Source organism: Belnapia rosea, from assembly GCF_900101615.1.
Lineage (GTDB): Bacteria > Pseudomonadota > Alphaproteobacteria > Acetobacterales > Acetobacteraceae > Belnapia > Belnapia rosea.
This window is the reverse complement of the sequence record NZ_FMZX01000003.1, coordinates 108,795-164,143: the sequence shown is the minus strand read 5'-3', so window position 1 is coordinate 164,143 and position 55,349 is coordinate 108,795. Positions and strand designations below refer to the sequence as shown.

The 55,349-nt window shown below is 72.2% G+C and carries 54 protein-coding genes (2 of these 54 cut by a window edge); 34 read left to right on the top strand and 20 right to left on the bottom strand.

What is annotated here, in order from left to right; genetic code table 11:
- A protein-coding gene (locus tag BLR02_RS09650) for a monovalent cation:proton antiporter-2 (CPA2) family protein (RefSeq protein ID WP_090662663.1) crosses the window boundary here: on the bottom strand, positions 1–397 show its start. Its footprint begins 1,400 nt before the window's first position; 397 of the gene's 1,797 nt are visible here — the first part of the coding sequence; it begins with the start codon at positions 395–397; the stop codon falls past the left edge of the window.
- Between the two features lie 80 nt (positions 398–477).
- On the opposite strand from BLR02_RS09650, the gene BLR02_RS09645 reads away from it, so the two are divergent.
- Positions 478–996 (top strand): hypothetical protein, encoded by a 519-nt coding sequence (locus tag BLR02_RS09645; protein ID WP_090662662.1) that lies wholly within the window; start codon positions 478–480, stop codon positions 994–996.
- 10 nt (positions 997–1,006) lie between these two features.
- Positions 1,007–2,743, top strand: a complete 1,737-nt coding sequence (poxB, locus tag BLR02_RS09640; protein WP_090662661.1) for a ubiquinone-dependent pyruvate dehydrogenase — start codon at positions 1,007–1,009, stop codon at positions 2,741–2,743.
- Between the two features lie 20 nt (positions 2,744–2,763).
- Here the strand turns inward: poxB and ppsR are convergent, their stop codons facing one another.
- The 6 genes from ppsR to BLR02_RS09610 form a co-directional block, all read right to left on the bottom strand.
- Positions 2,764–4,191, bottom strand: a complete 1,428-nt coding sequence (gene ppsR / locus BLR02_RS09635; RefSeq protein WP_090662659.1) for a transcriptional regulator PpsR — start codon at positions 4,189–4,191, stop codon at positions 2,764–2,766.
- A 51-nt stretch (positions 4,192–4,242) separates the two neighbouring features.
- Positions 4,243–5,190 carry a cobalamin B12-binding domain-containing protein gene (locus BLR02_RS09630; RefSeq protein WP_090564284.1) on the bottom strand — a complete coding sequence of 316 codons (948 nt, stop codon included), beginning with the start codon at positions 5,188–5,190 and terminating at the stop codon, positions 4,243–4,245.
- Between the two features lie 173 nt (positions 5,191–5,363).
- Positions 5,364–6,320: a Bug family tripartite tricarboxylate transporter substrate binding protein gene (locus tag BLR02_RS09625; RefSeq protein ID WP_090662657.1), complete on the bottom strand. Its 957-nt coding sequence runs from the start codon at positions 6,318–6,320 to the stop codon at positions 5,364–5,366.
- Entirely contained in the window at positions 6,320–7,663 is a 1,344-nt protein-coding gene (locus BLR02_RS09620) for an LLM class flavin-dependent oxidoreductase (protein ID WP_090662655.1), read from the bottom strand. Before BLR02_RS09620 ends, BLR02_RS09625 begins: the two co-directional genes overlap by 1 nt.
- 170 nt (positions 7,664–7,833) lie before the next feature.
- Positions 7,834–11,013, bottom strand: coding sequence for an efflux RND transporter permease subunit (locus BLR02_RS09615; RefSeq protein WP_090662653.1), 3,180 nt, complete (start codon positions 11,011–11,013; stop codon positions 7,834–7,836).
- A 23-nt stretch (positions 11,014–11,036) separates the two neighbouring features.
- Entirely contained in the window at positions 11,037–12,233 is a 1,197-nt protein-coding gene (locus BLR02_RS09610; protein ID WP_245704710.1) for an efflux RND transporter periplasmic adaptor subunit, read from the bottom strand.
- A 124-nt stretch (positions 12,234–12,357) separates the two neighbouring features.
- On the opposite strand from BLR02_RS09610, the gene BLR02_RS09605 reads away from it, so the two are divergent.
- On the top strand, positions 12,358–12,957 hold the full coding sequence (locus tag BLR02_RS09605) for a TetR/AcrR family transcriptional regulator (protein ID WP_176849471.1): 600 nt from the start codon (positions 12,358–12,360) through the stop codon (positions 12,955–12,957).
- A gap of 87 nt (positions 12,958–13,044) precedes the next feature.
- Here the strand turns inward: BLR02_RS09605 and BLR02_RS09600 are convergent, their stop codons facing one another.
- Both BLR02_RS09600 and BLR02_RS09595 read right to left on the bottom strand, forming a co-directional pair.
- Entirely contained in the window at positions 13,045–13,260 is a 216-nt protein-coding gene (locus tag BLR02_RS09600) for a hypothetical protein (protein ID WP_218127898.1), read from the bottom strand.
- 79 nt (positions 13,261–13,339) lie between these two features.
- Positions 13,340–14,248 (bottom strand): LysR family transcriptional regulator, encoded by a 909-nt coding sequence (locus tag BLR02_RS09595; RefSeq protein ID WP_090662649.1) that lies wholly within the window; start codon positions 14,246–14,248, stop codon positions 13,340–13,342.
- A gap of 180 nt (positions 14,249–14,428) precedes the next feature.
- Here BLR02_RS09595 and BLR02_RS09590 point away from each other — a divergent pair, with 180 nt between their 5' ends.
- From BLR02_RS09590 to BLR02_RS09580, 3 genes are all read left to right on the top strand, one after another.
- A complete protein-coding gene (locus BLR02_RS09590) occupies positions 14,429–15,352 on the top strand; it encodes a ring-cleaving dioxygenase (RefSeq protein ID WP_090564294.1) in 924 nt (307 codons plus the stop codon).
- Positions 15,353–15,414: 62 nt separating this feature from the next.
- Positions 15,415–16,029, top strand: coding sequence for an alpha/beta hydrolase (locus BLR02_RS09585; RefSeq protein ID WP_090662647.1), 615 nt, complete (start codon positions 15,415–15,417; stop codon positions 16,027–16,029).
- A 15-nt stretch (positions 16,030–16,044) separates the two neighbouring features.
- Entirely contained in the window at positions 16,045–17,022 is a 978-nt protein-coding gene (locus BLR02_RS09580; protein ID WP_090564299.1) for a pirin family protein, read from the top strand.
- A 57-nt stretch (positions 17,023–17,079) separates the two neighbouring features.
- Here the strand turns inward: BLR02_RS09580 and BLR02_RS29400 are convergent, their stop codons facing one another.
- Positions 17,080–17,226 carry a hypothetical protein gene (locus BLR02_RS29400; RefSeq protein ID WP_176952828.1) on the bottom strand — a complete coding sequence of 49 codons (147 nt, stop codon included), beginning with the start codon at positions 17,224–17,226 and terminating at the stop codon, positions 17,080–17,082.
- A 137-nt stretch (positions 17,227–17,363) separates the two neighbouring features.
- On the bottom strand, positions 17,364–18,299 hold the full coding sequence (locus BLR02_RS09575) for a hypothetical protein (protein ID WP_090662645.1): 936 nt from the start codon (positions 18,297–18,299) through the stop codon (positions 17,364–17,366).
- A gap of 153 nt (positions 18,300–18,452) precedes the next feature.
- Here BLR02_RS09575 and metW point away from each other — a divergent pair, with 153 nt between their 5' ends.
- Positions 18,453–19,052, top strand: coding sequence for a methionine biosynthesis protein MetW (metW, locus tag BLR02_RS09570; protein ID WP_090564578.1), 600 nt, complete (start codon positions 18,453–18,455; stop codon positions 19,050–19,052).
- Positions 19,053–19,062: 10 nt separating this feature from the next.
- Here the strand turns inward: metW and BLR02_RS30045 are convergent, their stop codons facing one another.
- The 3 genes from BLR02_RS30045 to BLR02_RS09560 form a co-directional block, all read right to left on the bottom strand.
- Positions 19,063–19,296 carry a hypothetical protein gene (locus BLR02_RS30045; RefSeq protein WP_090564302.1) on the bottom strand — a complete coding sequence of 78 codons (234 nt, stop codon included), beginning with the start codon at positions 19,294–19,296 and terminating at the stop codon, positions 19,063–19,065.
- Between the two features lie 225 nt (positions 19,297–19,521).
- Entirely contained in the window at positions 19,522–20,190 is a 669-nt protein-coding gene (locus BLR02_RS09565; RefSeq protein WP_090564304.1) for an SDR family NAD(P)-dependent oxidoreductase, read from the bottom strand.
- 11 nt (positions 20,191–20,201) lie between these two features.
- Complete coding sequence (locus BLR02_RS09560) at positions 20,202–21,332, bottom strand: M20 family metallopeptidase (RefSeq protein WP_090662643.1); 1,131 nt, start codon at positions 21,330–21,332, stop codon at positions 20,202–20,204.
- 84 nt (positions 21,333–21,416) lie between these two features.
- Between BLR02_RS09560 and BLR02_RS09555 the strand changes: the two genes are divergently transcribed.
- The 11 genes from BLR02_RS09555 (at position 21,417) to BLR02_RS09505 (ending at position 36,079) form a co-directional block, all read left to right on the top strand.
- Positions 21,417–22,355 carry a bifunctional riboflavin kinase/FAD synthetase gene (locus BLR02_RS09555; protein WP_090662641.1) on the top strand — a complete coding sequence of 313 codons (939 nt, stop codon included), beginning with the start codon at positions 21,417–21,419 and terminating at the stop codon, positions 22,353–22,355.
- Positions 22,356–22,520: 165 nt separating this feature from the next.
- Positions 22,521–25,325, top strand: a complete 2,805-nt coding sequence (gene ileS, locus BLR02_RS09550; RefSeq protein ID WP_090662639.1) for an isoleucine--tRNA ligase — start codon at positions 22,521–22,523, stop codon at positions 25,323–25,325.
- 14 nt (positions 25,326–25,339) lie between these two features.
- Positions 25,340–25,831 carry a signal peptidase II gene (lspA, locus tag BLR02_RS09545; protein WP_090662637.1) on the top strand — a complete coding sequence of 164 codons (492 nt, stop codon included), beginning with the start codon at positions 25,340–25,342 and terminating at the stop codon, positions 25,829–25,831.
- Between the two features lie 2 nt (positions 25,832–25,833).
- Positions 25,834–26,430 (top strand): DUF3035 domain-containing protein, encoded by a 597-nt coding sequence (locus tag BLR02_RS09540; protein WP_090564310.1) that lies wholly within the window; start codon positions 25,834–25,836, stop codon positions 26,428–26,430.
- 116 nt (positions 26,431–26,546) lie between these two features.
- Positions 26,547–27,941, top strand: coding sequence for a M16 family metallopeptidase (locus BLR02_RS09535; RefSeq protein WP_090662635.1), 1,395 nt, complete (start codon positions 26,547–26,549; stop codon positions 27,939–27,941).
- Positions 27,938–29,197: a M16 family metallopeptidase gene (locus tag BLR02_RS09530; protein ID WP_090662633.1), complete on the top strand. Its 1,260-nt coding sequence runs from the start codon at positions 27,938–27,940 to the stop codon at positions 29,195–29,197. Before BLR02_RS09535 ends, BLR02_RS09530 begins: the two co-directional genes overlap by 4 nt.
- Positions 29,198–29,270: 73 nt before the next feature.
- Positions 29,271–30,911, top strand: coding sequence for a glucose-6-phosphate isomerase (pgi, locus tag BLR02_RS09525; protein ID WP_090662631.1), 1,641 nt, complete (start codon positions 29,271–29,273; stop codon positions 30,909–30,911).
- Positions 30,912–30,914: 3 nt separating this feature from the next.
- Entirely contained in the window at positions 30,915–31,664 is a 750-nt protein-coding gene (locus BLR02_RS09520) for a metallophosphoesterase family protein (RefSeq protein ID WP_090662628.1), read from the top strand.
- Positions 31,665–31,767: 103 nt separating this feature from the next.
- Positions 31,768–33,558 (top strand): DNA mismatch repair endonuclease MutL, encoded by a 1,791-nt coding sequence (gene mutL / locus BLR02_RS09515; protein WP_090564585.1) that lies wholly within the window; start codon positions 31,768–31,770, stop codon positions 33,556–33,558.
- 59 nt (positions 33,559–33,617) lie between these two features.
- A complete protein-coding gene (locus BLR02_RS09510) occupies positions 33,618–34,961 on the top strand; it encodes an NtaA/DmoA family FMN-dependent monooxygenase (protein WP_090662627.1) in 1,344 nt (447 codons plus the stop codon).
- A gap of 212 nt (positions 34,962–35,173) precedes the next feature.
- Complete coding sequence (locus tag BLR02_RS09505; RefSeq protein ID WP_218127430.1) at positions 35,174–36,079, top strand: polysaccharide deacetylase family protein; 906 nt, start codon at positions 35,174–35,176, stop codon at positions 36,077–36,079.
- Here the strand turns inward: BLR02_RS09505 and BLR02_RS09500 are convergent.
- Together BLR02_RS09500 and BLR02_RS09495 are read right to left on the bottom strand one after the other, a co-directional pair.
- On the bottom strand, positions 35,967–36,752 hold the full coding sequence (locus BLR02_RS09500) for a glycosyltransferase family 2 protein (protein ID WP_090662625.1): 786 nt from the start codon (positions 36,750–36,752) through the stop codon (positions 35,967–35,969). The genes BLR02_RS09505 and BLR02_RS09500 overlap by 113 nt on opposite strands.
- Positions 36,752–37,540, bottom strand: a complete 789-nt coding sequence (locus BLR02_RS09495) for a lysophospholipid acyltransferase family protein (RefSeq protein ID WP_090662623.1) — start codon at positions 37,538–37,540, stop codon at positions 36,752–36,754. The genes BLR02_RS09500 and BLR02_RS09495 overlap by 1 nt, the downstream gene beginning before the upstream one ends.
- Positions 37,541–37,663: 123 nt before the next feature.
- On the opposite strand from BLR02_RS09495, the gene BLR02_RS09490 reads away from it, so the two are divergent.
- The 14 genes from BLR02_RS09490 to fabG all read left to right on the top strand — a co-directional run bounded on the left by BLR02_RS09490 (position 37,664) and on the right by fabG (position 49,287).
- Positions 37,664–38,425: a class I SAM-dependent methyltransferase gene (locus BLR02_RS09490; protein ID WP_176849468.1), complete on the top strand. Its 762-nt coding sequence runs from the start codon at positions 37,664–37,666 to the stop codon at positions 38,423–38,425.
- Entirely contained in the window at positions 38,422–39,087 is a 666-nt protein-coding gene (locus BLR02_RS09485) for a methyltransferase domain-containing protein (protein WP_090662621.1), read from the top strand. Before BLR02_RS09490 ends, BLR02_RS09485 begins: the two co-directional genes overlap by 4 nt.
- Entirely contained in the window at positions 39,084–39,926 is an 843-nt protein-coding gene (locus BLR02_RS09480) for a MipA/OmpV family protein (protein WP_090662619.1), read from the top strand. The genes BLR02_RS09485 and BLR02_RS09480 overlap by 4 nt, the downstream gene beginning before the upstream one ends.
- A gap of 113 nt (positions 39,927–40,039) precedes the next feature.
- Complete coding sequence (locus tag BLR02_RS09475) at positions 40,040–40,339, top strand: phosphopantetheine-binding protein (RefSeq protein ID WP_090564333.1); 300 nt, start codon at positions 40,040–40,042, stop codon at positions 40,337–40,339.
- 4 nt (positions 40,340–40,343) lie between these two features.
- Entirely contained in the window at positions 40,344–40,799 is a 456-nt protein-coding gene (locus BLR02_RS28530; RefSeq protein ID WP_143018081.1) for a hypothetical protein, read from the top strand.
- Positions 40,789–42,114, top strand: a complete 1,326-nt coding sequence (locus BLR02_RS09470; RefSeq protein WP_143018080.1) for an AMP-binding protein — start codon at positions 40,789–40,791, stop codon at positions 42,112–42,114. The genes BLR02_RS28530 and BLR02_RS09470 overlap by 11 nt, the downstream gene beginning before the upstream one ends.
- Entirely contained in the window at positions 42,111–42,401 is a 291-nt protein-coding gene (locus tag BLR02_RS09465; protein WP_090564337.1) for a 3-hydroxyacyl-ACP dehydratase FabZ family protein, read from the top strand. The genes BLR02_RS09470 and BLR02_RS09465 overlap by 4 nt, the downstream gene beginning before the upstream one ends.
- Positions 42,383–43,294, top strand: a complete 912-nt coding sequence (locus tag BLR02_RS09460; RefSeq protein WP_090564339.1) for an LpxL/LpxP family acyltransferase — start codon at positions 42,383–42,385, stop codon at positions 43,292–43,294. Before BLR02_RS09465 ends, BLR02_RS09460 begins: the two co-directional genes overlap by 19 nt.
- Positions 43,291–43,857 (top strand): LolA-related protein, encoded by a 567-nt coding sequence (locus BLR02_RS09455; RefSeq protein WP_090662615.1) that lies wholly within the window; start codon positions 43,291–43,293, stop codon positions 43,855–43,857. The genes BLR02_RS09460 and BLR02_RS09455 overlap by 4 nt, the downstream gene beginning before the upstream one ends.
- A complete protein-coding gene (locus BLR02_RS09450; protein ID WP_090662612.1) occupies positions 43,854–46,154 on the top strand; it encodes an MMPL family transporter in 2,301 nt (766 codons plus the stop codon). The genes BLR02_RS09455 and BLR02_RS09450 overlap by 4 nt, the downstream gene beginning before the upstream one ends.
- Entirely contained in the window at positions 46,147–47,352 is a 1,206-nt protein-coding gene (locus BLR02_RS09445; RefSeq protein WP_090662611.1) for a beta-ketoacyl-ACP synthase, read from the top strand. The genes BLR02_RS09450 and BLR02_RS09445 overlap by 8 nt, the downstream gene beginning before the upstream one ends.
- The gene (locus BLR02_RS09440) at positions 47,349–48,140 is read left to right on the top strand and encodes a beta-ketoacyl synthase chain length factor (protein ID WP_176849467.1); all 792 of its coding nucleotides are present in this window, start codon (positions 47,349–47,351) and stop codon (positions 48,138–48,140) included. The genes BLR02_RS09445 and BLR02_RS09440 overlap by 4 nt, the downstream gene beginning before the upstream one ends.
- Positions 48,134–48,553: a hydroxymyristoyl-ACP dehydratase gene (locus BLR02_RS09435; protein WP_176849466.1), complete on the top strand. Its 420-nt coding sequence runs from the start codon at positions 48,134–48,136 to the stop codon at positions 48,551–48,553. The genes BLR02_RS09440 and BLR02_RS09435 overlap by 7 nt, the downstream gene beginning before the upstream one ends.
- Positions 48,550–49,287, top strand: a complete 738-nt coding sequence (gene fabG / locus BLR02_RS09430) for a 3-oxoacyl-ACP reductase FabG (RefSeq protein WP_090662607.1) — start codon at positions 48,550–48,552, stop codon at positions 49,285–49,287. The genes BLR02_RS09435 and fabG overlap by 4 nt, the downstream gene beginning before the upstream one ends.
- Before the next feature lie 69 nt (positions 49,288–49,356).
- Here the strand turns inward: fabG and BLR02_RS09425 are convergent, their stop codons facing one another.
- The gene (locus BLR02_RS09425) at positions 49,357–49,743 is read right to left on the bottom strand and encodes a hypothetical protein (RefSeq protein WP_090662605.1); all 387 of its coding nucleotides are present in this window, start codon (positions 49,741–49,743) and stop codon (positions 49,357–49,359) included.
- A gap of 113 nt (positions 49,744–49,856) precedes the next feature.
- On the opposite strand from BLR02_RS09425, the gene BLR02_RS09420 reads away from it, so the two are divergent.
- Positions 49,857–50,063, top strand: coding sequence for a hypothetical protein (locus tag BLR02_RS09420; RefSeq protein ID WP_090662603.1), 207 nt, complete (start codon positions 49,857–49,859; stop codon positions 50,061–50,063).
- A 9-nt stretch (positions 50,064–50,072) separates the two neighbouring features.
- Entirely contained in the window at positions 50,073–51,062 is a 990-nt protein-coding gene (locus BLR02_RS09415) for an alpha/beta hydrolase (protein ID WP_090662600.1), read from the top strand.
- On the opposite strand, the gene BLR02_RS09410 is transcribed toward BLR02_RS09415, so the two are convergent.
- The 3 genes from BLR02_RS09410 to BLR02_RS09400 form a co-directional block, all read right to left on the bottom strand.
- On the bottom strand, positions 51,063–52,364 hold the full coding sequence (locus BLR02_RS09410) for an NAD(P)/FAD-dependent oxidoreductase (RefSeq protein ID WP_090662598.1): 1,302 nt from the start codon (positions 52,362–52,364) through the stop codon (positions 51,063–51,065). It lies immediately after the preceding gene.
- Positions 52,365–52,431: 67 nt separating this feature from the next.
- The gene (locus BLR02_RS09405; RefSeq protein WP_090662596.1) at positions 52,432–54,501 is read right to left on the bottom strand and encodes a DUF6212 domain-containing protein; all 2,070 of its coding nucleotides are present in this window, start codon (positions 54,499–54,501) and stop codon (positions 52,432–52,434) included.
- Positions 54,498–55,349, bottom strand: partial view of a glycosyltransferase gene (locus BLR02_RS09400; protein WP_090662594.1) — the end only. Its footprint extends 1,806 nt past the window's final position; the window shows 852 of its 2,658 coding nt (coding positions 1,807–2,658); its start codon lies beyond the right edge, outside the window; the stop codon is at positions 54,498–54,500. The genes BLR02_RS09405 and BLR02_RS09400 overlap by 4 nt, the downstream gene beginning before the upstream one ends.

The following is a 55,349-nucleotide window of genomic DNA, read 5'->3' as shown; positions in this document are numbered from 1 at the left end:
GCTCGCCCAGCATCGGCAGCACGATGGCGGTGGAGGACAGCGCAAGGCCCGCGCCGAGCACGGCGGCACCGGTCCAGTGCAGCCCGCCCAAATGTGCCAGAACGGTAATGGCCGCGGCGGTCGGCAGCATCTGCCCGAAGCCCAGGCCGAAGACCGGCTTGCGCAATGCCCAGAGCCGCTGCGGCCGCAGCTCGAGCCCGATGAGGAACAGCAGCATCACCACGCCCAGCTCCGAGACATGGGCGATCTGCTCGACATCGGAGATCAGCCTGAACCCGTCAGGCCCTATGGCGACGCCGGCGACCAGATAGCCAAGGATACTGCCGAAGCCCAGCCGGCGGGAGATGTGCACGGCGATGGCCGTCGCACCGAGCAGGATGACGAGCGTTTCGAGCATGCCTGCATCCTTAGCATCAGTCGGCTGCACTGGGCAGTTCGTTTCGCCGCATCCAATGCGCAATCCGCATCCGTGCCGGCATGGAAACGGCTGAGGAAGGCGACGCCTCCTTCGATCCATCCAAACAACAGGACGGGCATGCAAGCTGCGCAAGGCCACACGGCCTTGGCCTCGCCGTGCAATGCAGCGAAGCGCAGGCATGTCATGGCATCACGCAGACCGATCGCCATACGACCGCGCGGCACGATGCCGGCGCGGTGCCGGGCAGACCCAGACCCGGCACCTTCGTGCGGATGCGCGAGCAGGTCCATTCCAACCTGCCCGGCCTGCATGTCGAAGCACAGGCGGACAATACCGTGGACCGCCTGCTGGCCTATGGCCGGGTCGTCGGTTCGCGCATCGCCGACGAGGGCGAGGCGGCGGCGCAGGCGCTCAGGCTCCTGGGCAATGCCGTGAGCCGTCAGGCCTCGGTGCTTGCCTATATCGATGGGTTCAGCGCCACGGCCATCGCTGCCGCGATGTGCTGGCTGCTCGCCGCCTTCGTTCCCAGGGCGGTGCCCGTGTCGACGGCGCCCGCCGCCGGGCCGAAACCGCACTGAAAGGAAACCCATGTCCACCAGCACCGTCGCCGAGCTGTTTGTCGAGACGCTGGAGGCCGCCGGCGTCGAGCGGATCTATGGGGTTGTCGGTGACAGCCTCAACGGGATCACCGATGCGCTGCGCCAGCGTGGCCGCATCGACTGGGTCCATATGCGCCACGAGGAGGCCGCCGCCTTCGCCGCCTCCGGCGAGGCGCAGGTGACGGGCCGGCTCGCGGCCTGCGCGGGCTCCTGCGGGCCGGGCAACCTGCATCTCATCAATGGGCTGTATGATGCGCAGCGCAGCCGCACGCCGGTGCTGGCCATCGCCGCGCACATCCCCTCGGCCGAGATCGGCAGCGGCTATTTCCAGGAGACGCATCCGCAGAGCCTGTTCCAGGAATGCAGCGTCTATTGCGAGACCGTGTCGGACCCGCGGCAGATGCCCTTCATCCTGGAGAATGCGATCCGGGCGGCGGTCGGGCTGCGCGGCGTTGCGGTCGTCGTGATCCCGGGCGACGTGGCGCTGCTGGCCGCGCCGAAGCGCGGTGTCTCGCCCGTGGCCGGGCTTCTCCCGCCCTCCCCCGTGGTGCAGCCGGCGGCCGCCGAGATCGATGCGCTGGCCAGGCTGCTCAATGGCTTCGACCGGGTGACCCTGTTCTGCGGCCGCGGCTGCGCCGGCGCCCATGCGCCGCTCATGGAGGTGGCGGAGGCGCTCAAGAGCCCGATCGTCCATGCGCTCGGCGGCAAGGAGCATGTCGAGTACGACAACCCCTATGACGTCGGGATGACCGGCTTCATCGGCTTCTCCTCGGGCTATGAGGCGATGCATGCCTGCGACGTGCTGCTGATGCTGGGTACCGACTTCCCCTACAAGCAGTTCCTGCCGAAGGATGTCCGCATCGCGCAGGTCGATATCAGGCCGGAGCAGCTCGGCCGGCGGGCAAGGCTCGAGCTCGGGCTGGTCGGCGATGTCGGCGCGACCCTGGCGGCGCTGCTGCCCAGGCTCCGCATCAAGTCGGACCGGCGGCACCTGGATGAGAGCCTGGCGCGCTATCGTCGGGTGCGGAAGGGCCTCGATGAGCTGGCGCAGGGCACGCCGGGGCGGAAGCCCATCCATCCGCAATACCTCACCCGGCTGATCAGCGAGGCGGCGGCGGAGGATGCGGCCTTCACCTTCGATGTCGGGACCCCGACCATCTGGGCCGCGCGCTACCTCGCCATGACCGGCCGCCGGCGCCTGGTCGGCTCGCTGGTGCATGGCTCCATGGCGAACGCCATGCCGCAGGCGATCGGCATCCAGGCGGCGCAGCCCGATCGGCAGGTGATCTCCCTCTCCGGCGATGGCGGCTTCACCATGTTGATGGGCGACCTGATCACGCTCACGCAGCAGAAGCTGCCGGTGAAGGTGGTGATCTACAACAACGGCACGCTCGGCTTCGTGGCTCTCGAGATGAAGGCCTCGGGCTTCGTCGAGACGGGGACGGATCTGCAGAACCCGGATTTCGCGGCCATGGCCCGCGCCATGGGCATCCATGCGATCCGGGTCGAGGATCCGGGCGACCTGCCCGGCGCGGTCGAGGAGGTGCTGCGCCATGACGGTCCGGCCCTGCTCGACGTGGTGACGGCGACGCAGGAGCTGTCCATGCCGCCGACCATCGGGCTGGAACAGGTGAAGGGCTTCAGCCTGTGGCTGCTCCGGGCCGTGATGAGCGGGCGCGGGGATGAGGTGATCGACCTCGCGAAGACCAACCTGCTGCCGCGCTGAGGCGGAGACGGCGCAGGGGCCTATCCTCCCTCGCCGCCCTTCGCGTCGAGGTTGCCGAGGCCGTAGCGGTGCAGCTTGTCGTAGAGGCTCTGGCGGGACAGGCCCAGCATCTCGGCGGCCCGGGCGCGGTTGTCCCCGGTGAGCCGGAGGGCGGCTTCGATGCAAAGCCGCTCGATGATGGTGGCCGCTTCCTGGACCAGCTGCTTCAGCGGCACCCGGCCGATCAGCTCCTTGATCTCATCGACCGAACGCAGCGGCTCCCGACCGGCCTCCTCGGGCCTGGCACGGGCGCCGAGGTTGCGGATGGCGAAGCCGAAGCTTGGGCGCTTTCCGCTGTCGAGGACGGAGACGGCCGAGACCTCGACCTCAGTGCTCGCCCCCTGCTCGCCACGCAGCGCCGCGGCGAAGAGTCGAACCGAGCCCCGCTCCCGCAGGGCGGTGACCAGCACCTCCATCTCGGCCCCGAGGCCGCCAAGCCAGCGGTCGAGCAGTTCTCCCGTGGCATCCTCCTCCGTGGCCAGCTGCGCCAGTTCGAGGAATGCCTCGTTTGCGGTGAGGATCCGGCCCCGGTCGTCGGTCACCACGAAGGCATCGGGCGCGCGCTGCACCACCGTCAGCAGCGTCGCCGCGGCCGGGGGCATGGCAGGCCGGTCCGGCGCCTGCACCGGCGAGAGGCGCAGCAGGAAGGCCGCGCCGCCGCCTTCCCTCAGCAGGGAGGCGGCGATGCGTACCGGGCGCGCCCCTTCAGCCAGCACCGCGGTGGCCTCCTCGGCGCCCGAGCCGCCGCTGGCGACCACCAGCAGCGCCCGCACGGCCTGCTGGCCATGGCGGTCGAACAACTCGGTCACGGGCCGCCCCGGCAGGTGCTTCGCCGCCCGGCCGAGCAGCTGCTGTGCCGCCGGGTTCATCTCGAGCACCCGTCCGCTCGGCGCATCCGCGATCAGCACCGGCTCGGGCGAGAGCTGGAACAGCAGCCGGTAGCGGGTCTCGGCCTGGCGCAGGCGGCCATACTCCCGCTCCGCCGAGTGCTGGGCCTCGAGCAGACGCTGCTGCAACTGCGACATGGGGCGCAGGTCGCGGCCGAAGACCATGGCGCGGTCGGCCTCGCCGATCCGCATGGCCGAATACAGGATGGGAACGGTGCCGTCGGGCGAGGCGACCTGGTTGACATGCCGCCAGCGCGGCGACTGCCGCTGCGCGATGCCCTGCACCAGCGCCTCCACCTTCGGGCGGCTGTCGGCCGTCACGGTGTCGAGCCAGGGGCGGCCGTGCCAGTCCGCGCCGGCACCCAGGTCCCGTGACAGGTCCTCGCTGGCGATCGCCAGGTCACGGATCACCCCATGGGTGTCGATGACGAGGGCGATGTCGGAGGCCTGCGCGAAGAGGGAGGCTGCCTCGGCCGCGTCGAGCCGGCCCAGCGATGCGTCAGGGGCCCTGAACAGTCTCACCGGTACGGATTTCCTTGGCTGCGCCGATCGGGGTGGTGCCGCATCGCAGGCTTACTCCGGCCTGGGGCGGGACTGCAATGCAAGCAGGGTTTCGGCCTGCAGGGCCGCCTGCCGCCCATCCGACGCCGTGGCATCGGCACCGATCTCCTGGGCCAGCGCCGGATTGTCGAGGAAGACGCGCCCGCCGACCATCACCGCCATGGCCGGGTTCCGCGACGCCCTCCGTGCCGCGGCGATCAGGCCAGGCAGCGCCGTCACCGCCTCGTTCCTGGCAACCGACAGGCCGAGAACCGCGAACCAATGCCCCTGAAGCTGCGCCAGCAACTCCGCCTCATCGGCGACCGGCTGGGCCCATACCTCCCACCCCGCCTGGAGGAAGAACTCGGTCACCAGGGCCAGGCCGAAGCTGTGCTGCTCGCCCGGCGCCGCGACCAGGGCAGCGCGGCGGCGCGGATCATACTGGCCGGCCGGGGGGATATAGGCCGGGCTCAACTCCTGCAGCAGACGCTGCAGCCGCCCAAGCGCCTCGGTGACATCGACGAAGGTGCACAGGTCCTCTTCCCACAGCTCCCCGATGCGCCGTGCCGCAGGCGCCAGGAGCTGGAGGTAGAGATCCTCCAGGGCCACGCCCCGGGCACGGATCGCCTGGATGAAGGTCATCGTCGTCGGCAGGTCGCTGGTCATGGCCAGGGCGACCAGTGCGGCGACATCCTCCGGCCCAGGCTCGACCTCCGGCTGGTCGTCGGCGAGGCTGTGTTGCAGGCGTGGCACGACCTTGCTGGTCACGGTGCGGGCCAGCAGGGACCGCATCTGCTCGGCGGCTCCGGGCGGTGCCCGGCGGCGCTGGCGTGGCAGTGCGGCCAGGGAAAAGCCGGGGTGGAGACGGGTGGCGATCGCCCCGGCCTGCGGATGCGGGCCGAAGGACCAGGCACAGACATCCTGCGAAGCCCAGGCTGCGGCTCCTCCCGCCCGGACCCAGCCGGCTTTCGGATCCTCCATCGGTCTGGTTCCTCCCCCGGACGCAAGGGCCCTGAGTCAGGCGACTAGTTCGGCGAGGCGGTTCGGCTCCAGAATCGGGCTGGTGCGGCGGGTTTCAAGCCTGCAGCAGGCCCGGTCGCCCGGCATCGTTCAGGTTGAGGCGCCCCAGGTCAAGGATCGATGCGGGTGGCAGCCTATTCCCGTTCGATTCCGGCCAGCCGAACGACATCGCGCCACCGGGCGCGCTCCGCGGCCAACACGCGGTCCATGGCCTCGGGCGGCCCGCCGACCGGCTCCGCGCCCCAACTGGCCAGCCTGTCGCGCACCTCCGGCAGCAGCAGGATGCGGTCGATCTCCTCCGCCAGCCGCCGGCGAATGGCGATCGGCGTACCGGCCGGGGCGGCATAGCCGAGCCAGGCCGCCGCCTCGTAGCCGGGGATGCCGGCCTCCTGCAGGGTCGGCACCTCGGGCAGCAGGGCGAAGCGGCGTGCGCCGCCCACGGCCAGCGGCCGCAGCGTGCCGGCACGGAAGTCCTCGAGGAAGGAGGGCGCCTGCTCGATCACCAGCTGGATCCGCCCCGCCAGCAGGTCGGTCCGGGCCGGGGCGCCGCCCCGGTACTGCACCATCTCCATCGGCACGCCGCCCGCCAGGGCACGGAACATCTCGACGGTCAGGCGCGAGGCCATGCCGGAGGTGGCGAAGTTGATCGAGCCGGGCCGGGCGCGGGCCAGTGCCAGGAATTCCTGCACGCTCGAGACGCCGAGCGAGGCGGGGACGACCATCACATAGGGGATCGTCGCCACCATGGAGACGCCGCAGAGGTCGCGCTCCGGGTCATAGGGCAGCGTCTTGTAGACATAGGGGTTGACCGCCATCGGCCCCGGGCTGCCGGCGAGCAGCGTGTAGCCATCGGCCGGGGCCTTCGCCACCGCATCGGCGCCGAGGATGCCGAAGGCTCCCGCCCGGTTCTCCACCGCCACCTGCTGGCCGAGCGGGGTGGCCAGCCGCTCTGCGATCAGCCGGGCGATGAGGTCGGTGGCGCCGCCAGGCGCGAAGGGCACGACGACGCGGAGCGGCCGTGCCGGCCAGTTCTCCGCACGGGCGATGGAGGGCAGGGCCAGGGCGGCGAGGAGGGCGCGGCGGTGCGGCATCAGGCGGGCCTCGCGGGTTCTGGGAAGAAGCGGTTGGCCGGGCGCGGCAGGCCGAGATTGTCCCTGAGCGTCCGGCCTTCGTAATCCGTCCGGAACAGGCCACGCCGCTGCAACTCCGGCACCACCAGGCGGATGAAACGCTCCAGCCCCGTCGGCACCACCGGGGCGGCGATCATGAAGCCGTCGCAGGCCTGGCTGCGGTACCACTCCTCCATCCGGTCGGCTACCTGCATCGCGCTGCCCTTGAAGAGGTTGCCCGCCATCTGCGGCAGGATGCGCTTGTAGGTCTGGCGCACCGTCAGCCCCTCGGCGCGTGCCACGCCGAGGATCGCCTTGCCGATGCCGGTCGGGCCGACATGTTCCTCCTCCAGCGCCGGCATCGGCCCGTCGAGCGGGTAGTCGGCCATGCGATGGCCGATCATCTTCGAGAGGTAATCGAGGCCGACGGCGGGGGAGACAAGATCCTCCAGCTCCTGGAAGAGGGCATCGGCCTCGGCCTCCGTCTCGCCGGCGAAGATGGTGACGCCGCTGAGGATCTTGAGGCTCTCCGGCCCGCGGCCATAGCGCGGCAGGCGGCCCTTGAGATCGGCATAGAGGGCCCGGGCGCGCTCGATCGTGCCCTCGATGGCGAAGACGCAGTCGGCGGTGCGGGCCGAGAGCTCCTTCCCCATCTCCGATTGCCCCGCCGAGAAGATCACCGGGTGGCCCTGCACCGGCCGCGGCGCGTTCAGCGGTCCGGCGACCGAGAAATGGTCGCCCTTGTGGTTCAGCGCCTGGACCCGCGCCGGGTCGAGGAAGCGCCCGCTCGCCTTGTCCTGGGGGAAGGCATCGTCCGCCCAGGAATCCCACAGGCCCTTGACGATGTCGGCGAACTCGCCGGCGCGGGCATAGCGGTCCTCGCGCGGTGCATGCGCCTCCTTGCTGAAATTCAGCGCATCGCCCGGGTTCGAGGTGGTGACGAGGTTCCACCCCGCCCGCCCGCCGCTGATATGGTCGAGCGAGGCGAAGCGCCGCGCCACGGCATAGGGCTCGTCATAGGTCGTCGTGGTGGTTGCGACGAGGCCGATATGCCGCGTCACCATCGCCAGGGCGGAGAGCAAGGTGACCGGCTCGAAGACCGCCGGCCGGTCGGAGGGGCTGGTGGCGGCGAAGAGGTCGGGCTTGTCGAGGTTCCGCACGCCATTGCCATCGGCGAGGAAGAGCAGGTCGAATTTGCCGGCCTCGGCGATGCGGGCGAGGCGCACCGCATTCTCGAGGTTGCTGGCCGGACGGTCCCAGGCATCCCGGTGGCGCCATTCGCCGACATGGGACCCTTGGGCATTCGCATTGGCGGCGAGGATCATCGGAATGGCGGCAGCTCCCGGCAGGCTGTTCCCTGGGGCCAGGTGCAGCCGGTTCTGCCGCGCTTGGCAACAGCCGCGCCGTCAGGGGCCTTCGCAGAGACCGCCCGCCAGGCACGCCCCTGGGCCGCGGGCGGAAGCGGCACGCCCCCGCCTCCCCCCACGGCCCATGTTCAGTGGCTGCCCGAGGGCGTCACCACCGGCAGCGGGGCCTCAGGCGCCTGCCGCGTGCGGCGGCGCGCCAGGGCCCGCGCCACCACATAGAAGACCGGCGTGAAGACGAGGCCGAACAGCGTCACGCCCAGCATGCCGTAGAACACCGCGACGCCGAGGCTCTGGCGCATCTCCGCCCCTGCCCCGGTCGCCACCGTCAGCGGCAGCACGCCGAGGATGAAGGCGAGGCTGGTCATCAGGATCGGCCGCAGCCGGGTCCGCGCCGCGGCCACCGCAGCCTCCCACCGGGTCATCCCCTCATCCTCGGCGGAGCGGGCGAACTCCACGATGAGGATCGCGTTCTTCGCCGCCAGCCCGACCAGCACCACCAGCCCGACCTGGACCAGCACGTTGTTGTCGAGGCCGGCATGGCGCACGCCGAGCAGCGCCGCCAGGACCGACATCGGCGCGATCAGCACCACCGCCAGCGGCAGCAGCCAGCTCTCGTACATGGCGGCCAGCACGAGGAAGACGAAGACTACCGCGAAGCCGAAGGCGATGGGCGCGGTGTTGCCGGCGATGCGCTCCTGCAGCGCCAGCTCCGTCCATTCATAGCCGAAGCCCTCCGGCAGCGTGGTGCGCAGCACCTCCTCCATGGCGGCGATGGCCTGGCCGGTGGAAATGCCGGGCATCGCCGCGCCCTGCAATTCGGCCGCCGGGTAGAGGTTGTACCGCGGCACGCGATAGGGGCCGGAGGTCTCGTGGAAGGTGGCGAGGCTGCCGAGCGGCACCATCGACCCGTCATCCGCCCGGGTACGCAGCCGGGCGATGTCCTCCACCGCCATGCGGTGCTGCATGTCGGCCTGGGCGGTGACGCGCCAGGTGCGGCCGAGCAGGTTGAAGTCGTTGACGAAGGCGGAGCCCATATAGATCGCCATCGCCTCATGCACGCGGGAGATCGGCACGCCGAGCATCTCCGCCCGCGTCCGGTCGATATCGGCGCGGATCTGCGGCGTCGCCGTGTTGAAGAGGCTGAAGGCGAAGGCGATGCCGGGCGTTCCGTTCGCTGCCGCCATCACCTGCTGCGTCGCCGCCTCCAGCGCCTGCGGGCCGCGGCCGGCACGGTCCTGGATCATCAGCTTGAAGCCGCCGCCGGTGCCGATGCCGGGCACGGGCGGGGGCGGGATGACGAGCACCTGCGCATCCGGGTCGCCCATCAGCCGGCGCTGGAGGTCGGCCAGGATGCCGTTGCCGGTGAGGCCGAGATGCGTGCGCTCCTCGAAGGGCTTGAGGCTGGCGAAGACCACGCCGGTATTCGGGGCGTTGGTGAAGGTCGCGCCGTCGAAGCCGACGAAGGCGACGGCGCTCTCGACGCCGGGGGTCGCCAGGATCGCATCGGAGGCACGCCGCACCACCGCATCCGTCCGGCTGAGGCTGGCGCCCGGCGGCAGCTGGAAGGCGGCGATGAAGTAGCCGCGGTCGAGCGGCGGGATCAGACCGGTCGGCGTGGACAGCACGGTCTGTCCGGTCAGCCCCAGCAGCCCGGCATAGACCAGCAGCAGCAGCACGGGCAGCCGCACCAGCCGCCGGGTCAGCCCGCCATAGCCCAGCGAGAGCCGGTCGAAGAGCCAGTTGAAGCCGCGGAAGAACAGCCCGACCGGCAGCAGCCAGCGCGAGCGCGGCGCATGGCCGTGCGGCTTCAGCAGCAGCGCCGCGAGCGCCGGCGACAGGGTCAGCGAGACCAGCGCCGAGAGCAGCGTGGCGACGGAGATGGTGGCCGCGAACTGCTTGTAGAAGGCGCCGGCGATGCCGGTGATGAAGGCGGTCGGCAGGAAGACCGCGACCAGCACCAGGGCGATGGCGATGAGGGCGAAGCCCACCTCGTCCATGGTCCGCCGCGCCGCCTCGAGCGGCGAGAGGCCGGCCGCCATGTGCCGCTCCGCATTCTCGACCACCACGATGGCGTCATCGACGACGATGCCGATGGCGAGGATCAGGCCGAACATGGTCAGCGAGTTCAGCGTGAAGCCGAGCGCCAGCAGCACGCCGAAGGTGCCGATGATCGAGACCGGGATGGCCAGCAGCGGGATCACCGCCGCCCGCCAGTTCTGCAGGAAGAGGACCACCACCAGCACCACCAGCGCAACGGCTTCGGCGAAGGTGTGCAGCACGGCCTCCATGCTCTGGGCGATGAAGCGCGTCGGGTCATACACCACGCTGTAGCCGATGCCGGAGGGGAAGCCGGGCGCCGCCTCCTCCATGGTTGCCCGCACGGCGGCGGCCGTCTGCAAGGCATTGCTGCCCGGCCGTTGGAAGATGACGATGGCGGTCGCCACCTGATTGTTCAGCAGCGCGTTGATGGTGTAGTCAGCCGCGCCGATCTCGGTGCGGGCGAGATCGCGCAGCCGCACCGGCGCACCGCCCGCCCCCGTCGCCACCACCTGCTCGTCGAACTGCTCGGGCGAGGCGAGCCGCCCCTGCGCCTGCACGCTCACCTCGAAGGCGCCCGCCTCCGCCGCGCGCGGCGCCTGGCCGATGGCGCCCGCCGCGACCTGCGCATTGGCGCGCTGCAAGGCCTGCACCACGTCGCCCGGCGAGAGGCCGCGCGCCGCGGTGCGGTCCGGGTCGAGCCAGACGCGCATCGCATAGTCCCGCGCGCCGAAGACCTGCGCATCGCCCACGCCGTCCAGCCGGGTCAGCCGGTCCTTGATGGCGAGCGTCGCGTAGTTGGAGACGTAGTCGGGGCTGCGGCTGCCATCCGGCGAGATGAGGTGCACGACCATCAGCAGGTCGGGCGAGGCCTTCTTCACCGTGATGCCGAGGCGGCGCACCTCCTCCGGCAACCGCGGCTCGGCGATGGCGACGCGGTTCTGCACCAGCACCTGCGCCTGGTCGACATCGACGCCCTGGCGGAAGACGACGCTGATGGTGACGCGGCCATCGCCGGTCGACTGGGAGGAGAGGTAGAGCATGCCGTCCACCCCGTTCACCTCCTGCTCGATCGGCCCGGCGACGGTGCCGGCGATGGTCTCGGCGGAGGCGCCGGGATAGAGCGCCGTCACCTGCACGGTGGGCGGCGCGATCTCCGGATATTCGGCGATGGGGAGGCGGAGGGCGGCGAGCGCGCCGACCAGGGTGATGGCGATCGAGACCACCGCGGCGAAGACCGGACGGTCGATGAAGAATCGGGCGAGGCGCACGGCGCGGGGCCTTTCAGCTGCGATTACTGGGCGGCGGCCAGCGGGCTCGGGCCGATCCGGCCCTGCTCGATGGCGACCTTGGTACCCGGCCGGGCGCGGTGCAGGCCGCCGATGACCACGCGGTCCTCCGGCGCCAGGCCGCTCCGCACCACGCGGAGACCATCGACCAGCGGGCCGAGCCGCACCGTGCGCGGCGCCACGGTGCCGTCCGGCGCCACGGTGAGCAGCATCCGCCCCGACTGGTCGGCCATGACGGCGGCGTCGGGCACCATCAGCGCCGGCGCCTCACCGGCCTGCAGACGAAGCCGGGCGAAGCTGCCGGGCGTCAGGAACAGATCCGGGTTGGGCAGGGTGGCGCGGCCGCGGATGGTGCCGCTGCGCCCATCGAAGGCGCTGTCGACGAAGTCGAGCCGCCCCTCATGGCCGAATTCGGTCTCGTCCAGCAGGCGGAGCTGCACGGTCGCCGTGGCCTCGCGCATGCCGCCCCGCGTTGCGCGGGCGAAGCGGAGATACTGCGCCTCACTCGCATCGAAGGTGACATAGACGGGGTCGAGCGCCAGCAGCATGGTCATCAGGGTGGTGCCCTGCTGCACCAGGTTGCCGGCATCCACCCGGCGGTCGCTGACCCGGCCGGGACGCGGGGCGCGGATCTCGGTCCATTCCAGCTCCAGCTCGGCCTGGTGCAGGGCGGCGCGGGCGGCGGCGATGCCGGCCTGCGCCTCGCGCAAGGTGCTGCGCCGGGTGTCCATCTCGGATTCCGGCGCGAAGCGCTGCTGCACCAGGGGCGTGTAGCGCTGCACCTGCTGCTCGGCGAGGGTCAGCCGCGCCTCGGCGCGGGCCAGCTCCGCCCGGGCGCTCTCCACGGCGATCCGGAAGGGGCGCTGGTCGATGGTGAAGAGCAGGTCGCCGGCGCGGACCAGCGCGCCGTCGCGGAAATGCACCTCGGCCACCTGGCCCGAAACCCGCGGGCGGATCTCGACCCGGGCCGAGGGCTCGATCCGGGCGGTGTGCTCATCCCATTCGGTGATCTGGCGGGTGAGCGGGGTGGCGACGGTCACGCTGGGTGCCGGCGGCGCGCCCTGGGCGGCAGCCTGCATCGGCAGCGAGGTGCCTGCCAGCAACGCCAGGGTTGCCGGGGCGGGCAGGGTGCGGGCCAGCCAGCCGAACCAAGGATTGAGCTCCTTCGTCTCGGCCAGGGCCTTGCGGTGATTGGGGGACATCGCTTATCTCCGGGGCCGGATGTTACCGACCGGTTCGTCTCAGATAGTATGTGACCGGTCAGTATCATCAAGAGGCAATTTTGCGGTGCCGCATGGTTCCGTCATCGCGAGAAGGGGAGACCCCATGTCCAGCGCGACCGCCGACAGGCCGAAGGCAGCCCAGCGCATCCAGAGCGCGGCCAAGGACCTGTTCTACCGGCAAGGCATCCGCGCGACCGGGATCGAGGAGGTTTGCCGCGCCGCCGACGCGACGAAGATGAGCCTGTACCGCAGCTACCCCAGCAAGGATGCGCTGGTGGCCGCCATCCTCGAGGAGGATGCGGCCTGCTACGATGCCTGGTTCGCCGAGGCGACCGCGGGGGCCACCACGCCGCTCGACAAGCTGCGCGCCATGGTCGAGGCAATGGCCGGCAAGCTCGAGATGCCGGAATATCGCGGCTGCCCGCTGCTGCTGGCCCAGGCCGAATTCCCCGACCCGGACCACCCGACGCACCAGCTCGTCGCCGCCCATAAGCTGCGCATGCGCCAGCAATTCGTGGCACTCGCGCGGGAGGCGGGGCTGGCGGAGCCGGATCTGCTCGGTGATGCCTTGGAGCTGCTGATCGACGGCGCCTGGTCCAGCCTGCCCTATCTGGGCGGCCGGCGCTCTGCCGCGGCGCTGCGGCGAAGCATGGATGCGATCCTCGATCAGGCGACGGCCACGGCCGCCGACACCGGCGGCTGACGCCTCGCAGGCGCTCCCCGGCCGGGCCCGCGTCAGGCGATGCCCGGCTGCAGGAACCGGTGTAGCGACTGCACCACGACCGAGCCTTCACCAACGCCCGAGGCCACGCGCTTCACCGAGCCGGACCGGACATCGCCCACCGCGAAGATGCCCGGCCTGGCCGTGGCATAGGGCGAGGCCAGGGCCCGCCCCGTGCACCAGCACATGCACATGCGCCGCCGTGCGGGAGAGGAACGCCGCCGCCTGCCCGGCGAAATTGCCGACGACGATCACCTCCTCATCGCTGCAGAGCGTCGCCTCCATCGCGGTCGCCGCGTCATGGATGATGGTGGGGTGGCCTTCGGACGCGGCCTGGACCGCGGCCGCGAGCCCGGCCGGCCCGTCAGGCCATGCCGGCGGCGGTACCCTCGATCAGCGCACGCTTCGCCGCGATCGTCTCGGTCAGGTGGTCGAGCAGGGCTCGCACACGTGGCGTGCGGCGCAGGTCGGGATGCGTCAGCAGCCAGAGGTCGGAGGCATAGGCCGGGTCCGGCGGGGCGAGGCGGGTCAGCCCCGGCCAGGTATCACCGATGAAGCAGGGCAGGTGTCCGACGCCCATCCCCGAGGCCACGGCATGCGCCAGCCCGAGCACGGTATCGAAGCGCCCGCCCAGCCGCTCCGCCGGTACCATCGCCTGGGCATGGCGCACCACCTTCAGGCTGGAGAGGTTATCGCCGAGGCAGACCCAGTCGGACTCCATGACCGGGTCGGTGGCCGGCGCCACCATGACCGAACCATAGAGCCCCCAGGCGATGCGCGCGGCACGCCGCCCGACGAGCGTATCGGGCGGCGCGTCGGTCGCGCGCACCGCCACATCGGCATCGCGCCGCGACAGGTTCAGCGCCGCGTTGCCGGTGACGAGGTCGAGGCGGATCGCCGGGTTGAGCCGACGGAAGGCCGCCAGCATCGGCATCAGCAGCTCCGTCAGCAGGCTGTCGCTGGTGGCGAGCCGCACCTCGCCCGCCGGCGCCGGCGCCTGGCCGATGAGGCGGCGGGTGACGGCGGTGATGTCCTCGTCCACCCGGGCGGCGAGCGCTGCCATCTCCTCGCCGGCCGGGGTCAGGGCATAGCCGGTGCGGTGGCGCTCGAAGAGCGGCGTGCCGACCAGCGCCTCGATCGCCTTCAGGCGCCGGAAGACGGTGGAATGGTCGATGCCGAGCCGGGCCGCCGCGGCCGGCAGGTTGCGCGTCGTCGCCACCGCATCGATGAGGCGGAAATCATCCCAGGCAAGGGTCCGGGCGGGTTCCTTCATGCCACCGATCCTGTCCTCCGGGGGGAGGCAGGATGCCCTGTGCGGGGCCGCAATACCAGACCGCTTCCGGCAAGGGCGGGATTGCATCCATGCAATCGCATTTCGCTACCCTTCGGTCCGGCGCGGGCTCATCTCTCTGCCACCGGGGCCGTCCAGGCTCCCCTCGAACGGAGACAGACCATGGCCATCCACGGCATCCACCATGTCACCGCCATCGCCGGCAACGCGCAGCGCAACCTCGATTTCTACACCCGCACCCTTGGGCTGCGGCTGGTGAAGAAGACCGTCAATTTCGACGATCCCGGCGCCTACCACTTCTACTACGGCGATGCCGCCGGCAGCCCCGGCACCATCCTCACCTTCTTCCCCTGGGAGCATGCGGCGCCCGGCCGCGGCGGCGCCGGCGAGTTGCAGGAGACGGTGTTCCGCATCCCGCAGGGCGCGATCGGCTACTGGACCGCGCGGCTGATGGGCCATGGCGTGGAGCGGGCAACGCGCTTCGGCGAGACGGTGCTGACCTTCCGCGACCCGGACGGCATGCGGCTGGCCCTGGTCGGGCTGCCGGGCATCGAGGCCGAGCCGGCCTGGGACAATGGCGAGGTGCCGGCCGCGATGGCGATCCGCGGCTTCCACAGCGTCAGCCTGATGCTGGACCGGACCGAGGCGACGGGCGCCATCCTCACCGATGTCTTCGGCTTCGCCGAGGCGGCGCGCGAGGGCAGCACGGTGCGCTACCAGGTGGCCGGCACGGCCCTCGGCGGCATCGTCGACCTGCAGGCGGTCGGCGGCTTCCTGCCGGCGCGGATGGGCCGGGGCTCGGTGCATCACCTCGCCTTCCGCGCGGCGGATGACGCGGCGCAGGCCGACATGGTGCGGAAGCTTGCCGCCAATCACGGCCTCCGCACCACGGAGCAGAAGGACCGCGACTACTTCCGCTCGGTCTACTTCCGCGAGCCTGGGCATGTGCTGTTCGAGATCGCCACGGACATCCCGGGCTTCGCGGTGGACGAGCCCGCCGAGGCGCTCGGCACCGCGCTCAAGCTGCCGAAGTTCCTCGAGACCTATCGCGGCCAGATCGAGGCGGCCTTGCCCGTCCTCGCCTGAACGGCCGCAACGGGCGGCGCCTGCACGGCGCGGCCCGCTGCGCGGCCCTGGGAGTACCTGCCATGAGCACCCAACCGAGCCTTGTCCATCGCTTCGAACCCGCCACCGACACCGCCCGCCCGCCGCTGCTGCTGCTGCACGGCACGGGGGGCGACGAGGCCGACCTGCTGCCGCTCGGCGCCATGGCCGCACCGGGCGCCGCCCTGCTCTCGCCGCGTGGCGCGGTGCTGGAGAATGGCATGCCGCGCTTCTTCCGGCGCCTGGCGGAGGGCGTGTTCGACGAGGACGACCTGCGCCGCCGCACCGACGATCTCGCCGGCTTCATCCGGTGGGCGCAGGCCGAGTACGGGATCGCCGCGCCCATTGCGCTGGGCTTCTCGAACGGGGCCAATATCGCCGCCAGCCTGCTGCTGCGGCACCCCGGCCTGGTGCGCGGCGCGGTGCTGCTGCGGGCCATGGCACCGTTCCGGGAAGCGCCTGCGGCACGCCTGGACGGCACCTCGGTGCTAATGCTGTCCGGGACAGCCGACCCGATCGTGCCGGCAGCGAACAGCAAGCGCCTCGCGGCCCTGCTCGCCGCCGATGGCGCGACGGTGCGGCATCACGAGCTGCCGGCGGGGCACGGCCTCTCCCAGCTGGACGTCACGCTGACCCGCGAATGGATCGCGGGTCTCTGAACCAGGAGACGGACCATGAGCGTCGACAAGGATCCCATGGGCGTGATGCCCGAATGCGCCGGCTCCGACTGCGTGGGCCAGGTGATCGTGCCACGCGCGCATGACATCGGCGGCTTCGAGGTGCGCCGCGCCCTGCCGGCGAAGGAGCGCCAGATGGTCGGGCCGTTCATCTTCTTCGACCAGATGGGGCCCGGCGAATTCCTCACGGGCCGGGGACTCGACGTGCGGCCACACCCGCATATCGGCCTCTCCACCGTCACCTATCTGTTCGACGGCGAGATCCAGCACCGCGACAGCCTTGGCTCCGACCAGGCGATCCGGCCCGGCGACGTCAACTGGATGACGACGGGGCGTGGCCTCGTCCATTCGGAACGCACGGACCAGCGGCTGCGCGGCCAGGCCAACCGCCTCTTCGGCATCCAGTCCTGGCTCGCCCTGCCGCGGGCGCAGGAGGAGGCGGTGCCGGATTTCGTGCATCATCCGGCCGCGACGCTGCCGGTGATCGAGGATGGCGGCGCGCGGCTGCGCCTGATCGCGGGTTATGGCTGGGGCGCCCGTTCTCCGGTGAAGACGCCATCGGACCTGTTCTATGCCGATGCAGCGCTGGCACCCGGCGCCGTGATGCCGATGCCGGACGAGCATGAGGAACGCGGCGCCTATGTGGTGGAGGGCGAGGTGGAGGTCGCGGGTGACCGCTTCGAAGCCGGCCGGATGCTGGTCTTCCGCGCGGGCGACGGGCTGGCGCTGCGGGCGGGGCCGAAGGGTGCCCGGCTGCTGCTGCTCGGCGGTGCCGTGATGGACGGGCCGCGGCATCTGTTCTGGAACTTCGTCTCCTCCTCGCGCGAGCGCATCGAGCAGGCGAAGGCGGATTGGAAGGCCGGGCGCTTCGGCACCGTGCCGGGTGACGACCAGGAGTTCATCCCGCTTCCGGAGATGCGGGTGGCGGCGGCGCCCGCGGCACAAGCCCCGTCGGCGGGCTCACCGACCAGCTGAGGCGCATACCCCGCGGCGCCGTCCGGGCGGGTGGCCCGGCGCGCCGTGGGGACTTGCTCAGGCGGCGTCCCGCGCCGCACCGGCGGGCATCAGCCCGGCCCCGTGCAGGACTCCGTCGCGCTCCATGCCGCGACGGACCGTGGCGCCCCAAAGCACCAGCGCCAGGCCGGCACCGAAGCTCAGCAGGCCAAGGACAGCGGACATCATAGGAAGTCTCCAGCGGGGCCCTCAAACCGGGATGCCCTATGCACCCTGTGGCCCCGAATGCTGAGGAAATGGGCAGCCTGCCGCTGGATTAGGAGGTCGGCCTTCGCCCGGCTGCCATGCAGCCTATGCAGTGGTCATCGGCGCAGCGTCGCATGCCAGCGCAGGAAGCCGAGCGCACCGCTGGCCATCAACCGGTGCCGCAACAGCCAGAGCTCGGCCTCGGCGACCAGCCCGGCGGCGCCCGCCCGGAGAGCAGGCGCTCCGGCCTCCCGCAGCCCGGCGATCATCCGGGACCAGCTCTCGATGATCGCAGCGGCGTGGCGCGGCGCCGTATCCTCCGCCACATGGAGCTGGAAGCCGGCGCGCTGCAGCGCGGCTTCGGCCAGCCGGCGCCGGGGCGGAACGGCGCGACCCTCCAGTGCCATCCAGCGTTCCAGCAAGGGGGCGGGGCCGGGATGCTCACCCTGCACGACCTCCAGCATGACAAGCTGCGCCCCGGGCTTCAGCGCGGCCGCCAGCGCCATGGACAGGGCGGCGGGGTCGGCGCCGTCGAGGGCCTCCAGCGCCAGGGCATGGTGGTGGTAGCCGGGCCGGAAGGCGGGACACGCCGGGTCCCAGGGCAGCACCGTGGCACGCCGGCCATAAGGGCGAAGGCGCGCCGCCATCCTCTCCCGCAGCACCGGGTCACGTTGGTGGACAGCGACCCAGGCCCCGCGCTGGGCGATCAGGCTACCCGCCGCCCCGCCAGCATCGCGGCCGAGCAGCAGCACCGTCGTCGCCGGCGAGAGGGGCAGGAGGCCCGAAAGGCGATGGATCTCGGCCATGCCGCCCGGCAGCAGGCACCCTTCCCCCCAAAGCCGGTCGGCCCAGGCAAGGCGGGACAGCGCCACGCCCTTGGCCGCGTCCTGTGTGGGCCCGCCATCCTGCGGCAGCGGGGCCAGGGCGGCCGGGCCAGCCTCCGGCGAAGGGCGGGAGACACGCTCGGCCGCGGCCAGCAGCAGGTCGGCGACGGCGTTGCGGAGCCGAGCCGGCGAAGGCAGCAGCGCAAGGGCTGCGTTCAGGCCCGGCATGGGGGGCGGATCATGGCGGCGATGCCCATCTGCAGAAGGTGCGCCAGGACAGCATGGCGGCGATGAAGGAAGCGTTGCGGTGGCCGCAGCGGCGGTCTATCGCAAGGCCCCATGCCCGATGCGCCCTTCCCGATCCGTTATGTCGCCAAGAACATGCGGCTGGACCTGCGGCTGATCGCCGAGATGATCACGCCGGGTGCGCGCGTGCTCGATATCGGCTGCGGGGATGGCGCGCTGCTGGCGCATCTCACGGCTGAAAAGGGCGCGGATGCGCGCGGCATCGAGATCGACATGGCGGAGGCGACGCGCGCCGTCGCTGCCGGGTTGGCGGTGATCCATGGCGACGCCGACCATGACCTCGCCTCCTACCCCGACGGCGCCTTCGACTATGTGGTGCTCTCGCGCACGCTGCAGGCCGTGGAGCGGCCGCGCGAGGTGCTGCGGCAGATGCTGCGCATCGGCCGGCGGGCCATCGTCAGCTTCCCCAATTTCGGCCATTGGCTGGTGCGATGGCAGGTGCTGGCGACCGGGCGGATGCCGATGACCGATACCTGGCACCGCGCCTGGTACGAGACGCCGAACATCCACCCCTGCACCATCCGCGACTTCTTCGACCTGTGCGCCCTGGAGGGCTATGTGGTCGAGCAGTGGCTGGCGGTGGATGAGCGGGGGTTGAAGGCGCCCTGGAAGCGGTCACCGCAACTGGCCAACCTGTTCGGCGAACAGGCGCTGTTCCTGCTGCGGCGGGGGTAGCGGGAAGGCCTCAGTGGAGGCGTGCGTTCCGCGGGCGAAGCGGGGCCGGCGGCTGCGGGGTGGCGGCGGCGTCGACCACCGGCTCCGGCAGGTTCGAGACGGCGAGGGCGACGTGGCGTGCGGCTTCGGTGGCACCGAGGCGCAGGCATTCTGCTTCCACGTAGGACAGCATCAGCCGTAGCGCCGATTGGTCAGGGGACTCGGGTTCTGCCTCGGCTTCGAGAGGCTTGAACGCGGCTCGCATCCTGCAGCTCCAGCTAATGTGATTGCGTAGCACACATACTATTGACCGACCCGGACAGCAACACGGAAATCGTTCTTCAGTTGCGTGTGCACGCAAAAGCACCCAGAAAAAGGTGCCTTTTCTCGCAACAGCTCGAAAGTATCCGGTATTTTTCTACCCTGAGTTAAGTGCATGCGCGGGTGCTTGTGGCAGCCTGTTCCACCGTCCCGCGATGTCCATGCCGATTCAGAATTTTTCAACCCAAGGTCGGATCTCCAGCTCCCAACTCCAGGCACTGCGCGGCTGGCGGATGAGGTGGAGGTAGCTCTCGGCAATGGCGTCCGGGTCGAGCAGGCTATCCTCCGCTGCCTCGGGCCGGCGGGCACTGCGGATGCCGCCATCGATCACCACATGCGCGACATGGATACCCTTCGGGTGGAACTCCCGCGCCGCGGACTGCGCGAGGCCGCGCAGGGCGAATTTGCCCATGGCGAAGGGCGCGCTCAACGGATAGCCCTTCACGCCGGCGCTTGCCCCGGTCAGCAGGATGGTGCCGTGCCCGGCGGCCAGCATGCGCCGTGCCGCCTCGCGGACCGCGAGGAAGGCGCCGAAGGCGCAGACCTGCAGGCTCTTCTGCACCTCCTCCGGGTCCAGCTCGGCGATCGGGCCGCGGGTGCGGTAGCTCGGGTTGTAGACCACCACCTCCGCATCGCCTTCGGTGGCGAACAGCGCCGCAACCTGGGCGGCATCGGCGGCGTCCACCGCATGGGTCGTGGCACCCGTCCCGGCGGCAAGGTCGGCGAGCTTCGCCGTGTTGCGGGCCGCGAGCGCCACGCCATAGCCCTCCCGGGCCAGCAGCCGCGCCAGGGAGGCGGACAGCCCATCCCCGGCGCCGATGATCAGTGCCTTGGGCATGGCCAGTCTCCCTAACCCAAGGTTTCCAGCAACTCGCAGAGCGTGGCGCAGCGCGGCGCCAACTCGGCCCAGCGGATATGCTCCTCGGGCGCATGCGCGCCTGCCCCGCTGCAGCCGAGGCCGTCGAGGGTGGGGATGCCCATGGCGGCGGTGAAATTGCCGTCCGACCCGCCGCCGCGATGCTGCTTCGGCAGGTCGTAGCCCTGGCGCGCGGCGATGGCGCGGGCCGCCTCGTAGAGGCCGAGATTCGCCGGGCTTTCCTCGAGCGGCGGGCGGTTGAGCCCACCCTCAATGGTGACGCGGATGCCATCCTCCTCCCCCGCGAGGGCCCGGATGGCGGCGACCACGCGCTCCGCCTCGGCGAGGCTCGGGGCGCGGAAGTCGATGCGGCAGCCCGCCTCGGGCGGGATGACGTTCGGCCGGGTGCCGCCCCAGACGGGCGCGACATTGGTGGTGACGCCGCGCCCGAGATCGGTCATCGCATGGATCTGGAGGATGATGCGCGAGAGGGCGACGACGGCGCTCCGCCCCTCGGACCAGTTGCCCCCGGCATGGGCGCTGCGGCCCTCGACCGTCAGGGTGAAGCCGCCGGTGCCCTTGCGGCCGGTGACGCAGGCGCCCTGGCTGCCGCCGGCGGGCTCCGGGATCAGCACGGCGCAGGCGCCCCGCGCGGCGGCCTCGATCGGGGCGCGGCTGGTCGGGCTGCCGACCTCCTCATCCGGCGTGAGCAGCAGGGTGATGGGGCGGCGCGTCCTGGTTCCCTGGCGGAGGATCTCCCGCACCGAGTGGAAGGCGAAGAAGCTGCCCGCCTTCATGTCGTAGATGCCGGGGCCGTGGGCGCGCTCGCCCTCGACGCGCCAGGGCATGGACCTGGCCAGCGTCCCATGGTCCCAGACCGTGTCGACATGGCCGGCGACCATCACCGGGGCGCCCTCGCCCGGGGTGCGGGCGATGAGCGTGTCACCGAAGCCGTCCCGGCCCGGCAGGCGCTCGATGGCGGCGCCGGCCCCGGCGAGATCGGCCTGGCAGCGGTCGAGCAGGCCGTTGATTGCCTTGGCGTCGGTGGTCGGCGTCTCGTGTTCCACCCAGCTCCGAAGCTCCGCGAGGAGGCGGTCGGAGCTGCCGATATCGGTCTGGGGCATGGGATGGGTCCTGTTGCGGATCCTGGTCACTGTGGCGATGGCGCGGCGCTTGTCCACCCGTCCCCGCCTCGTTAGACCCCGGGCATGACCCAGCCCCTCGTCCTCACCGATTGGCATGCCCTGCCGCCCGGGCTGCGCGGCGCGACCGTCGCGCTCGGCAATATGGACGGGGTGCACCGAGGCCACCGGGCGGTGCTGGCCGCCGCCCATGCGGCGCGGCCGGAGGCGCCGCTCGCGGTGCTGACCTTCGAGCCGCATCCGCGCGAGCATTTCCGCCCCGAGGACCCCCCCTTCCGCCTCACCCTGCTGCCCGCCAAGGCGGCGGCGCTGGGGGCGGCCGGGGCGGCGCTGGTGATGGCGCTGCCCTTCGATGCGGCGCTGGCCGGCATGCCGGCGGAACGCTTCTTCCAGGACGTGTTGCGGGAGGGGCTGGGGGCGGTGCATCTCGCCTGCGGGCAGGATTTCGCCTTCGGCCACAGGCGTGGCGGGGATGCGGGGACGCTGTCCGGCCTGGCCGAGGCGGCCGGGATCGGGCTGACGATCGTGCCGCCCGTCACGGATGCGCAGGGCCCGATCTCCTCCACCCGCATCCGCCGCGCCCTGCAGGACGGCTATCCGGAGCGCGCCACCGCCATGCTCGGCCGGCCCTGGGAGATCCGCGGCGAGGTGGTGCATGGCGACAAGCTCGGCCGGGTGCTGGGCTGGCCAACCGCCAATCTCTGGCTCGGGCGGCACCTGGAGCCGGCGCGGGGCGTCTATGCGGTGACGGCCATGCTGCCGGATGGGCGGGAGGTGAAGGGCGTCTCCAATATCGGCCGCCGCCCGACCCTCGGCGGCGACCCGGAGACGCGGCTGGAGACCTATCTCTTCGACTTCTCGGGCGATCTCTATGGCCAGGAGATCGGCGTCCGGCTGCGGCATTTCCTGCGGGCGGATGCGAAATTCGATGGGCTGGAGCAGCTGAAGGCCGCCATCGCCCAGGATGCCGAGGATGCCCGGGCGGCGCTGGCGCAGGATCCCTGACCCCGATACTTGACCCCTTGGCCCTCCGATCCCCATAAGCCCCCATGCATCGCCCGGTGGCCCATCCGCGAATTAGCCGCCCGGCCCTCGCCTGAGGGCCGGGACCGCCGCGCACCCGCCACCGCTGACCCGCCGCCGCATCGCCGGCGGCCGGAGACCGCCCCGATGAACGACACCGAAGCCCCCGCCCGCGCCACCGGGACACAAGATTACCGCGGCACCGTCTTCCTGCCGCAGACCGCCTTCCCGATGAAGGGCGACCTGCCGAAGCGGGAGCCGGACTGGCTGAAGCGCTGGGAGGGGCTCGGCCTCTGGTCCCGTCTGCGCGAAGGCTCCAAGGGCCGCCCGCCCTTCGTGCTGCATGACGGCCCGCCTTACGCGAACGGCCCGCTGCATATCGGGCACGCGCTGAACAAGATCCTGAAGGACGTGATCAACCGCGCCGCCCAGATGTCGGGCCTCGACGCGGATTACGTCCCCGGCTGGGACTGCCACGGCCTGCCGATCGAGTGGAAGGTCGAGGAGGAATACCGCGACCCCAAGGGCAAGTATCAGGGCGGCCGCAAGAAGGACGACGTGCCCGTCCTCGAATTCCGCGCCGAGTGCCGTGCCTATGCCGCGCGCTGGCTGGACGTGCAGCGGGAGGAGTTCAAGCGCCTCGGCGTCGCCGGCGACTGGGCCGGGCGGTATGCGACGATGGACTTCCCCTCCGAGGCGACGATCGTCGGCGAGATCGGCAAGTTCCTGATGAACGGCTCGCTCTATCGCGGGCTGCGCCCGGTGATGTGGAGCCCGGTCGAGAAGACCGCGCTGGCCGAGGCGGAGATCGAGTATCACGATCATGTCTCGCCGACCCTTTGGGCGCGCTTCCGCCTGGTCAAGGCAGGCGCCGGGGACCTGGCCGGCGCCAGCGTCGTCATCTGGACGACGACGCCCTGGACCATCCCCGGCAACCGCGCCGTCGCCTATGGGGCGGAGATCGACTACGCGCTGGTGCATGTCGCGGGCGTCGCCGAGGGCAGCCACCTCGTCCCCGGCGAGCGGCTGCTGGTCGCGCTGCCGCTGCTGCCGCAATTCGAGAAGGATGCGAAGCTCGGCGCCCATACGGTGGTGCGCATCCTCAAGGGCGAGGAGCTGGCCGGCGCCGTCGCCGCGCATCCGCTGCGTGGCGCGGGCTACGACTTCGACGTGCCGCTGCTGGCGGGTGACTTCGTGACCACCGAGGCGGGCACCGGCTTCGTCCACATCGCGCCGAGCCATGGCGAGGACGACTTCAACCTCGGGCGCGAGAACGGATTGCCCGTGCCGGAGACGGTGAATGACGACGGCACCTTCACCCTGCAGGCGCCGGGCTTCACCGGCCTGCATGTCTTCAAGGCGCATGATGCCGTCTATGCCGCCTGCGAGGCGGCCGGCACGCTGGTTGCCAAGGGAAAGCTGACGCACAGCTACCCGCATAGCTGGCGCTCGAAGAAGCCGGTGATCTTCCGGGCGACGCCGCAATGGTTCATCGCCATGGACGACGCGAATTGCATCCGCGAGAAGTCGCTGGCGGCGATCGACGCGACGCAATTCGTCCCCGACCAGGGGCGCAACCGCATCGGCAGCATGGTGGCGGCCCGGCCCGACTGGTGCATCAGCCGGCAGCGCGCCTGGGGCGTGCCCATCGCCGTCTTCGTCGACCGCCGCAGCGGCGAGCCGCTGCGCGACCCGGCGGTGATGGAGCGCATCGTGGAGGCCTTCCGCGTGGAGGGTGCCGATGCCTGGTACCAGCCGGGCGCCGCCGCCCGCTTCCTCGGCGAGGGGCGCGAGCCTGCGGACTACGAGCAGGTGATGGACATCGTCGATGTGTGGTTCGAGAGCGGCTCGACCCATGCCTTCGTCCTGCGCGACCGCGGCATGCCCTTCCCGGCCGATCTCTACCTCGAGGGCTCCGACCAGCATCGCGGCTGGTTCCACTCCTCGCTGCTCGAGAGCGTCGGCACCAACGGCGTCGCGCCATTCAAGGCGGTGCTGACGCATGGCTTCGTGCTCGACGAGTCGGGTCGGAAGATGTCGAAGTCGCTCGGCAACGTCACCGCCCCGCAGGAGGTGATGCAGCAATACGGCGCCGACATCCTGCGCCTCTGGGTGATGAACTCGGACACCGCCGACGACCTCCGCATCGGCAAGGAGATCCTGAAGCAGCAGGCGGAGCTGTACCGGCGGCTGCGCAACACGCTGCGCTGGCTGCTCGGCAACCTCGCCGGCTTCGAGGAGGCCGAGCGCGTCCCCCATGCCGAGCTGCCGGAGCTCGAGCGCTGGGTGCTGCATCGCCTTACCGAGCTGGACGGGAAGCTGCGCCAGGCGGCGAAGGACTACGACTGGACCGGCGTCTATCCCGAGATCCACGCCTTCTGCTCGACCGATCTTTCGGCCTTCTACTTCGATATCCGCAAGGACAGCCTTTACTGCGACGCGGCCGGCAGCCACCGCCGCCGCAGCGCGCGGACGGTGCTGGATGTGCTGCATCGCTGCCTCTGCGCCTGGCTGGCGCCGGTGCTGGTCTTCACCGCGGAGGAGGCCTGGCTCGCCCGCTTCCCCGATGAGAACGACAGCATCCACCTGCACGATTTCCCGGCGCTGCCGGGCGAGTGGCGGGATGAGGCGCTGGCCGAGCGCTGGGCGGCGCTGCGCGCCCGGCGGGCCGAGGCAACCGGGCTGCTGGAGGAGCTGCGTCGCTCCGGCGAGATCGGCTCCTCGCTCCAGGCGAGTGTGGCGATCCCGGCTGGGGCCGGCTTCGATCCCGGCTTCTGGGAGGAGATCCTGATCGTCTCCCGTGCCGGGATGGTGCCGGCCGAGTCCTTCACCGCGACCAAGGCCCCCGGCGCCAAATGCGACCGCTGCTGGCGCGTGCTGGAGGAGGTCGGCCTCTCCGCCGCCCACCCGACCCTGTGCCGCCGTTGCGAGGCCGTGGTGGACGGGCAGTGAGCGCACAGCCATTGATGCGCCTCGGCCTCGCCATGGCGGCGCTGCTCCTGGTGGCCGACCAGGCGAGCAAATGGTGGGTGCTGGAGGTGCTGGACCTTCCCACCCGGCGCAGCCTGCCGCTGATCGAGGCGGGGCCGCTCGGCCTCGACCTCACCATGGTCTGGAACCGCGGCGTCACCTTTGGGCTGCTGTCCGGCGAGGGGTCGCTGAACCATGTGATCCTCGCCATGGTCGCCGCCGCCATCGCGGTCTTCCTGCTGCGCTGGATGGCGCGGGCGGAGAACCGGGTCGTCGCCGTTGCCCTGGGTGCCGTGGTCGGCGGGGCGGTCGGCAATGTCATCGACCGCCTCCGTTTCGGGGCGGTGGTCGATTTCATCGATGCCCATGGCTGGGGCTGGCACTGGTACGTATTCAATATCGCCGATGCCGGCATCGTTTGCGGCGTTGGGGTGCTGCTCGCGGATGCCTTGTTCCGGCGGCCCCCGGCGAGTAAGGAGGCGGCATGAGGATGCGCCGCCCCGCGGGCCAGGCCATGGCCCGCACCATTTTGCTCGCCGCCGTTCCGGCGGCCCTGCTCGCCGGCTGCAGCGGCGATACCGCGCGCACCTTCGGCTTCACCCGGGATGCGCCGGACGAGTTTCAGGTCACGACCCGCGCGCCGCTCTCCATGCCGCCCGCGCTCGGTGGCCCGCTGCCCGTGCCGCGCCCCGGCGCCGACCGCCCGCAGGAGGTGTCCACCCGCCAGGCCGCGGAAGCCACGCTGGTGCCGGGCTCCGTCCTCGGCGGGCCGACCAATGCCGGGCCACGCAGCGGCGGCGAGAGCGCATTGCTGACCCAGGCCGGGCGGCCGGTCGGGGACGACATCCGCCGCCGGGTGGATGAGGAGAGCCTGAAACTCGACCAGCCGCAGCGCGGCCTGGTGGACCGGCTGATCTTCTGGCGTGGCCCGGAGCCATCCGGGACCCCGCTCGACCCGCGGCGCGAGGCGCAGCGGCTGCGGGAGAATGCCGCACTCGGCCGCGACGTGACCGATGGCGAGACGCCGATCATCCAGCGCACTCGCAGCAGCAACCCGATTACTGCCTTGTTCGAGAGCATCTTCTAGGCCGGAACGGCGCCGGGCTTGGCCGGTCCGGGGCTTGCCGCCATGATGGCCGGCCCTGCCTTTGCGGGTTGCCGGCGGTGCTGGCGTAACCCGGCCGGCATCCCCACATCGGAGGCATGCCCAGCGTGACCCGCCGTACCGCCCTCCGCTCCGCCGCCGCCCTGCCGGTGGTGGCCGCCGCCCCGCCGTCTGGCCTCGCCCAGCCGGCCGCCGCACCACCGACCGAGCAATTGGCCGAGCGTCCGCTCTTCGGCGCGACAAGCTGGACATTGCCGAACGGGCTACGCGTGGTGCTGGCCGAGAGCCGGCGCGTGCCGGTGGTCTCCCACTACCTTTTCTATGGTGCCGGCAGCGGGGAGGACCCGGCGGGCCGGTCCGGCACCGCGCATTTCCTCGAGCATATGATGTTCAAGGGCAGCCGCAACGTGGCGCCCGGTGCCCTCTCCCTCGCGGTGGCGCGGGAGGGCGGGCAGGACAATGCCTTCACCTCGCGCGACGTCACCGCCTACCACCAGACCGTCGAGGCCTCCCGCCTGCCGCTGGTCATGCGGATGGAGGCGGACCGCTTCGCCTACCCCCTGCTGCCCGAGGCGACGCTGGAGCCGGAGCGGGCGGTGATCCTGGAGGAACGCGGCCAGCGCACCGGCAGCAACCCCCGCGCCCGCTTCTGGGAGGGGTTCGAGGCGGCGATGTGGGGCCCGCAGCACTGGCGCGGCCGGCCGATCATCGGCTGGGAGGAGGAGATCCGCGCCATCACCCTGGCCGATCTCCGCGGCTTCCATGAGCAGCGCTATGCCCCGGCCAATGCCGTGCTGGTCGTCACCGGCGATGCGCGGGAAGCCGAGGTCCGTGCATTGGCCGAGGAGTTCTATGGCGTGGTGCCGGCCCGCCCGGTGACCCCGCGCAACCGCGCCGAGCCGGTGCCCGCCGCCGCCGAGCCACGCTTCATCCGCCATGACCCGGCGGTGCGGGAAGCCAGCTTCATGCGCATGGCCATGGCGCCCAGCCTGACCTGGGGCGAGACACGGCATGCCTGGCCGCTCGAGGTGCTGGCGCATCTGCTGGGCAGCGGCCCCGGCAGCCGGCTGCACAAGGCGCTGGTCGAGACCGGCCTCGCCACCGGGACCAGCGCTTCCTATGACAGCGAGACGGCGGGCGTCGGCAGCTTCAGCCTGTCCGCCACGGCCCGCCCGGGCGTGGCGCCGGAGCGGCTGGAGGCGGCGGTGGACGCCACCGTCGCCGAGCTGCTGCAGGACGGGCCGAGCGAGGCGGACTGCACCCGCTCCATCCGCCAGCTCACGGCCGGCGCCCTGCTCTCGCTCGACGGCATCGGAGCCGCGCCGCGGATGCTGGGCGGCGTGCTGGCCATCGGCCTGCCGCTGGAGACGGTGGAATTCTGGCCCCGCTATCTCCGCGCCGTCACCAGGGCGCAGGTGACGGAGGCGGCGCGGGCCGTGCTCGGGCAGCCGGTCGGCACCACAGGCTGGCTCCTGCCGGGGCAGCCGGCATGAGCGTCGAGCATGGTTTCTCCCTGCCCATCCAGGTCGTCGAGGTGGAGGGCATCACCGCCTGGCTGGTCGAGGACCAGTCGGTGCCCGTGGTCTCCGTCTCCTGGTCCTGGAGGGGCGGCGCGGCGCTCGACCCGGTTGGCCAGGAAGGCACCGCGGCGCTCGCCGCGGCCCTGCTCACCGAGGGCGCCGGCTCGCTGCGCGCGATCGATTTCGCCGACGCGCTGCGCGACCAGGCGATCAGCCTGAATTTCTCCGCCGACCGGGACAGTTTCGAGGGCGGCTTCCGTGCCCTGACCACCGCCCTGCCGGAGGCGCTGCGCCTCGCCCGCCTCGCCATGCTGGAGCCGCGGCTCGATGCCGATGCGCTGGAGCGGGTACGGGCGCGGTCCATCGCCAATGCGCGCCGGGCGCTGGAAACGCCGCGCGGCCAGGCTGTCCGCGCCTTCTGGGCGGCCGCCTTCCCCGGCCATTCAGCCGGCCGGCCGAGCGGCGGCACGGCCGAGAGCCTGGCCGGGTTGCCGGTCGAGGCCTTGCGGGCCGCACTTGGCCGGCAGATCCACCGGGGCGGGCTGCTGGTCGCGGCCAGCGGCGCCATCACGGCGGATGGGCTGCGGGCCATGCTGCCCGCGCTGTTCGGCGGCCTGCCGGCCGGCGCACCGCCGGCCGTGGCACCCCTGCCCCCATTCCGCGCCTTCGGCCAGCAGATCCTGCCCACGGTCACGCCGCAATCGGCGGTGATCTTCGGCCAGGACGGCCTGGCCTCCGCCGATCCGGATTGGGAGGCGGCGCAGGTCATGCTGCGCATTCTGGCCGGAGGCGGCTTCACCTCCCGCCTCATGCAGTCGGTGCGGGAGCAGCGCGGCCTTGCCTATGGCATCGGCGGCGGGCTCGACCTGCTGTTCCGCCATGGCGTCATCATCGGCTCGGTGGCGACCGAGAATGCGCGCGTCGCCGAGACGCTGGCGGTAACGCGGGAGGAGTGGGCCCGCATGGCAGCCGAGGGGCCGAAGGAGGAGGAGCTGGCCGATGCGGTGGCTTTCCTCACCGGCTCCATGCCGCTGCAATTCACCGACAGCCGGCGGGTGGCGGGTACGCTGCTGACATTGCGGCAGAATGACCGGCCGACCGACTGGCTCTCCGGCCGCCCGGCCCGACTGCGGGCGTTGACGCGGGAGCGGCTGGCAGCGGTCGCCCGGCGGGTGCTCCGGCCGGACGCGCTCTCGGTCGTGGTCGCGGGACAGCCGGTCGGGCTGTAAAGCGCCTGGCATTTCCGCCCCTGGCCGGATTGGGTTAAGCCGGACCCAACGACTTGGCAGGAGCGGGGGGCGCATGGCGCAGGATCTGGCAGCCGCCTGGGCGGCGGTGGTGGCATTGGCCCGGACGCCGCGCGGGGATGGCACGGCGCCCACCACCATCCGGCCCCTCTTCGCCGCCGACCCCGAGCGCTTCCGCCGGTTCTCCCACTCTGCCGACGGGCTGCTGCTCGATCTGTCCAAGACCTCCATCTCCGAGGCGGCGCGGGGGGCGCTGCTCGACCTCGCCCATTCGGCGGAGCTGCCGGCGCGGCGCGATGCCATGGCGCGCGGCGAGGCGGTCAATGTCACCGAGCGCCGCGCCGTGCTGCACATGGCGCTGCGCGGCACGGGCGGCTTCCACGCCGGCGGCGAGGATGCCTCGGCCGAGGTGGCGGCGGTGCTCGGGCGGATGCGCGATTTCACCCTGGCCGTCACCGAGGGGCGGCTGCGGGGCGCCACGGGGGAGCGCTTCACCGATGTGCTGAATATCGGCATCGGCGGCTCCGATCTCGGCCCGGCCATGGTGGCGCGGGCGTTGTGGCGGCCGGATGCGCCGCTCAGGCCTCATTATCTCGGCAATGTCGATGCCCATGCCTGGGAGGAGATCCGCCCCCGGCTCGACCCGCGGCGGACGCTGGTGCTGGTGGCGAGCAAGACCTTCACCACGCAGGAGACCATGACCAATGCCGCGCTGGTCCGCGCCTGGCTGGCCGAGGGGCTGGGCGAGGCGGCGGTCGGCGGGCATCTCGCGGCGCTGTCCACCAACCTCGGGGCAACGGCGGACTTCGGCATCGCCGAGGACCGGGTCTTCCCCTTCCGCGACTGGGTGGGCGGGCGCTTCTCCCTCTGGTCGGCGATCGGCCTCTCCCTCGCCTTGTCCCTGGGATGGGAGGCCTTCGAGCAGTTGCTCGCCGGTGCCCGGGTGATGGATGCGCATTTCCTGACGGCGCCGCTCGAGGCCAACCTGCCGGTGCTGCTGGCGCTGACCGAGGTCTGGCATGTGAACGGGCTCGGCCTCGGCACCCGTGCGGTGCTGCCCTATGACGAGCGCCTGGCCCGCCTGCCGGCGCATCTGCAGCAGCTGGAGATGGAGAGCCTCGGCAAGCGGGTGACGCTGGACGGCGCGCCGGTCGCGCATGACACCGGGCCGGTGGTCTTCGGCGAGCCGGGGACCAATGCCCAGCACAGCTTCATGCAGCTGATCCACCAGGGCACGCGGCCGGTGCCGGCCGACATCATCCTCGTCGCCCGGCCGGATCATGCGCACCCGGACAGCCACCGCAAGCTGCTGGCCAACGGCCTTGCCCAGGCCGCCGCGCTGATGCGGGGCAAGACCGAGGCGGAGGTGCGGGCCGAGATGGAGGCCGCCGGCACCGCGCCGGCGGAGATCGCCCGGCTGCTGCCGCATCGCGTCTTCCCTGGCGACCGGCCGACCGTGACGCTGCTGCTGCCGCATCTCGACGCCTTCACCCTCGGGCAGGTGGTGGCGCTCTACGAGCACAAGGTTGCCTCGCTCGGCATCCTCTGGGGCATCAATGCCTTCGACCAATGGGGGGTGGAGCTTGGCAAGCAGCTCACCGGCCCGATCCTGAAGGCGCTGGAGGGCGCCGAGCCAGCGGGGCAGGACGGCTCGACGCTCGGGCTGCTGGCGGCGCTCCGCTCGGCGCAGGGCTGAGCGATGCGGATCGCGGTCCTTGCCGATATCCACGGCAATCTCCGCGCGCTGGAGGCGGTGCTGGCGGACCTGCCGCGGCGCGGGGCCGATCTGGTCGTCAACCTCGGCGACTGCCTCTCCGGGCCCTTGCAGCCGGCCGGGGTCGCGGACCGGCTGATGGCGCTCGGCTGGCCGACCCTGCGCGGCAACCACGACCGCCAGCTGCTCGACCGGCCGGTGGAGGCGATGACCTTCTCCGATGCCTTCAGCGCCGGGCGGATCACCGCATCGCATCGGCGCTGGCTTGCCGCCTTGCCGCCGGTGCTCCAGCCGGTGGAGGGGGTGCTCGCCTGCCACGGCACGCCGGCGGATGACCTGACCTATGCGCTGGAGGTGGTGGCGGGGCCGCAGCACCTGCGCCCGGCAACGGCCCTCGAGGCCGCCGCGCGGATCGGGCCGACGCCGGGGGCCGGGCTGATCCTCTGCGGCCATTCGCATCTGGCGCGGATGGTGCGGCTGCCGGATGGGCGGCTGGTGGTGAATCCGGGCAGCGTCGGCCAGCCTGGCTACCGGGATACCGACCCGCATCCGCATGTCGTCTTCGCCGGCACGCCGCATGCGCGCTACGCGCTGGTGGAACGGGGACCGGCCGGCTGGGGCGCCGACTTCCTCGCCATTCCTTATGACTGGGACGCGGCCGCCGCCGATGCGCGGGCCGCCGGGCGGGCGGATTGGGCGCAGGCCCTGGCGACGGGGCAGCTCGACCCGCCGTGACGCCGCCCTGGCCAGCGCCCGGGCGGCACCCTATCTTCCCGGTCATGGGCTCCAAGCCATCACCGGTTCCGCAGGGCAGGAATTCCCGCCCTCGCCTGCGCTGATGCCGATCCGCCTCCTCCCCGAGACCACGGCCAACCGCATCGCCGCCGGCGAGGTGGTGGAGCGGCCGGCCGCCGTGGTGAAGGAGCTGGTGGAGAATGCCCTCGACGCGGGGGCGCGGCGCATCGCGGTCACGCTGGAAGGCGGCGGGATCGAGCGCGTCGTGGTCGAGGATGATGGCCATGGGATGGGGCCGGAGGATCTCGGCCTCGCGGTGGAGCGCCATGCCACCTCCAAGCTGCCGGAGGAGGCGATGCTCTTCCGCATCGCGACCCTTGGCTTCCGTGGCGAGGCGCTGCCCTCGATCGGCGCTGTCGCCCGCCTCTCCATCACCACCCGCCCCACGGGCGGCGACGCCCATGCGCTGACCGTCGAGGGCGGGCGCAAGGGGGCCGTGGTGCCGGCCTCCGGCGCGCCGGGTACGCGGATCGAGGTGCGGGACCTGTTCTATGCCGTCCCTGCCCGGCGGAAGTTCCTGAAGACCCCCCGCTCCGAAGCCGATCACGCGGTGGAGGCGGTGCGGCGCCTGGCCCTGGCCTGGCCCGAGGTCGGCTTCCGCGTGACCCAGGATGGGCGGGAGGTGCTGGCCCTGGCGCCTGCCGAGCGGGATGCCCGCATCGCCGACCTTCTCGGCCCGGATTTCGCCGCCGCCGCCCTGCCGGTCGCGGGCGAGGCCGCCGGGCTCTCGCTGTCCGGCCTCGCTGCCCAGCCGGCCTATACGCGGGCAACGGGGACCGAGCAGCATCTCGTGGTAAACCGCAGGCCGGTGCGGGACCAGCTTCTGCGCACCGCGCTGCGCGTCGCCTATCGCGACCTGATCGCGGCGGGACGGCATCCGGTGGCGGCGCTCTTCCTCGAACTCCCCGCCGAGGCGGTGGATGTGAATGTCCACCCGATGAAGACCGAGCTGCGCTTCCGCGACGAGGCGGGGGTGCGGGGGCTGCTGATCGGCGCGCTGCGCCGGGCGCTCTCGGCCGGTGCCGGCGTGGCGGCGCCCGCCCCGGCGCTCACCGCCTATGCCCCGCGTAGCGGCTGGTCCGGCGGCTGGCGACGGCCGGAGCCGGCGGCGCTGCCCGACCGCATCGGCCTTGCCGAGATGCAGCTCGCCCTCGGCACGCCGCCCGCGCCGCCGCAGCCGGCCCCGGCCCTGCCGCTGGGCTTCGCCCCGCCTCGCCTGCCGCCGGCGCCACCGGAGCCGGCGCCGGCCGAGCACCCACTCGGCCGCGCCCTCGCCCAGTTGATGGAGACCTACATCCTCGCCGAGGCGCCGGATGGCGCCCTGGTACTGGTCGACCAGCATGCGGCGCATGAGCGGCTGACGCATGAGGCGCTGCGTGCCCAGATCATCGAGGGTGGGGTGCGGGCCCAGCCACTGCTGCTGCCCGCCGTCATCGACCTGCCGCCGGCCGATGCGGCCCGGCTGCTTGGCTTCGCGGACGAGCTGGCACGCCTCGGCCTCGAGATCGAGGGCTTCGGGCCCGGCGCGGTGCTGGTGCGGGCCCTGCCGGCGCTGCTCGGCCCGGCCGACCCCGGCCCGCTGCTGCGCGACCTCGCCGAGGAGCTGGCGGCCTATGACGAGGCGACGGCGCTTGACCGCAAGCTCGACGCCGCCGTCGCGCGGCTCGCCTGCCACGGCTCGGTCCGCGCCGGGCGGCGGCTGACCCCGCCCGAGATGGATGCGCTGCTGCGGCAGATGGAGGCGACGCCGCGGGCCGCCACCTGCTCGCATGGCCGCCCGACCTTCCTCCGCCTCGGCGCGGCGGAGTTGGAGAAGCTGTTCGGCCGGCGCTGATCGCGTAAGCTGCGCCCCGGGGACGAAGCAGCCAGGCACCATTGCCAGGGGACACGCGCATGGCCAGGCGCCGCATGCATCTCGGCTTCGATTTCTCCTACTCGCATATGGGCGGGCGCTGGCGCATGCCGGGCTCCTGGCCCGGACGGACCTTCCCCGATATCGCCATGTTCGAGGAGATGGCCCGCATCGCGGAGCGGGGCCTGCTCGACCTGCTCTTCTCCGGCGATGGCACCGGCGTGCCGGATACCTGGCGCGGCAACCGCGACGCCGCGGTGGAATGGGGGATGAACTGGCCGCGCCAGGATATCCAGCCGATCGCCGTGGCGATGTCCCGTGTCACCCGGCATATCGGCTTCGGCCTGACCTATTCCTCCTCCTTCATGCATCCCTACTACATCGCCCGGCTGATGAACTCGCTCGACCACATCACCAGCGGGCGGATCGCGATGAACCTCGTCGCCTCCACGCGGCGCTCGGACTTCGCCAATTTCGGCCATGACGGGCTGGTGGACCATGAGGCGCGCTATGCGCGGATGGAGGAGTTCGTCGATGTCTGCAAGGCGCTCTGGGCCAGCGCCGAGCCGGATGCGATGCTGTGGGACCGTGCCACCGGCCGCGTCGGCGACCCGCGCAAGGTCCATGACGTCCATCATGAGGGGCGCTTCTTCAAGGTGGACGGGCCGCTCAACACGCCACCCTCGCCGCAGGGCAGGCCGGTGCTGATCCAGGCCGGCGGCTCGCCGCGCGGCGTGCGCGCCTCGGCCACCGTCGCCGACCATGTCTTCGGCGCCGACATGGCGCTGGAGCTGCAGGTGAAGCAGCGCCACGCCCTCGATGCGGCATTGCGGGCCAACGGGCGCGACCCGGAGACGGTCGGCATCCTCTGGCAGACGCCGATGGTGGTGGCGGAGACCGAGCGGGAGGCGCTGGCGCGGCGCGACATGCTGCTGACCGCCATCCCGGACGAGGCGGTGGGCGCCTATCTCTCCTACAATTCGGGCTACGACTTCTCGACCCTGCCGGAGCGCTTCACGCTGCGCGAGCTGCATGCCGAGATCATCGCCGGCCAGGCCTCCCCGGCTGGCTTCATCCATGAGCTGGCGGCGCAGATCGGCGCCGAGACCAGGCTGACGCGCGCCGAATTCTTCGAGCATGGGCGGCGCGAGGCGACGGCCTGCGACACCACCATCGCCGGTTCGCCAGGCCAGATCGCCGACCGGCTGGAGGAGATCTTCGAGGCGACGGGCGAGCGCGGCGGCTTCATGCTCGGCCACACCGTCTCCATGCCGCTCGACCTGATCGGCATCGCCGACCTGCTGGTGCCGGAGCTGCAGCGGCGGGGGCGGTTCCGCACGGAGTATCGCGGGCGGACGCTGGGGGAGACGCTGGCCGAGAACTGACGTGGCGGCGGAGGCCCGGCACCATGCCGCTGCCCAGGGCGGAGAAGGCAACCAGCCAGGACGCGACATCGCCTCCCGACCCGCTCGGGAGCCCAGCCCAGGGTTCGCGATGCGCGGGACGGTGCGGCCCGCCTTCACGATCGTTGCAGGACAGCGTATAATCCGTCGCCAATGCTTGAGCAGCCCAGGCATCCATGGGAGAGGTGCCGATGATGCCGCCTGCCCTCCTCGCCGCGGCGGGCCGGATGCGCGGCCTGCTCGCTTGGTCGCCGAGCCCCGTGATCCGCGCCTCGCTCGGGCTGCATGCGGGCGGCCTCGCCGCCATGGCTGCGGCGCCGGGCTGCTGGCCGGAGGCGCTGTCCCTGCTGGCCGCCAACCATGTGGCGCTCGCCGGCTGCATGCATCCGCGCTGCGGCCGGTTGGGACCGACGCTGACGCGCCTGCCCGGGGCGGAGCCAAGGGTCGCGCTGACTTTCGATGATGGACCGGACCCGGCGGTGACGCCGCGCGTGCTCGACCTGCTCGATGCGGCGGGCGCCAAGGCCAGCTTCTTCGTCATCGGCGAGCGCGCGGCGCGCCATCCCGCCCTGGTGCGCGAGATGCTGCGGCGCGGCCACAGCGTCGAGAACCACACCTATCGCCATCCGCTCGGCTTCGCCGCCTGGGGGCCGGGCGCCATGCTGCAGGAGATCGAGGCAGCGCAGGCGGCGATCGCCGATTCCTGCGGCCAGGCACCGCGCTTCTTCCGCCCGCCGGCCGGGCTGCGGAGCCCGCTGCTGGACCCGGTGCTGGCGCTCGCCGGCCTCTCCCTCGCTACCTGGACGCGGCGGGGCTATGACGCGGTCTGCCCGCGGCCGGACCGGGTGCTGGCGCGCCTCAGCCGTGGCCTCGGCCGGGGCGACGTGCTGCTGCTGCATGATGGCCGCTCGGCGCGGAGCTATGCCGGGACTTCCGTCGCGCTCGACGTGCTGCCGGGGCTGCTGGCGCGGATCGCCGGGGCCGGGCTCAGCGCCGTGGCGCTGCCGCCAGCGGAGGATGCACCGCGCGTCGCCGCCGCCACAGCAGGGCCGGCAGGCGCGGCAGCATCCCGAGCACCAGCCGCGTATGCATCCAGGTGAGCAGCAGGTTGTCCCGCGCATAGTGGAAGTGGGAGACGCCGCCCTCCTCCGCGGAGAGGTAGCGCACCGGCACCGGCAGGTTCACCGCCGGCACCCCGCGCCAGGCGAGGCGGACGGCGGCTTCCGGGTCGAAATCGAAGCGGCGCATCCAGCGATGCCGCTCCATCACCGCGACCAGCGGGCCGACCGGGTAGACGCGGAAGCCGAAGAGGCAATCGCCGATGCCACCGCCCAGCGTCTGCAGGCTGGCGAGGCCGTTGGAGATGCGCCGCCCCTGCACGCGGAGCTGCGGCGCCTCCGGCCCGAAGACCGGGCGGCCGAGGATCATCGCCTCCGGCGCGGTGCGGGAGGCTTCCATCATCGCCGCGATGCGGCTGGCCGGGTGCTGGCCATCGGCATCCATGGTCAGCGCATGGGTGAAGCCGCGCCGCGCCGCCTCGCGCAGCCCATGCAGCACCGCACCGCCCTTGCCGCCATTCCGCGGCAGGACCATGACCTCGAGGCCAGAATCGGCTGCGGCCTCGGCCAGCAGCAAGGCATCGGTGCCATCCGTGCTGCCATCGACGACGACCCAGACCGGGTCCCAGGCGGCGCGGGCCTCGCGCACCGTCTGCAGCACGCGCGGGCCGGTATTGTAGCTCGGGATCAGGACGAGCCGGGACGGGTCCGGCATCAGACGGGGCCCTGCGCTGGCAGTTCCTCGCGGAAATACTGCTCGAGCCCGGTGACGAAGGCCTGCGGATCCTGCCCCACCTCGGAACGGCGGCCGAGGCGGATGCGGTAGGTGAGCGGCAGCTGCGGCCGGCGAAAGAGCGGCCAGCCCTTCCGCAGATAGGGGCTGTCGGCCTCGATCAGCAGCGTCTGGACCGGGGCGCCGGCGGCCTTGGCCATGACGGCGAAGCTGCGGTGGAAGGCATCGACCGGGGGCTTGGCGGTGCGCGACCCCTCGGGGAAGATCAGCAACTGGGCGCCGTCGCGGATGGCCTGGGCGGCGCGGCGGATCATCGGTACCGGCGCGTCGTTGCGGATATAGGCGGCCAGCCGCACGCTGCCGCCATAGAACAGGTTGTCCCAGATCGCCGCCTTGGTGATGCAGACGACGCGCGGCAGCCGCGAGGTGAGCAGCACGGCATCCAGCATGGTCGGGTGGTTGGCGGCGATGACGAGGGACCGCTCCCGGCTCAGCCGGTCGAGCTCCGAGAAGTCGACGCGCAGCACGCCGGTCAGGCGCATGACGCCGATGAACCAGCGGAAGCCGAACATGATCATGAACTGGCCGAAGGCCTCGCCGGACCGCCGTGGCAGCAACCGGTGCAGCAGCCCCGCCGGCATGCTCCAGAAAAAGCAGCTCAGGCCGAAGAGCAGCAAGCAGAAATAGAAGGCTACCGGGTAATACAGAGCCGCAAGCCAATCATGGGTGGATAGGGAGTTCCGTCCTTGCCGCAGGCTGGTCGGCTGCATCTTCCCATATCTCCCTGTATGCTGATTATAGTGTATCGTGTTGCTTGACGTCCAGGAGCCGGCCGGACCGTGACAGGGAAGCAGGGGTTGCAGATGGCGGTTCGGTCGCCGGAGGAAGCTAGCATGTCAGGGGGCGGGCCGGCCGCTGCCTATCCGGCCCCGCATCCGACTTTAACGGAATATTACAAAAGCGCCGAAGATCGGGATGGCTTCGTCCGCACGCTGTTCGACCAGGCGGCGGGTTCCTACGACCGGATCAACACGGCCTTCTCCCTCGGCTCCGGCGCCTGGTACCGGCGCCGCGCCCTGCTCCAGGCCGGGCTGCGGCCGGGGCAGCGGATGCTGGACGTGGCGATCGGTACCGGCCTCGTGGCGCGGGAGGGGATGCGCATCCTCGGCCGGCCGGGCGCCGTCACCGGCCTCGACCTCAGCGAGGGAATGCTGGCTGAGGCGCGGCGCAGCCTCGCCATCCCGCTGATCCGCGGCCGGGCGGAGGCGCTGCCGGTGGCGGATGCCAGCTTCGACTTCCTCAGCATGGGCTATGCGCTGCGGCATGTGCCCGATCTCGGGGCCGCCTTCGCCGAGTACCGCCGCGTGCTGCGCCCGGGCGGCCGGCTTCTGCTGCTGGAGATCGGCCGGCCGGAAGGGTCCCTCGCCTACCGCGCCGCGCGCTTCTATCTCGGCCGCGTGGTGCCGGTGCTGAGTCGCTGGTTCGGCGGTGGCGCGCGAGCCGGGCTGATGATGCAGTACTACTGGGACACCATCGATGCCTGCGTGCCACCGGCCACCATCCTCGAGGCCCTGACCGCCGCGGGATTCACCGAAGCAAGCTGCGACACCCAGCTCGGCCTGTTCCGCGCCTACAGGGCGGAACGCCCGGCATGAGCAGCGGGCTGGCCGACCCCGCCATCCTGGCCCGGCAGGTGGCGGGCCTCTATGCCGGGGCCTCGCGCTTCGCCCAGGGCTATGTCGGCGGCAAGCTGCGGGGCGACCCGGCGAGCCGCGCCGTGCTGGACCATGCGGTGGCTACACCCTTCGGCCATGTCGCCGATCTCGGCTGCGGCCGCGGCCAGCTTGGCCTCGCGCTGTTGACAGCAGGGCTGGCGACCCGCGTCACCGGCCTCGACCGGGACGCCGCCAAGCTGGCCGAGGCGGCACGGGCCGCGGCGCGGCTGCCGGCCGGGTTCACCGTTGCGGAACTGAGCGCGGCCATGGTGCCGGACTGCGACACCGCCCTGCTGATCGACGTGCTCTATCAGCTGCCGGTGCCCGTGCAGCGCCCCCTGCTGGCGGCGATGGCGGAGCGGGCGCGGCAGCGTGTGCTGATCCGCGCCTTCGATCCGGATCTCGGCTGGCGCAGCACGATCGGCCTTGCCATGGAACGTGCCGGGCGGGCCGTCCGGCGCGACCGCAATGCCATCGCACCGCTGCCGCTCGCCGAGGTGGCGGCCCCCTTCGCCGCCGCCGGCTTCGCCGTTTCCGTTGCGCCCTGCTGGGGGCGGACGCCGTTGCCGAATGTGCTGCTGGTCGCGGAGCGTCAGCGATGAGGGCAGCGCTCGGGCTGCTGCCCATCCTGCTTGCGACCGGGGCAGCGGCGCAGGAGGTCCGCCGGCCGCTGCTGGAGCTTGGCGTCTTCGGCGGCGGGGCGCTGCTGCCGGACTATCCGGCGGCGGGACAATCGCACTGGCGGGCCCTCGCCCTGCCTTGGGTCATCTATCGTGGCGAGTTGCTGAAGAGCGACGAGCGCGGCATGCGCGGCCGGGTCTACCGCGATCGGGACCTGGAGCTGACGATCAACTTCAACGGTGCCCTCGGGACCAATTCGCGGGACAACCGCGCGCGGCAGGGCATGCCGGATCTCGACTATCTGGGCGAGGTCGGTCCTTCGCTGCGCTGGGTAGCCTGGCGGGATTCAGCGCGGGCGACGCGCCTCACGCTGGAGGCGCCGGTGCGAGCCGTCTTCTCCACCGATTTCTCCAGCACCCATTTCCGCGGCTTCGTCCTGGCGCCGGAGATGGCGGTCGAACGCTCCGGCCTCGGCCGGCCGGAGGCACGGCTGCGCGCGGGGATCGGCCCGGTCTTCGCCTCGGGCCGGTTGATGGATTACTGGTACCGCGTCGGCGGCAGCGATGTCCGGCCCGGCCGGCCCGCCTATGATGCCACCGGCGGATATCTGGGCCTGCGCTTCCAGTTCTCCTACCGCCTGCCGGTGACGGAGCGGATTTCGCTGACGGCGGGCGGGCGGCTCGAGAATTTCTCCGGCGCGACCAATGCGGGCAGTCCGCTCTTCCGCCAGGAATTCAACGCGACGGTCGTCGGCGGCCTCTCCTTCGCCCTCTACCGGACGGAGGCAATGGTGGCCTCGGCGGCGGAGCCCTTCGATTGATCCGCAAACTGTGTGGCCCGCTTCCTTGCCACCGCGGGTAACGCTCTGATATCGATGGCAAGAGCCCGTAACACCCGCCAACGCCAGCGCCACAGCAAGGTTCACACGGTTCCATGCCTGACGGCACGACGACGTCCACCATTTCCGCCACCGGGTTGCTTCCGCAGGAACTCGAGGTGGCGCAGCTGATCGTGAGCGCGCTGTCGCTCGAGGTCGCGCCCGAGGAGATCGAGCCGGAAGCCCCCCTGTTCCATGATGGGCTCGGCCTCGATTCGATCGATGCGCTGGAATTGGCCCTGGCCATCTCCAAGGCCTATGAGGTCAAGCTGCGTTCCGATGATGAGCGCAACCACCGCATCTTTGCCTCCCTCCGCAGCCTGACGGCGCATATTGAAAAGCACCGGGCGCGCTGAGCGCATGCCGAGCGGGCGCCGCCTGGCCAGGCTGCTGCTGCTGGTCGCGGCCTCGGTCGTCCTGGCTGTCCTGCTTGCCGGCAACCCGGTCGCTGCGGCGATTGGCAATGCGGCAGTAGCGGCGCGTTTCGGCCTCACCCTGCTGCCAGGGCGGGAGCCGTTGATCTCGCATTACAGCCGCTTCGACGCGGCGGGACAGCCCGAGGGCGGCTATACCCGGGCCTTGACCCTCGCCTGGGCGCTGCTGCTCGGCGGCTTCGCGCTGGGCCATGCGGTCGTGGCGCTGGCGGGCTGGAAGGATGCCGGGCTGGCGGTGGCGGAGCCGGTGGTCTGCCTCCTGGTCTTCTGCGGTGAGCATGCGCTGCGCAACCGCCGCTTCCCACAGCTTGGCCGGGCGACGCCGCTGCGCACCCTGCGCGCGATCGGCCTGGCCCATGGCCTCGTCCGCCATGCCGCCTGAGCAGGACCTGCCGCTGACCAGCCGAGGCGGGGCGGAGGTGATCTGCCACCGCCCGGCCGGGCCGGTTACCATCCGCCGCTTCCTGGGCGAGGCCGCGGCGCTGGCCCGGCGGCTGCCGGCCTCGGGCCATGCGGTCAATCTCTGCGCCGACCGCTACCGCATGCTGCTGGGCTTCGCCGCGGCGCTGCTGCGTGGCCATCCGACCCTGCTGAACGCCGACCCCTCGCCGCATCGCCTGCAGGCGCTGGCTGCGGCCTATCCCGGCACCTACCTTCTGGCCGATACGCCGATCGCCACCGCGCTGCCGCTCGTCCCGGTGGGGGAGGAGCAGGCGGTGGACGGCCTGGGCGAGCCCCCGCGCATCCCGGCCGGGCGGGTGGTCGCCATCGCCTTCACCTCCGGCTCGACCGGCCAGCCAACCGCCCATCCGAAGCCCTGGGGCGCGCTGGTCGCCGCCGCCCTGGCCGCCGCTGAACGCTTCGGCCTGCGCCCGGAGGACGGGCCGCCCAGCAGCGTGCTCGCCACCGTACCGCCGCAGCACATGTACGGGTTCGAGACCACCATCATGCTGCCGCTGCAGGCCGCCCTCGCCTGCCATGCGGGCGAGGCCTTCTTCCCCTCGGACGTCCTGGATGCGCTGGACGCCCTGCCGCCGCGCCGGTTGCTGGTGACGACGCCGCTCCATCTCCGCGCCCTGCTGGCCGAGGGGCGGCGGCCGGCGCCGCTCTCCGCCGTCATCTCCGCCACCGCGCCGCTGGCCATGAGCATGGCCGAGGCCGTGGAGCGGGACTGGGGCGTGCCGATGCTCGAGATCTACGGGGCGAGCGAGGCCGGCTCCATGGCCAGCCGCCGCACCGCCTTCGAGCCGGACTGGCTGCCCTATCGCGGCATCCGCATGGGCCAGGGCGAGGTCGAGGTGCCGGGCCTCGGCGCCGTGCCGCTCGCCGACGCGACGGAGCCGGCGCCGGGCGGCCGCTTCCGCCTGCTCGGACGACGGGCTGACCTGGTGAAGCTCGGCGGTCGCCGCGCCTCGCTGGCTGAGCTCAACCGGCTGCTGGCCGAGGTGGAGGGCGTCGAGGATGGCGTCTTCGTGGCGCCCGAGGATATCGAGCGCAACCCCGCGGCCCGGCTCAGTGCCTATGTCGTCGCGCCGGGGCGGAGCGCCGAGGAGATCCTGTCCGCGCTCCGGCTGCGGCTGGAGCCGGTTTTCCTGCCCCGGCCTTTGGTGCTGGTGCCCGCCCTGCCCCGCAACGGGCTCGGCAAGCTGACACAGGCGGCGCTGGCCGAGCTGCGGATGGCGGCGGCCGGGCCTTGACCCCCGCCACGATCCGGTTCGAGGTCCCGCCCGGCCATCCGGCGCTGGCGGGCCATTTTCCCGGCCGGCCGATCCTGCCCGGTGTGGTGCTGCTCGATGCGGTGCTGCAGGCGGCAGGGCTTGGCCAGGCGCATCTGGTGCGGGCGAAATTCACCGCTCCCGTGCTGCCCGGGGATGCGGTGGAGATCGCCCTGACGCCGCGCGCGGGCGGGCGGACCGGCTTCGTCTGCACCTGCGGCGGCAAGACCGTTCTCTCCGGCGAGCTGGCATGCGAACCGGCGCCTTAGACTGGGTGAATGTGCCGGAGCGCGGCAGCGTCCGGCTGGCCCGCTTCATGGTCTGGCTGGTTCATCATGTCGGCTGGTGGCCGGGCCATGTGCTGCTCTACCCGATCGCGCTCTATTTCCTGCTGTTCTCGCCGCGGCAGCGGCGGGTGGCGCGGCGCTCCCTCGGCCGGTCCCTGGGGCGCGAGGCCGGCTTCGGCGATCTCTTCCGCCTCTATTTCGCCTTCGCCTCCACCATTCTCGACCGCGCCTTCCTGGTGACGGGCCAGACCGGGCGCTACCGGATCGAGGTGCATGGGCTGGAGGCGTTGAAGGCCCGCATCGCCGAGGGCCGTGGCTGCCTGCTGCTCGGCGCCCATATGGGCAGCTTCGAGGCGCTGCGGGCGGTGGCCGATGCCGGCAGCCCGGTCGAGGTCGCGGTGCTGATGCATGAGGCCAATGCCGCCCGGCTCAAGGCGGTGTTCGATGCGCTGGGCGGGGCGAGGCGGCAGGAGACCGTCATTCCCCTTGGCACCACGGATGCCATGCTGCGGGCGCGGGAAGTGTTGGAACGTGGCGGCATGGTCGGCCTGCTGGCCGACCGGGCGCCGCGCGGCGAGCGGATGCAGCTCGTCCCCTTCCTGGGGCAGGAGGCGCCGCTGCCGACCGGGCCGCATGTGCTGGCGGCGGTGCTCGGCGCACCGGTGATGCTCGCCTTTGGCCTCTGGCGCGGGCCACGGCATTACGAGGTGCGCTTCGAGCCCTTCGCCGATGCCCCGCCGCCTGGCCGCGCGGGGCGGGAGGCGCTGGTGGCCGAGCGCGTCCGCCGCTATGCGACGCGGCTGGAGGCGTTGTGCCGGCAGTATCCCTACAACTGGTTCAATTTTTACGATTTCTGGCAGGAGCGTGGGCGATGAGGCGGGGCTTCCTCCTGCTGTCCCTGCTTGCCCTCGCTGCTCCGGCCCGGGCGGAGGACCCGGCGCTGGTCCGGCTGATGCAGGGCTTCGCCGCCCAGCCGCGCTCGGAGGCCCGCTTCACCGAGGAGAAGGCCATCCCCGAGCTCGACCTGCCGCTGCCGAGCGAGGGCATGCTCCGCTGGCAGGCGCCGGACCGGTTGGAGAAGCACACCACCTCCCCCATCGAGGAGGTTCTGCGCGTCGAGGGCGGACGGCTGCTCTATGAGCGGCCGGACCGGGGCATCCGCCGCGAGTTCAGCCTTGAGGACCAGCCCGAGATGCGGGCGCTGGTCGAGGCGGTGCGCGGCACGCTGGCCGGCAACCTGGCCTCGCTGCAGCGCCACTATGAGATCGGCTTCACCCCCGAGGACTCGGCTGGTCCCTGGCGCATGGTCCTCACCCCGCTCTCGGTCCGGCTGCGGGCCGCGGTGCAGCGCATCCTGGTCAGCGGCCGCGGCGCCCAGGTGCGAAGCATCGACACCGAGGGTGGCGGCGGTGTGACCCGCATGCAGATCACCCCGTGAGGCGGCTGGCCGCGGCGCTGCTGCTGCTGGCGGTTCTGGGTGGGGTGCTGGGGACGCAGGTTGGCATCCGGGCCGATCTCGCGGAATTCCTGCCCCCCGGCCGCAGCCCGGCCAGCGCCTTCCTGTTCCGGGAATTGCAGAGCGGCGCCGCCACCACCCTGCTGCTCGCCGGTATCGAAGGGGCGGAGCCGGCGGAGCTGGCGAGGGTTTCACGGGAAACAGCGGCGGGGCTGCGTGCCTCCGGCCGGTTCGACTTCGTCGGCGACGGCACCACGACGCTCGGTGAGGCGGAGCAGGCACTGCTCTTCCGCTACCGCTACCTGCTCTCGCCCGAAACGCGGCCCGGGGCCTTCACCGCCGCGGCTCTCCGGCCGAAGCTGGAGGCGCTGCTGGAGGGGCTTCGGACGGCGGCCTCGCCGCTGCTGGCCCGCGTTGGCTTCGCCGACCCGACCGGTGCCTTCCTCGGCCTCGCCCGCGCCTTCGTGGCGGAGAGCCGGTTGGAGACGCGCGACGGCGCCTGGTTCGCCACCGAAGGCCCACCGCGTGCGCTGCTGATCGCCCGCGCGCGGAGTGGCGCCGGGTTGGATGCCGAGGCGCAGGGGGAGGCCGTCGCCACCTTCCGCGCCGCCTTCGCGGCGGCGAAGCCCGGCCCCGCCCGGCTGCTGCTGAGCGGCCCCGGCGTCTTCGCCTCGGAAGCCGCAGCGGCGATCCGCGCCGATATCCGCCTCATCACCCTGGCCTCGGCCGGGCTGCTGGCCGCCTTCCTGCTCTGGCGCTACCGGTCCCTGCTCCTGCTCGGCCTGGTCGCCGTGCCGCTGGCGGCAGGGACCATCGCCGGCTTCGCCATGACGGCGCTGGTCTCCAACGGGGCGGTGCAGGGGATCGCGCTCGGCTTCGGGATGACCATGCTCGGCGTCACCGTGGACTACCCGCTTCTGCTGGCGAGCCTTCGGCGGCCGGAGGAGGCATTGAGGGATGCAGCGCGTCGGATCTGGCCGACGCTGCGCCTTGCGGCCGCCTCGGCCGCGCTGGGGCTGGCCGCCATGCTGGGTTCGGGCTTTCCCGGCCTCGTTCAGCTCGGCGTCTTCGCCGGAACGGGGCTGCTGGCGGCGGCGGCAACCACGCGCTGGGTGCTGCCCTGGCTGCTGCCGGGTGCACGGATCGCGGCACGGCCCTTGCCCCGGCCGATCCGGGCGGCGCTCGGCGCGCTGCGGGGCCGGCGAGGGCTGGCCGGCGGGGTGATGCTCGGGGCGGCGGTGCTGCTGCTGGCGCTCGGCGGGCCGGCCTGGCAGCGCGACCTCGCGGCGCTCAGCCCGGTGCCGCGCGCGGCCCAGGCCCTGGACGGGGAGCTGCGCCGCCAGCTCGGCGCGCCGGATGTGCGGGTGCTCTTCGCCCTCGGGCCAGGCACGGAAGCCGAGGTGCTGGCAGCGTCGGAGCGACTGGCGGAGGCGGCCGCGCCGCTGCTCGGCCACGCCCTTCAGGGGATCGACCTGCCCAGCCGCTACCTGCCCGCCGAGGCCACTCAGCGCGCCCGCCAGGCCGCCCTGCCCGCACCGGAGACGGCCCAGGCCGCGCTGGCGGAGGCGATGGCAGGGCTGCCCTTCCGCCCCTCCGCCTTTGCCCCCTTCCTCGCCGCCATCGCTGAGAGCCATGGGCTGCCGCCCCTCACCGCCACCGCCCTCGCGGCCGGGGCGCCGACCCTCGCGGCCCGTCTCTCGCCGTTGCTCTCCCGCCGGGGCGAGGCGGTGCAGGGCGTGGCCCTGGCCCAGGGGGTTGCGGATCCGGCCGCGCTCGCCGATCTGGCGCGGCGGCTGGACGACCCGAAGATCCTTTTCATCGACGTGAAGGCGGAGACGGAGGGGCTGCTCGATGCCTATGGACGGGCCACCCTGCTCTGGGCGCTCGCCGGGGGCGTGCTGGTGCTGGGGCTCCTGGGCCTTGGCCTCGGCTCGCCCTGGCGGGCGCTCCGGGTGGCCGGGCCGATCGGCGGGGCGCTCCTCGTCACCCTGGCCGTGCTCACCCTGCTCGGGGAGGCGCTGACCCTGTTCCACCTCGCCTCGCTCTTGTTGCTCGCGGGGCTGGCGATTGACTATTCTCTTTTCCTTGCCGGTGACGCGACCGACGATACGATGGGAGCCATCTTGAACTGCGCCACCTCGACCCTGCTCACCTTCGGCCTGCTGGCCTTTTGTGGAACACCGGTGCTGCATGGGATTGGCCTGACGGTCTCGATCGGGGTGGCGAGCGCCTTCCTCCTGGCCTGCGCCCTGGCGCCGAAGATCCCGGCCCATGCCTGACACGCGCCTCTGGCCGCTGAGCCTCGCGGCTGCCACCACCGTCACTGCCCTCGGCGCCGGCATCGCGCCGCTGCGCCGGGCCCTGCATGCGCGGGAGGGCGGGCTCCGGCCGAGCGCCTTCCCGGGCGGGCCGGAGGATATCTGGGTCGGCCAAGTGCCGGAGGTGGAGGCGGTCGAGCTGCCGCCCGAGCTCGCCGGCTTCGCCTGCCGCAACAACCGCCTGGCCGAGATGGCCCTGCGGAGCGACGGCTTCGCCGAGGCGGTCTCGGTGGCCGCGGCGCGGCATGGGCCGGACCGGGTGGCGGTGGTGCTCGGCACCAGCACCGCCGGCATCGAGGAGACCGAGCAGGCCTATCGCCAGCGCGATGCCGCAGGCGCATTGCCGGCGAGCTTCAACTATGCCGGCTCCCATGATCTGCAGAGTCTGCCCGCCTATGTGCGCGCCCGGCTCGGCCTGCGCGGCCCGGCCTTCGCCATCTCCACCGCCTGCACCTCCGGCGCACGCTCCATGCTCGAGGCCGCCGCGCTGATTGCCTCCGGCGTCGCCGACGCGGTGGTGGCGGGCGGCGTCGACAGCCTCTGCCGGCTGACCCTGCACGGCTTCACCGCCCTCGAGCTGCTCAGCCGTGGCGGCCCCACCCGGCCCTGCGCCGCCGACCGGGACGGCATCTCCATCGGCGAGGCGGCCGGCCTCGTCCTGTTGATGCGGCCGGAGGACGGCCCGCCCGGCGCGCCATTGCTCCTCGGCGCGGGCGCGAGCAGCGACGGGCACCACATGTCCTCCCCGCACCCGGAGGGGCTCGGCGCCGTCAGCGCCATGCGGGCGGCATTGGCGGCGGCGGGGTTGACGCCGGGCGAGGTGGACTATGTCAACCTCCATGGAACCGGCACCCGCGCCAATGACGCCATGGAGGACCGGGCCGTGCACCACCTCTTCGGCGACGGCACCCCCTGCAGCTCGACCAAGGGCTGGACGGGGCATGCGCTCGGCGCTTCCGGCGCGGTGGAGGCGGTCATCGCCATGCTCTGCCTCGAGGATGGGCTGGTACCCGGCTGCCTTGGCGTCAGCATGCCCGACCCGGAATTCCGCAGCGCCGTCGCCACCGCCAATGCGGTGCGGCTGCTGCGGCGCGTGGCGAGCAATTCCTTCGGCTTCGGTGGCAGTAATTGCTGCCTGGTGATCGGCCGGGCGGCGTGAATTGCTGGATCTGCGGGGTCGCGGTCCTTGGTTCCGGCCTGCCGGGTTGGGCGGCGAGCGAGGCGGCCCTGGCCGGCACGGCACCCTGGAGCCCGGGCGACGTCGTGCCGCCCCCTCCTCCCCTGCTCCCGCCCACCGAACGGCGCCGGACCAGCCCGGCGGTGCGCCTGGCGCTGGCCGTCGCGGCGGAGGCTACGGCGGGCATCGCGGACCGCGCGGCACTCGAGACGGTCTTCGCCAGCAGCAATGGCGACGGCGCGGTGGTGGGTGGCATCCTGGAGGCGCTGCACGCGCCGGGAAGCATCGCCCTCTCGCCGACGCAGTTTCATAATTCGGTCCATAATTCGGCGGCGGGCTACTGGCACATCGCCGTCGGTTCGGTCGCCCCTTCGGTGAGCCTCGGCGGGCATGACGGCAGCTTCGCCGCCGGGCTGCTGACCGCCGGCATCGCGGTCGCAGCACGCGGGGCGGCGGTACTGCTCTGCGCCTACGACCTGCCGCTGCCGGCGCCGCTCGCGGCGGTTCGGCCGACCGGGCCCGGCTTCGGCACCGCGCTCGTGCTGCGGCCGGCGCCGACCGAGGGTGCGCTGGCCCGGCTCTCGCTGCGTCACGTCGCCGAGCCGGCGCCGGCGCCGGCACCCGCCGATGCGCTGGACGCGCTGGCGGAGGGCAACCCGGCCGCCCGCGCCCTGCCCCTGCTGCGGGCGCTGGCGGCGCGGCGGCCGGCGCGGATCGGCCTGGCGCTCTCCGCCGACATGCATCTCGCCCTCGATCTCGCTCCGTGCTGAACCGCGAGGCCATCGCGGCGCTGGTGCCGCACCAGGGCGCCATGTGCCTGCTGGACCGCGCCCTGTCCTGGGATGCCGAGCGCATCCTCTGCGAGGCGGACAGCCATGCCCTGGGTAGCAACCCGCTCCGGCGCGGCGGGATGCTGCCGGCGGTCTGCGGCCTCGAATTCGCCCTGCAGGCCATGGCCCTGCACGGCGCGCTCAGCGCCGGCGGCGTGCCGCAGCGGGCCGGCTTCGTCAGCAGCCTGCGCGACGTGCGGATGGGCACGGCACGGCTCGACACCATCGCCGGGCCATTGCGGATCGAGGCGGTGGCGCTGGTCGCCGAGGCAGGCGGTTTCATCTACCGCTTCGAGATTGCAGGCGAGGGGCGGAGCCTGTTGAGCGGCCAGGCAGCGGTGATCATCCCATGACCGAAGCTTCCCCCGGGCGCCGCGCCCTGGTCACCGGCGGCGCCAGCCCGATCGGCGCCGCCATCTCCCGCCGGTTGGCCGCCGAGGGGCATGAGGTGCTGATCCACGCGCATGCCGGGCTCGACCGCGCCGAGGCGCTGGCCAGGGAGTTGCGGGCGGCTGGCGGCCGCGCCAGCGCCTTCGCCGCCGACCTCACCGACATGCCGGCCACCGCGGCCGTGCTGGAGGCGCTGCTGGAGCCGGCGCCGGTGCAGATCCTCGTCCACAATGCCGGCACGCATGACGACGCCCCGCTCGCCGGGATGAGCGAGATGCAGTGGCGCAGCGTCGTCGATGTCTCGCTGAACGGCTTCTACGCGGCGCTGCGCCCCCTGATCCTGCCGATGATCGGCACGCGCTGGGGCCGCATCATCGCCATCTCCTCCATCAGCGGCCTCATGGGCAATCGCGGCCAGGCGAATTACGCGGCCGCCAAGGCCGGGCTGATCGGGGCGGTGAAGACGCTGTCGCTGGAATATGCCTCGCGCGGCGTGACCGCGAATGCCGTGGCACCCGGCATCATCGAAAGCCCCGCCGTGGCGGCGGCGATGCCGCGCGAGCGCATCGCCCAGCTCGTCCCGGCGAAACGTGCCGGGCGGCCGGAGGAAGTAGCCGACCTCGTCGGCTTCCTCGCCTCCGACCGGGCCGGCTACATCACCGGCCAGGCGATCGCCATCTCCGGCGGCCTCGGCTAAAGCGCGTTGTTCAGGCGAGCAAACTACCCCGATCGGATGGTCCCATCCGACCTGGGTATGCTCCAAGCGTCAGGAGCGGCCGGGATTGGCGCCCGACTGCACCAGGATGGCGTTCTGCAGGTTGCGTATCCAGCTGTTGTAGTTCCGGTGGATGGTCCCGCCATTGTATTCGAGGTTGCTGCTCGAGGCGTAGCGGATGCTGAAGCGCCGCGTGTCGTAGGGGATGTCGACCACGGCCTGATGGGTCCTGAGATTCAGGGTGCCACGCATCAGTCCCGGCCCCTGATCCTGCATGATCCAGCCGAGGCCGGCCCCGGCCCGGCGGATCTCCGCGGCGCGTTGCGCCAGCGATCCCTGGCCGACGAACTCGCCGCCGCCCTGCTCGATCGGCACGGTGCGGGCACAGCCGACAAGCGCCAGGACGGCGCCGGCGAAGACCAAACGACGGAGCATCATGGGTGACGTTCTCCCTGTTGTCCGGCCTGAAGCTAGCGGAGCGCCAGCGGCCTTGCCACCAGCCGGGGCAGGCCATATCCCATCGGCATCGTCCTGTGGGAGATGATGAGCCCATGTCCGCCCCTCTCCGCCGCCTGGCCCTGGCCACGCTCTGCCTGCTGGCCGCCGCTGCCTGCCAGAGCCGCCAGCCAGCGACCCGGGCCGGCGAGGCGATCGACCGCACGGGCACGCAGACCGGCCAGGCGCTCGGCCGTGCGGCGAATTCCACGGGCCAGGCGCTGGAGCGGGCCGGCCATTGGATGCAGCGGCGCACGGAGTGATTGCCAGCCATGGCGGCCTCGCGGCGGCTCTGCCTGCTGGCCCTGCTCGGGGCCACAGGCTGCACGCCCGTGGTGATCCCGGCCGGCCTGCCCGACCGGCCACCGGCCATCGGCACCAAGGCCTTCGTCACCGCGGATGGGGCGCGGCTGCCCTATACCTCCTGGCTGCCGGAGGGTCCGCCCCGCGCCGTCCTGCTCGGCCTGCACGGCTTCGGTGACTACTCCTTCAATTTCTTCGACATCCCCGCCCCCCTTTTCACCAGCCAGGGCGTGGCCGTCTTCGCCTATGACCAGCGCGGCTTTGGCGCCGCGCCGCATCGGGGCTACTGGCCAGGAACGGCAACGCTGGTCGCCGACGTCACGGCTGTCGCGCGCCTGCTGGCCGCGCGCTATCCGGGCGTGCCGGTCTTCCTCGCCGGCGAAAGCATGGGGGCTGCAGTGGCGCTGGTCGCGGCGACCTCGGCCGACCCGCCGCCGGTAGCCGGGCTCATCCTGCTGGCGCCGGGGGTGCGAGGGCGGGCGGCGATGGGCGCCTTCGCCCGCCAGACCCTGGAAATCGCGGCCCATGCCATCCCGGCTGTCGGCTTCAGCGGCTCGGCGCCCGGCTTCTCGCCCACCGACAATCCCGAGGCCATGCGCCGCTGGTCCTCCGACCCGTTGACCGCGCGGACCTTCCGCGTCGATCTCGTCTATGGACTGGTCGAGCTGATGGACCGGGCGCTGGAGGCGGCGCCGCGGCTGCGGGCACCGACGCTGGTGCTCTATGGCGGAGAGGACCGGATCGTGCCCGAGGGGCCGGTCCGCCGGTTGCTGCGAACCTTCGACCCGGCGGCGCCGGTCCGCCTCGGCTTCTACCCGAAAGGCCACCACCTGCTGCTGCGGGACAAGGAGCGGGCGGTGGCGGCCGGGGATGCCCTCGCCTGGATGGCGTCGCCGGAGGCGCCCCTGCCCTCGGGCGCCGAGGCGGCGGGCCAAGCCTGGCTGGCGACGACGGAGTAGCTACTCCGCTGCGGCAAGGGCGGGCGGCGGGCCCTTCTCCGGCATGGCGGGGCCGAGCCCGACGCGGTGCAGTGCGGACAGCGTGTGGTACACCACCTTGAAGCTCAGGATCGGCACCGCCGCGCGCCAGGAGCCACGGAGGTTGCCGGCCAGCATGTTGATGATGCCGTCCCGCATCCAGAGCGTGTTCTTCGGCGCCATGAAGAGCGAGCGCATAACCGGGTCGTTGATCCGGTAGATCAGCCAGGAGATGCGGTCCATGGCGCGGGCCAGCTCCTGGTTCGTGCGCTCGGCCATGCGCTGGCCCCGCGCCGGATCATCGAGCCAGCAATGCGCGGTCTCGGCACCCAGCTCGCCGGCCGTCATCGCCATCAGCACGCCGGTCGAGAACATCGGGTCGACGAAGCCATAGGCATCGCCGATCATCAGGTAACCCTCGCCATTCCCTTGCCGTGCCCGGTAGCTGTAGTTGCCGGTGGCATAGACCTCGGAGGCGATCTCGGCGCCCCGCATCCGCGCTGCGACGGTCGGGCTCGAGGCGATGCGCTGGAGCAGAAGGTCGCTTGCGCTGCCCTGCCGCCCCTTCCACGCCGCCTGGTTGCCGACGAAGCCGACGCTCATCACGTCGCCCGGCAGCGGGATCAGCCAGAACCAGCCGTCTTCGGCCAGGTGGATGCTGATATAGCCCTCCAGCTCGCCCTCACGCCGCTCGACATTGCGGAAATGGGCGTAGCTGGCGGCGGTGTTGTTGTACTTGTTGCTGCTCTTCACCTTGAGGCGGCCGGCGAGGAAGGTGTCCCGCCCCGAGGCGTCCAGCACGTAGCGCGGGCGGATGCTGATCGCCTGTCCGTCCGGCCCCTGCGCCGTGACGGTGGCCCGCTCGCCGGGCGGCGCGAACTGGATGTCGGTGACGCGGGTGCGCTCCATCGTCGTGGCGCCCAGACGGGCCGCGTTGGCGAAGAGCAGGCGGTCGAATTCGGAGCGCCGTACCTGCCACGCATGGGTACGCTGGCGGTCGAGTGCCTTGGCGAAGGGGAAGGCGCAGCTGCGCCCGGTGCGGTCGGACACGAATTCCGCCCCCGGCTTGTGGACGCCGATGCCGCGCACCGCCTCCAGCACGCCGAGGCGTTCCAGGATGTCGAGATTCCTTGGCAGCAGGCTCTCGCCGATATGGAAGCGCGGGTGGCTTTCCTTCTCGACCAGGGTCACCTGCCGGCCGGATTGGGCCAGCAGCGCGGCGGCGGTCGAACCGGCGGGACCACCGCCGATCACCAGGACATCGGGCGCGAGGGCGTTCTGCATGAGGCGGAGATTTCCAAGGCCCAACCGTTGGCGTCAAGCCGGCACCGACGTGGTCCTCAACAATCCTTCAGCCTGCCGGCACCTTCATCGCGTCGGCCAGTCGGCGGGCGAGGCGCAACCACAGCGCCTCCTCTGCCGCCGCCTGGGGCGCTTCCCGTACCGCGCGGGCGACGGCGTCGGGCAGCAGCCGGACCATCGCGGCCAGCATGTGCCGGTCCCGCTCCTGCGGCAGGCGGTCGAAAGCCTCGCCGGCGAGGTCACCCTCGCGCACCAGCAGGAAGGGCCCCCAGCTATCGGCCTCGGCGCTGGGCCAGGTGGAGAACATGGTGGGCCAGCCCTCGCGGGCACGGAATTCGAGCACCGGCCCCTCGCCGCGAAGCGCCAGCTTGAAGCGGAGCACCGGCCAGCTTCGCGGCCCGGCCAGCACACCCTCCAGCCAGATATCGAGATGGCGATATCCGCCATCCGGGGTGACGAAATACTCCTGCAGCCGGACGATGGCCGCACTTGGGCCGGAAGGGGCGGGTTGGCTGGCGGTGGCGGCGACCGGGCGCTTCGGCGGTGCGACGGGCACCGGACCCGCCGCCCGCGGAGGCGGGGCGGGGCGGATCGGCGCGGACGGCTTCGGGGCGGGCAGCGGCTGGCGCGGCGCCGGAACGGGAGGCGGGCACAGGTCACGGAAGCCGAGCAGGTCGGACCATTCAACGCGCAGGGGCTGGCCCGGCACCTGTCCGGCATGGCGCAGCACCAGCACCACCGTCATGCTGCGTGGCGCGTTCAACGGCAGGGCGAGGGGCAGCAGCAGCGGCCCCCCCTCTGCCCCGGCGCTGCGCCAGCCGCTCCAGCGCGCTTCCGGCCCATCGAGGACGAGATCGCTTTCGAGCGCCAGCGGCATGCCATCCGGTTGCAGCCAGAGCGCGGCCTCGAGCTGGCCGGCATCGCCGCGCGCGACGGCAACCTCCGCCTGCAGCAGGTCGAGCCCGTTCACCGGCACGGCAGGCAGCACGATGACCAGTTGCTTGCCGGGGCCGAAGCTTGCCACCAGCCGCGGCGCCTCGGTGCCCAGGGCCATCCAATCCACCTGGCCAACCGGGAAGCGCGCGCCTTCCCAGACCTGGGCGGGCAGCCGCATCGGCACGCCGGGCGCGGCGAGCGCCTGGCCGATCGCCTCCGCATCCCAATAGGCCGGGACGACGAAGCGGCGGCCGAAGGGCGCGGTCCAGAGCCGGAGGGCAAGGGCACGTTCCTGCGCCGGGCCGCCGCGCACCGCCAGCGCGCGCTCCGGCGCCGTCTGCCGGTCGTCCAGGGAGAGTGCCAGCACATCCCCCAGCTCCAGCTCGGCGGTGAGGTCGAGGCAGGCCGTCTCCCGCACCGGGCCAAGCGGGGCCGGCAGGTCGAGCACCAGCCAACCTGGTACCAGCGCCTCGCCCGGCACCAGCCAGGCGCCGAAGACGCGGCCGCTCTCGGCGCCATAGAGCCGCAGCCGGAGCAGTCCGGCCGGGGCCACCTGGGCCTCGCGCACATGCACGGCAAGGCAGGCCAGCCCCTCGAGCTTGAGGCCGAGCGCCTGCCCGGCGGCGAGGCGCCCATCCTGCGTCGTCACCGCATGGCCGGCCGCCGAGGGCTGGAGCGCCAGGGCCTGGCTGAGGCCTGCCGGAGGGCCGCTGCGGCTGCTGTGCTGGATCAGCGAGACCATGGCCTCGCGGCTTTCCTCGGCTTCCTGCCGGGCGGCGGCGAGGGCGCGGTGCAGCACCGCCGTTGCGGCCGCCTGTCGCGACAGCGCGGCGAGCGCCAGCCGGGCGAGTTGCGGCAGCGCCGCCTCGGCATCGGCGGCCTCGATCACAGGCGGCGTTTCGGGTCCGGCACAGGACCACCAGGCGAGCAGCGGCACGGCGAGGGTGGCATCAGGCGTCACCACCGCCAGGGCCGAGGCCGGCGGCACCGGCACCGGCACACCCGGCCCTTCCGCCCCGCTACCCGGGCGGTGCAGCCGCAGCCCACCCGCCTGCCGCGTGACCTGCCAGACCGAGAGGCCGGGCAGCGCGAGCGGGGCGGGATTCACCCCCTCCATCGCCAGCAGGGCGGGGATGCCATCGAACAGGGCGGCAAGGTCGGTCGCGGCGATCGACAGGGTCATCCGGGCATCCCAGGGCTTGCGGCTGGCGACGGCCGGTCCGGCGGCACCAGCTTGTCCAGGTGATCCATGAATTCCTGCATCCGCTCCGGCCATCCACAGGCGGCGAGGCGTGCGGCGGCGGCAGCGCCGATGGCGGCAAGCTGCGTCCGGTCCTCGGCGAGCCGCGCCAGGGTCGCGAGGAAGCCGGCGATGATTGCCTCTTCCGGCTGGTGATGCGGGATGAGGAAGCCATCCTCCTCATGCCGGATCACCTCGGCAACCGCGCCGACACCGGTCGCGATGACGGTGCAGCCCATGCGCTGCGCCTCCAGCACCACCAGCGGCACACCCTCGAAGCGCGACGGCAGGACGAGGACATCCGCCCAGGCATAGAGCTCATCGAGCGCCTGCGGCTCGAAGACCGGCGGCTCGACCGGAACGCCGAGCTCCGGCTGGTTGGCATCCGCCAGCACCGCGCGGCCGACCACCCGCCAGCGCAGACCGAGCTCCTTGCTGCGGTCGATGATGGCGGCAAGGCGATCGAGACCCTTCTGCCAGTCCATCCGGCCGAGGAAGAGCACCTGCAGCGGCCGCCGGCGATGCCGCTGCCGGGCGCCCAGCGCCACGGCGATGCGGGCCGGGCGCGTGGCATAGCCCGGGGCGTTCGCCACCAGGTGCAGCTTCCGCGCCGGGATGCCGGCGGCGATGCACCAGTCCCGCAGCTGGCGCGAGATCACCATGATGCCGTCATAGGCATGCTCGTAGGAGGCCTGGACGTGCGGTGTGCCGCGCGGCTCACCATGCGGCCCGTGCTCGATGAGATGCAGCCCGCCGAAGGTGCGTATGCCAAGGCGGCGCAGCGGTGCCAT

Bases quoted from the DNA above. Each gene is read 5' to 3' on its own strand.
- BLR02_RS09645 (WP_090662662.1), top strand. From the start codon at position 478: ATGGAAACGGCTGAGGAAGGCGACGCCTCCTTCGATCCATCCAAACAA.
- poxB (WP_090662661.1), top strand. From the start codon at position 1,007: ATGTCCACCAGCACCGTCGCCGAGCTGTTTGTCGAGACGCTGGAGGCC.
- BLR02_RS09630 (WP_090564284.1), bottom strand. From the start codon at position 5,190: ATGGAGGATCCGAAAGCCGGCTGGGTCCGGGCGGGAGGAGCCGCAGCC.
- BLR02_RS09625 (WP_090662657.1), bottom strand. From the start codon at position 6,320: ATGCCGCACCGCCGCGCCCTCCTCGCCGCCCTGGCCCTGCCCTCCATC.
- BLR02_RS09620 (WP_090662655.1), bottom strand. From the start codon at position 7,663: ATGATCCTCGCCGCCAATGCGAATGCCCAAGGGTCCCATGTCGGCGAA.
- BLR02_RS09610 (WP_245704710.1), bottom strand. From the start codon at position 12,233: ATGTCCCCCAATCACCGCAAGGCCCTGGCCGAGACGAAGGAGCTCAAT.
- BLR02_RS09605 (WP_176849471.1), top strand. From the start codon at position 12,358: ATGTCCAGCGCGACCGCCGACAGGCCGAAGGCAGCCCAGCGCATCCAG.
- BLR02_RS09600 (WP_218127898.1), bottom strand. From the start codon at position 13,260: ATGGAGGCGACGCTCTGCAGCGATGAGGAGGTGATCGTCGTCGGCAAT.
- BLR02_RS09595 (WP_090662649.1), bottom strand. From the start codon at position 14,248: ATGAAGGAACCCGCCCGGACCCTTGCCTGGGATGATTTCCGCCTCATC.
- BLR02_RS09590 (WP_090564294.1), top strand. From the start codon at position 14,429: ATGGCCATCCACGGCATCCACCATGTCACCGCCATCGCCGGCAACGCG.
- BLR02_RS09585 (WP_090662647.1), top strand. From the start codon at position 15,415: ATGAGCACCCAACCGAGCCTTGTCCATCGCTTCGAACCCGCCACCGAC.
- BLR02_RS09580 (WP_090564299.1), top strand. From the start codon at position 16,045: ATGAGCGTCGACAAGGATCCCATGGGCGTGATGCCCGAATGCGCCGGC.
- BLR02_RS29400 (WP_176952828.1), bottom strand. From the start codon at position 17,226: ATGTCCGCTGTCCTTGGCCTGCTGAGCTTCGGTGCCGGCCTGGCGCTG.
- BLR02_RS09575 (WP_090662645.1), bottom strand. From the start codon at position 18,299: ATGCCGGGCCTGAACGCAGCCCTTGCGCTGCTGCCTTCGCCGGCTCGG.
- metW (WP_090564578.1), top strand. From the start codon at position 18,453: ATGCGGCTGGACCTGCGGCTGATCGCCGAGATGATCACGCCGGGTGCG.
- BLR02_RS30045 (WP_090564302.1), bottom strand. From the start codon at position 19,296: ATGCGAGCCGCGTTCAAGCCTCTCGAAGCCGAGGCAGAACCCGAGTCC.
- BLR02_RS09565 (WP_090564304.1), bottom strand. From the start codon at position 20,190: ATGCCCAAGGCACTGATCATCGGCGCCGGGGATGGGCTGTCCGCCTCC.
- BLR02_RS09560 (WP_090662643.1), bottom strand. From the start codon at position 21,332: ATGCCCCAGACCGATATCGGCAGCTCCGACCGCCTCCTCGCGGAGCTT.
- BLR02_RS09555 (WP_090662641.1), top strand. From the start codon at position 21,417: ATGACCCAGCCCCTCGTCCTCACCGATTGGCATGCCCTGCCGCCCGGG.
- ileS (WP_090662639.1), top strand. From the start codon at position 22,521: ATGAACGACACCGAAGCCCCCGCCCGCGCCACCGGGACACAAGATTAC.
- lspA (WP_090662637.1), top strand. From the start codon at position 25,340: ATGCGCCTCGGCCTCGCCATGGCGGCGCTGCTCCTGGTGGCCGACCAG.
- BLR02_RS09540 (WP_090564310.1), top strand. From the start codon at position 25,834: ATGCGCCGCCCCGCGGGCCAGGCCATGGCCCGCACCATTTTGCTCGCC.
- BLR02_RS09535 (WP_090662635.1), top strand. From the start codon at position 26,547: ATGCCCAGCGTGACCCGCCGTACCGCCCTCCGCTCCGCCGCCGCCCTG.
- BLR02_RS09530 (WP_090662633.1), top strand. From the start codon at position 27,938: ATGAGCGTCGAGCATGGTTTCTCCCTGCCCATCCAGGTCGTCGAGGTG.
- pgi (WP_090662631.1), top strand. From the start codon at position 29,271: ATGGCGCAGGATCTGGCAGCCGCCTGGGCGGCGGTGGTGGCATTGGCC.
- BLR02_RS09520 (WP_090662628.1), top strand. From the start codon at position 30,915: ATGCGGATCGCGGTCCTTGCCGATATCCACGGCAATCTCCGCGCGCTG.
- mutL (WP_090564585.1), top strand. From the start codon at position 31,768: ATGCCGATCCGCCTCCTCCCCGAGACCACGGCCAACCGCATCGCCGCC.
- BLR02_RS09510 (WP_090662627.1), top strand. From the start codon at position 33,618: ATGGCCAGGCGCCGCATGCATCTCGGCTTCGATTTCTCCTACTCGCAT.
- BLR02_RS09505 (WP_218127430.1), top strand. From the start codon at position 35,174: ATGCCGCCTGCCCTCCTCGCCGCGGCGGGCCGGATGCGCGGCCTGCTC.
- BLR02_RS09500 (WP_090662625.1), bottom strand. From the start codon at position 36,752: ATGCCGGACCCGTCCCGGCTCGTCCTGATCCCGAGCTACAATACCGGC.
- BLR02_RS09495 (WP_090662623.1), bottom strand. From the start codon at position 37,540: ATGCAGCCGACCAGCCTGCGGCAAGGACGGAACTCCCTATCCACCCAT.
- BLR02_RS09490 (WP_176849468.1), top strand. From the start codon at position 37,664: ATGTCAGGGGGCGGGCCGGCCGCTGCCTATCCGGCCCCGCATCCGACT.
- BLR02_RS09485 (WP_090662621.1), top strand. From the start codon at position 38,422: ATGAGCAGCGGGCTGGCCGACCCCGCCATCCTGGCCCGGCAGGTGGCG.
- BLR02_RS09480 (WP_090662619.1), top strand. From the start codon at position 39,084: ATGAGGGCAGCGCTCGGGCTGCTGCCCATCCTGCTTGCGACCGGGGCA.
- BLR02_RS09475 (WP_090564333.1), top strand. From the start codon at position 40,040: ATGCCTGACGGCACGACGACGTCCACCATTTCCGCCACCGGGTTGCTT.
- BLR02_RS28530 (WP_143018081.1), top strand. From the start codon at position 40,344: ATGCCGAGCGGGCGCCGCCTGGCCAGGCTGCTGCTGCTGGTCGCGGCC.
- BLR02_RS09470 (WP_143018080.1), top strand. From the start codon at position 40,789: ATGCCGCCTGAGCAGGACCTGCCGCTGACCAGCCGAGGCGGGGCGGAG.
- BLR02_RS09460 (WP_090564339.1), top strand. From the start codon at position 42,383: ATGCGAACCGGCGCCTTAGACTGGGTGAATGTGCCGGAGCGCGGCAGC.
- BLR02_RS09455 (WP_090662615.1), top strand. From the start codon at position 43,291: ATGAGGCGGGGCTTCCTCCTGCTGTCCCTGCTTGCCCTCGCTGCTCCG.
- BLR02_RS09445 (WP_090662611.1), top strand. From the start codon at position 46,147: ATGCCTGACACGCGCCTCTGGCCGCTGAGCCTCGCGGCTGCCACCACC.
- fabG (WP_090662607.1), top strand. From the start codon at position 48,550: ATGACCGAAGCTTCCCCCGGGCGCCGCGCCCTGGTCACCGGCGGCGCC.
- BLR02_RS09425 (WP_090662605.1), bottom strand. From the start codon at position 49,743: ATGATGCTCCGTCGTTTGGTCTTCGCCGGCGCCGTCCTGGCGCTTGTC.
- BLR02_RS09420 (WP_090662603.1), top strand. From the start codon at position 49,857: ATGTCCGCCCCTCTCCGCCGCCTGGCCCTGGCCACGCTCTGCCTGCTG.
- BLR02_RS09415 (WP_090662600.1), top strand. From the start codon at position 50,073: ATGGCGGCCTCGCGGCGGCTCTGCCTGCTGGCCCTGCTCGGGGCCACA.
- BLR02_RS09410 (WP_090662598.1), bottom strand. From the start codon at position 52,364: ATGCAGAACGCCCTCGCGCCCGATGTCCTGGTGATCGGCGGTGGTCCC.
- BLR02_RS09405 (WP_090662596.1), bottom strand. From the start codon at position 54,501: ATGACCCTGTCGATCGCCGCGACCGACCTTGCCGCCCTGTTCGATGGC.